The 57,671-nt window shown below is 42.0% G+C and carries 46 protein-coding genes, 1 pseudogene and 1 riboswitch (2 of these 48 running past the window's edge); of the genes and pseudogenes, 1 reads left to right on the forward strand and 46 read right to left on the reverse strand.

From position 1 onward, the window contains the following. Positions 1-1,964, reverse strand: partial view of an IPT/TIG domain-containing protein gene (locus QFZ77_RS04245; RefSeq protein ID WP_307436545.1) — the 5' portion only. Its footprint begins 1,237 nt before the window's first position; only the first 1,964 of its 3,201 coding nucleotides appear in the window; its start codon is at positions 1,962-1,964; the stop codon falls past the left edge of the window. 75 nt (positions 1,965-2,039) lie between these two features. Then, a riboswitch (cyclic di-GMP riboswitch) is annotated at positions 2,040-2,133 on the reverse strand. A 200-nt stretch (positions 2,134-2,333) separates the two neighbouring features. Between QFZ77_RS04245 and QFZ77_RS04250 the strand changes: the two genes are divergently transcribed. Beyond that, entirely contained in the window at positions 2,334-4,265 is a 1,932-nt protein-coding gene (locus tag QFZ77_RS04250; RefSeq protein WP_307436548.1) for a glycosyltransferase family 2 protein, read from the forward strand. A 30-nt stretch (positions 4,266-4,295) separates the two neighbouring features. On the opposite strand, the gene QFZ77_RS04255 is transcribed toward QFZ77_RS04250, so the two are convergent. From QFZ77_RS04255 to QFZ77_RS04475, 45 genes and pseudogenes are all read right to left on the reverse strand, one after another. Then, a complete protein-coding gene (locus QFZ77_RS04255) occupies positions 4,296-4,670 on the reverse strand; it encodes a hypothetical protein (RefSeq protein ID WP_307436551.1) in 375 nt (124 codons plus the stop codon). Next, positions 4,667-5,053 (reverse strand): flagellar export chaperone FliS, encoded by a 387-nt coding sequence (fliS, locus tag QFZ77_RS04260; protein ID WP_307436553.1) that lies wholly within the window; start codon positions 5,051-5,053, stop codon positions 4,667-4,669. The genes QFZ77_RS04255 and fliS overlap by 4 nt, the downstream gene beginning before the upstream one ends. Before the next feature lie 4 nt (positions 5,054-5,057). Continuing rightward, positions 5,058-5,450 (reverse strand): flagellar protein FlaG, encoded by a 393-nt coding sequence (locus tag QFZ77_RS04265; protein ID WP_307436556.1) that lies wholly within the window; start codon positions 5,448-5,450, stop codon positions 5,058-5,060. A gap of 15 nt (positions 5,451-5,465) precedes the next feature. After that, positions 5,466-6,941, reverse strand: coding sequence for a flagellar filament capping protein FliD (gene fliD, locus QFZ77_RS04270; protein ID WP_307436559.1), 1,476 nt, complete (start codon positions 6,939-6,941; stop codon positions 5,466-5,468). A gap of 132 nt (positions 6,942-7,073) precedes the next feature. After that, positions 7,074-8,123, reverse strand: a complete 1,050-nt coding sequence (locus tag QFZ77_RS04275) for a glycosyltransferase (RefSeq protein ID WP_307436562.1) — start codon at positions 8,121-8,123, stop codon at positions 7,074-7,076. A gap of 59 nt (positions 8,124-8,182) precedes the next feature. Next, positions 8,183-8,998, reverse strand: a complete 816-nt coding sequence (locus tag QFZ77_RS04280; protein WP_307436565.1) for a flagellin N-terminal helical domain-containing protein — start codon at positions 8,996-8,998, stop codon at positions 8,183-8,185. Positions 8,999-9,169: 171 nt separating this feature from the next. Continuing rightward, complete coding sequence (gene csrA, locus QFZ77_RS04285) at positions 9,170-9,403, reverse strand: carbon storage regulator CsrA (protein WP_307436568.1); 234 nt, start codon at positions 9,401-9,403, stop codon at positions 9,170-9,172. Next, positions 9,397-9,831: a flagellar assembly protein FliW gene (fliW, locus tag QFZ77_RS04290; protein WP_307436571.1), complete on the reverse strand. Its 435-nt coding sequence runs from the start codon at positions 9,829-9,831 to the stop codon at positions 9,397-9,399. Before fliW ends, csrA begins: the two co-directional genes overlap by 7 nt. Before the next feature lie 69 nt (positions 9,832-9,900). Next, on the reverse strand, positions 9,901-10,467 hold the full coding sequence (locus QFZ77_RS04295) for a DUF6470 family protein (RefSeq protein WP_307436575.1): 567 nt from the start codon (positions 10,465-10,467) through the stop codon (positions 9,901-9,903). Between the two features lie 14 nt (positions 10,468-10,481). Continuing rightward, entirely contained in the window at positions 10,482-11,408 is a 927-nt protein-coding gene (flgL, locus tag QFZ77_RS04300) for a flagellar hook-associated protein FlgL (protein ID WP_307436578.1), read from the reverse strand. 26 nt (positions 11,409-11,434) lie between these two features. Beyond that, positions 11,435-13,000 (reverse strand): flagellar hook-associated protein FlgK, encoded by a 1,566-nt coding sequence (flgK, locus tag QFZ77_RS04305; protein ID WP_307436581.1) that lies wholly within the window; start codon positions 12,998-13,000, stop codon positions 11,435-11,437. A 12-nt stretch (positions 13,001-13,012) separates the two neighbouring features. Then, entirely contained in the window at positions 13,013-13,513 is a 501-nt protein-coding gene (locus QFZ77_RS04310; protein ID WP_307436584.1) for a flagellar protein FlgN, read from the reverse strand. A 29-nt stretch (positions 13,514-13,542) separates the two neighbouring features. After that, positions 13,543-13,821: a flagellar biosynthesis anti-sigma factor FlgM gene (gene flgM, locus QFZ77_RS04315; protein ID WP_307436586.1), complete on the reverse strand. Its 279-nt coding sequence runs from the start codon at positions 13,819-13,821 to the stop codon at positions 13,543-13,545. A gap of 102 nt (positions 13,822-13,923) precedes the next feature. Beyond that, entirely contained in the window at positions 13,924-14,346 is a 423-nt protein-coding gene (locus QFZ77_RS04320; RefSeq protein ID WP_373462562.1) for a TIGR03826 family flagellar region protein, read from the reverse strand. Positions 14,347-14,455: 109 nt separating this feature from the next. Beyond that, positions 14,456-15,238, reverse strand: coding sequence for a ComFC family protein (locus tag QFZ77_RS04325; RefSeq protein ID WP_307436589.1), 783 nt, complete (start codon positions 15,236-15,238; stop codon positions 14,456-14,458). Then, complete coding sequence (locus QFZ77_RS04330) at positions 15,239-17,260, reverse strand: ATP-dependent helicase ComFA (RefSeq protein ID WP_307436594.1); 2,022 nt, start codon at positions 17,258-17,260, stop codon at positions 15,239-15,241. It lies immediately after the preceding gene. Positions 17,261-17,308: 48 nt separating this feature from the next. After that, entirely contained in the window at positions 17,309-17,704 is a 396-nt protein-coding gene (locus tag QFZ77_RS04335) for a hypothetical protein (protein ID WP_307436597.1), read from the reverse strand. Positions 17,705-17,773: 69 nt separating this feature from the next. Then, positions 17,774-18,499, reverse strand: a complete 726-nt coding sequence (locus QFZ77_RS04340; RefSeq protein WP_307436599.1) for a response regulator — start codon at positions 18,497-18,499, stop codon at positions 17,774-17,776. A 1-nt stretch (position 18,500) separates the two neighbouring features. Next, entirely contained in the window at positions 18,501-19,664 is a 1,164-nt protein-coding gene (locus QFZ77_RS04345; protein WP_307436601.1) for a sensor histidine kinase, read from the reverse strand. Positions 19,665-19,758: 94 nt separating this feature from the next. Continuing rightward, positions 19,759-22,362, reverse strand: a complete 2,604-nt coding sequence (locus QFZ77_RS04350) for a stalk domain-containing protein (protein WP_307436603.1) — start codon at positions 22,360-22,362, stop codon at positions 19,759-19,761. 197 nt (positions 22,363-22,559) lie between these two features. Next, the gene (locus QFZ77_RS04355; protein WP_307436606.1) at positions 22,560-22,799 is read right to left on the reverse strand and encodes a hypothetical protein; all 240 of its coding nucleotides are present in this window, start codon (positions 22,797-22,799) and stop codon (positions 22,560-22,562) included. A 208-nt stretch (positions 22,800-23,007) separates the two neighbouring features. Beyond that, the gene (metK, locus tag QFZ77_RS04360; RefSeq protein WP_307436609.1) at positions 23,008-24,213 is read right to left on the reverse strand and encodes a methionine adenosyltransferase; all 1,206 of its coding nucleotides are present in this window, start codon (positions 24,211-24,213) and stop codon (positions 23,008-23,010) included. Between the two features lie 311 nt (positions 24,214-24,524). Next, a complete protein-coding gene (locus tag QFZ77_RS04365; RefSeq protein WP_057303303.1) occupies positions 24,525-24,797 on the reverse strand; it encodes an alpha/beta-type small acid-soluble spore protein in 273 nt (90 codons plus the stop codon). Between the two features lie 202 nt (positions 24,798-24,999). After that, positions 25,000-25,542, reverse strand: a complete 543-nt coding sequence (locus QFZ77_RS04370) for a hypothetical protein (protein ID WP_307436617.1) — start codon at positions 25,540-25,542, stop codon at positions 25,000-25,002. A gap of 81 nt (positions 25,543-25,623) precedes the next feature. Further along, positions 25,624-28,764 (reverse strand): S-layer homology domain-containing protein, encoded by a 3,141-nt coding sequence (locus QFZ77_RS04375; RefSeq protein WP_307436620.1) that lies wholly within the window; start codon positions 28,762-28,764, stop codon positions 25,624-25,626. A gap of 364 nt (positions 28,765-29,128) precedes the next feature. Continuing rightward, positions 29,129-32,179 (reverse strand): S-layer homology domain-containing protein, encoded by a 3,051-nt coding sequence (locus QFZ77_RS04380; protein WP_307436623.1) that lies wholly within the window; start codon positions 32,177-32,179, stop codon positions 29,129-29,131. 302 nt (positions 32,180-32,481) lie between these two features. Beyond that, positions 32,482-35,532 carry an S-layer homology domain-containing protein gene (locus tag QFZ77_RS04385; RefSeq protein WP_307436623.1) on the reverse strand — a complete coding sequence of 1,017 codons (3,051 nt, stop codon included), beginning with the start codon at positions 35,530-35,532 and terminating at the stop codon, positions 32,482-32,484. Positions 35,533-35,776: 244 nt separating this feature from the next. Then, positions 35,777-39,604: an S-layer homology domain-containing protein gene (locus tag QFZ77_RS04390; protein ID WP_307436626.1), complete on the reverse strand. Its 3,828-nt coding sequence runs from the start codon at positions 39,602-39,604 to the stop codon at positions 35,777-35,779. 238 nt (positions 39,605-39,842) lie between these two features. After that, a complete protein-coding gene (locus tag QFZ77_RS04395; RefSeq protein WP_307436629.1) occupies positions 39,843-40,952 on the reverse strand; it encodes a glycosyltransferase family 4 protein in 1,110 nt (369 codons plus the stop codon). 132 nt (positions 40,953-41,084) lie between these two features. Further along, positions 41,085-41,873, reverse strand: a complete 789-nt coding sequence (locus QFZ77_RS04400) for a WecB/TagA/CpsF family glycosyltransferase (protein WP_307436632.1) — start codon at positions 41,871-41,873, stop codon at positions 41,085-41,087. Positions 41,874-41,935: 62 nt separating this feature from the next. Further along, positions 41,936-43,072 carry a polysaccharide pyruvyl transferase CsaB gene (gene csaB / locus QFZ77_RS04405; protein ID WP_307436634.1) on the reverse strand — a complete coding sequence of 379 codons (1,137 nt, stop codon included), beginning with the start codon at positions 43,070-43,072 and terminating at the stop codon, positions 41,936-41,938. After that, entirely contained in the window at positions 43,048-45,099 is a 2,052-nt protein-coding gene (locus QFZ77_RS04410; protein ID WP_307436638.1) for a DUF5693 family protein, read from the reverse strand. Before QFZ77_RS04410 ends, csaB begins: the two co-directional genes overlap by 25 nt. Before the next feature lie 187 nt (positions 45,100-45,286). Next, positions 45,287-46,991 (reverse strand): annotated as a pseudogene (locus QFZ77_RS04415) (phospho-sugar mutase). Positions 46,992-47,015: 24 nt separating this feature from the next. Next, positions 47,016-47,444, reverse strand: coding sequence for a 3-hydroxyacyl-ACP dehydratase FabZ (gene fabZ, locus QFZ77_RS04420; protein ID WP_029195635.1), 429 nt, complete (start codon positions 47,442-47,444; stop codon positions 47,016-47,018). 164 nt (positions 47,445-47,608) lie between these two features. Further along, positions 47,609-48,127: a CDP-alcohol phosphatidyltransferase family protein gene (locus QFZ77_RS04425; RefSeq protein ID WP_307436647.1), complete on the reverse strand. Its 519-nt coding sequence runs from the start codon at positions 48,125-48,127 to the stop codon at positions 47,609-47,611. 102 nt (positions 48,128-48,229) lie between these two features. Next, entirely contained in the window at positions 48,230-48,448 is a 219-nt protein-coding gene (locus QFZ77_RS04430; RefSeq protein ID WP_171693063.1) for a DNA-directed RNA polymerase subunit beta, read from the reverse strand. A 26-nt stretch (positions 48,449-48,474) separates the two neighbouring features. Further along, positions 48,475-49,341, reverse strand: a complete 867-nt coding sequence (locus tag QFZ77_RS04435; RefSeq protein ID WP_307436651.1) for a flagellar hook-basal body protein — start codon at positions 49,339-49,341, stop codon at positions 48,475-48,477. A gap of 24 nt (positions 49,342-49,365) precedes the next feature. Further along, on the reverse strand, positions 49,366-50,259 hold the full coding sequence (locus QFZ77_RS04440; RefSeq protein ID WP_307436654.1) for a flagellar hook-basal body protein: 894 nt from the start codon (positions 50,257-50,259) through the stop codon (positions 49,366-49,368). A 28-nt stretch (positions 50,260-50,287) separates the two neighbouring features. Continuing rightward, positions 50,288-51,286: a rod shape-determining protein gene (mreB, locus tag QFZ77_RS04445; RefSeq protein ID WP_307436658.1), complete on the reverse strand. Its 999-nt coding sequence runs from the start codon at positions 51,284-51,286 to the stop codon at positions 50,288-50,290. Between the two features lie 167 nt (positions 51,287-51,453). Then, entirely contained in the window at positions 51,454-51,744 is a 291-nt protein-coding gene (gene spoIIID, locus QFZ77_RS04450; protein ID WP_047682268.1) for a sporulation transcriptional regulator SpoIIID, read from the reverse strand. 269 nt (positions 51,745-52,013) lie between these two features. Then, complete coding sequence (locus tag QFZ77_RS04455) at positions 52,014-52,751, reverse strand: M23 family metallopeptidase (protein ID WP_307436663.1); 738 nt, start codon at positions 52,749-52,751, stop codon at positions 52,014-52,016. 82 nt (positions 52,752-52,833) lie between these two features. Further along, positions 52,834-53,886, reverse strand: coding sequence for a stage II sporulation protein D (gene spoIID / locus QFZ77_RS04460; protein WP_307436666.1), 1,053 nt, complete (start codon positions 53,884-53,886; stop codon positions 52,834-52,836). Between the two features lie 1,167 nt (positions 53,887-55,053). Next, a complete protein-coding gene (murA, locus tag QFZ77_RS04465) occupies positions 55,054-56,373 on the reverse strand; it encodes a UDP-N-acetylglucosamine 1-carboxyvinyltransferase (protein ID WP_307449245.1) in 1,320 nt (439 codons plus the stop codon). 198 nt (positions 56,374-56,571) lie between these two features. After that, positions 56,572-56,832 carry a DUF1146 family protein gene (locus QFZ77_RS04470; protein ID WP_246321231.1) on the reverse strand — a complete coding sequence of 87 codons (261 nt, stop codon included), beginning with the start codon at positions 56,830-56,832 and terminating at the stop codon, positions 56,572-56,574. 19 nt (positions 56,833-56,851) lie between these two features. Beyond that, positions 56,852-57,671 carry the final stretch of a S8 family peptidase gene (locus tag QFZ77_RS04475; RefSeq protein WP_307436671.1) on the reverse strand. The gene runs 1,709 nt beyond the window's last position, so 820 of the gene's 2,529 nt are visible here — the last part of the coding sequence; the start codon falls outside the window, past its right edge — the gene reads right to left on this strand; its stop codon occupies positions 56,852-56,854.

A 57,671-nucleotide genomic window follows, 5' to 3' on the forward strand; every position in this document is an offset into this window, starting at 1 on the left:
CCTTGAACAAAGTTTGCGCCATTGATATATAGGATATCTCCTCCGGCTATAGGCCCAGAATTAGGAGTGATATCTGTAATACTCGGTGCTTGTTGAATAGGCAATTGATTGTAAGTAAATCCACCTGCCATTGTTGCAGATGTATTATCAGGATTAACTACTTTTACATCAACAGTTCCTGCATTTGCTACTACAGGTGATGTTACTTTTATTTTCTGACCAGAATAATAAGTAATAATAGGCGCCTCATCATTACCGAAGTAAACTTTTAAGCCACTTTCAAATTTATTTCCGACAATATACACAATGTCTTTACCGGTTACTAAACCTGTATTTGGAGTAACTGATTGTATTTCTAATTTTTCTACCGGAGGTGCAATATATGTATATCCACCAGGTATGGTTAAACTTGATCCATCTGGATTTTGAAAAGAAATATCAACAACTCCTTCTTTTACACCAGCTGGAGCTGTCACCTTTAAGTAAGTTGCGTTAGTATTCATATAAATTGGTGCTATTATATCACCGAATTTCACTTGTATACCGCTCATAAAGTAATTACCTGTAAATGTTACAATATTCCCGCCAGCTAATGGACCGTTATTGGGATTAATTAAGGACACAGTTGGGTTAGCCATATATTGATAGTTAGTGGTGGCCTTCTGCTTATCTGGATTGGATACCGTTACAGTCACTACTCCTTGAGCTCCTGCAGGAACTGTTGCAGTAATCTGCTCTCCGCTTACGACCTGAACATTCGTTGCAGGAAATGAGCCAAAAGTAACAATAGCTCCGGGTCTAAACTTGCTTCCGTTAATAGTAACTGTTTCTCCTCCATTTGGACTTCCATTATCATTTACAATTGAAGTTACAATTGGAGCTGGGAAAGTTACATTTACATATGCGTCAGGTATCAACCTAGAACGAACTGCACCTGCATAATCTTTGTAAGATATATTTGAGGTGGAGGCGGAGACTGCAAGATTTCCAGTCTTATTAGAATCTTTAGGTTTAATCTTATATTTGAATACAAGATTATTATTCTTTAGCTCTTGAAAATTCCAAGTTAATGTATTTCCTGATACTGTTGGTTTTGGGATATTGTTATCGTAGGAGCCTGGTACAATATCAAAATCAGAAGAAACAGTATCTGTAACAACAACATTATACGCACTTGCTACACCAATCTCTTTTACGATATTGGAATAAATCTCGGATAATCCTGTTGTTCCAAGAACAAAGTGATGATGCTGCTCTGTTGTCGACATTTGTTTTAATAAAATATTAGGACCACTGGTATCTGGATTATCAGTAGGCGATAGCAAAGCAATTGTGTAAAAAACAATACCTGCGTCTTTTGCAAGCTGTGCTTTCTGTAATGCATACTCATATGGATTTTGAGTAGGCAGAGTAGCCTCGCCATCAGTCATGATAACAATGACTGGTTGCGCATCAGGACGATGATTGGAAAGCAAAGCTATAGCTTGATCTATAGAATATCCAGTTGCTGTAGCTCCATTGGCAGATAAGGTGTTAATGTAGCTTTTTGCAGCAGTTGCATCAGTTGTTAGAGGAAACGTGCCTGTTACACCTTCCGAACTAAAATCCACAATGCCAACCTCATGCTTTGTTAGATCCATAAGATCAATAAAGCCTTTTGCTGCATCTTTAGCAGCACTCATTTTTGTAACTCCGTTACCATAACTAGTACCCATACTTCCCGATTTATCAATAATCAGAATGACATCATTGGGCATAATTATGTTAGCTGGCGGTGTCCCCTTAATATCTAATGTAACTTCGGCTTCTTGCTCGGTAGTAATGGTAGACGGGTTGACACTTTTTGTAACTGATACATAATCATTTACTGCAGCATTGGATTTTGATGTGAACGGAACAGAAAATCCACTAAAAGCCAAAATTAAGACCAATGCAAGCAAAACATTCTTGCGAAATCTTTTCATTGTTCTTCCTCCCTTTTATAATAAAAAATAAAAAAGCAATAGCAGATTGCTATTGCTTGAATAAACATTCAAACTATTTGCAACCTGGCGATCATGAGTAGTCTATTATGACTATCCAAGACCCATAGCTTTGCGTCCCTACATTTCTATAGGTTTGCCGAATATGCAGTTATTTTGTAGAAATCGAGCATATTATAAGTAAATTTTACCATAAATGATGCATTAAAAGAACACTTATTTTATTAAGTTGTGATAAAGATTTGAGTAATTTTACCTATCACCATTCCATTCCTGGATTTACAAGATTGACAAAAGTTTTATTGAAATGAGATGATGAATCCAACCATTCAAATACATTACATAGGAGAAATGATGAATAACCTATTATCCCTTTGCATGATAGTCAAAAATGAAGAAAACGTTTTACGAAGATGTCTAGAAAGCGTTAAAAACCTTGTAGATGAAATAATAATTGTCGATACAGGGTCTACGGACAATACAAAGCAAATTGCCTCCGAATTCACAAATAACATATACGATTTCCAATGGATTAATGATTTTTCTGCTGCGCGCAATGAATCGCTTCGCAAAGCATCTGGACAATGGATTCTAGTCCTTGATGCCGATGAATATGTTCAGCAGGGAAACATACATGAATTCAAGAACTTTCTAAGTAACTTAAATAGTACAGAACCAACAGGACTACTACTTCCCATTTTGAATGTAATGGGTCACTCTGCAAATAATAGTAGGATTGTTGAATCATCAGGTGCTAGAGTATTTCCTAACCTTCTTGATATTTACTATACAAGACCTATTCATGAACAACTTACTCACAAGCGTGGAAACATTAATTTCATTAAATATCCTTTCTTTATTAATCATACGGGTTATACAGATGAGATTGTTCGACAAAAGGACAAATCTAATCGCAATTTACAGATCTTCGAAAGTTTCCAAAACAGCGGCTCCCAATTAGATCCGTATTATTGCTTTACTATAGCCAACGAATATCAGAGTATTGGTGATCATAAAAAAGCTCTTTATTATTATCAACGGGCATATAAACGCGCCAAATCGAATGATAGTTGGCTACCTCATTGCTTAGACAGTATGATAAACACTCTATTTATTCTAGACCGTCTTGCCGATGCCTTAGAATTGATACAAAAGTATCAAAAACAATGGAAACAATACACTGATTATTACTGCTTAGAGGGTATAATTTACGACCATTTAGGTCTATACGATCTTGCATCCCAAAAATTTAAAGAATGTATTAGAATCGCAGAAGAATTTGATAAGAAAAACTCACCCTTTTCTTTAGTTAGCCCTGATTATGGATACTTAATCCCGTATCAAAAGCTTTCCGAGATTTATTATAGGCAAAATAATATACCTCAGACTGTATTCTACTTAAGTAAATTACTTAATTTGAATCCAAATAATTTACCTGTTTTATATAAGTTAGTAAACTTATTTTGTCACAATGAACAGCCATCTTCGATAATAACATTCCTGGAACAATTTTATTCGATCGAAGTTTCTAATAATGCTATGCTTTTGTTCCACACTACCTTACTAATAGGTCATGAGGAGTTAGCTAAACACTACTATCAAAGATCACTTGACTTGAATATAGAGCTTATTCCATTAGATTTACTTCGTTTCGCATTATTATTTAAAGATAAAGCTTTATTTGATCAGTATTTAAAATCAGTACATCCCACACTCACTTACAATCAAGCTAGTGTTCATCTTCTCTATTTGGCCTCATTAATCTGGCATGAACAAAAGTATTTGGAAATGATTCCGATTCAGTCACACTTAACAATACATTCAAATATAAAAGCTATAATTAATCAAGATGACACTTCCCCAAATTCTGATATTACGGAAGAATTATTCTCTATAATCATAGATCTTTATAAATTAAAACACTATGAGACTTTCGATCTTATTATGAACCACTTATCAAATCCCGTACTTATTAATCTTATTGCAGATTTCTTTTACACTAATAACCAGTTTGATCTAGCGTTAGATTTTTACTCGAATTTGCTAAACAACTCTCAACTTCATGCATCAGGTTATGAGAATTTAGCTTTTCTTTATCTCAACCAGGGAATAGTAGACGAAGGATTGGAGTTTTTAGAAAGGGCGATCCACTTGCTTCCTACAAAAGCTTCTCTATATCTCTTGTTTTGCAACTACTGCACAGATGCTAGAAGGCAACTAGTTAAGAATAAATTTATCGATTTATTTCCTCATTATAAGCGCCTTCTTATACTAATTAAATAAAAGATCAGGTGTATACACCTGATCTTTTATTTAATTATGCTTATCAATGAAATAACCATCTATCTGTGTAGGTAAAATCCGATAGCCATCCCGCGCTTTATGACCATTCTCAATCTGTCTAATATTTCGAATTAGCTTCAATTTATAACTATTCATCTTCTCATTTGCTCGGACTTGTAGATCCATGCATTCTTGAACAATCGCAATTAATTCATGTGGATAATCATTGTCGTTTAAACGAAAATCGATTTGTTCAATTTTCTCTCGAAGCTCGCTTTGCTCTGTTTGTAATTTGGTTAGCTGCTCTATTGAGTCGTCATTTTCGAAATCCAGTTCCAGGATTTTCTCTATAGATAGCCTCAGTTTAATAAATTGGGAATTAAGCGAATTTTGAATGTGTATCATATCGATACCTTATTATTTGACTTTACTACCTTTAACGCTTCCGACCAAGTATCCCTCAACTCTCTAATAAAGTCTATACACATCTGCAGACTTGCGATATCCAATTCGATATTAGCATAAAATAATCTATCTCTAATAAAGTTGTATAAAGCAAACAATTGATTCGAAATCTCATATTTCATATCAAGAGTAATGATAAGCTCATTAATAATATCTTGTGCTTTCTTAAGGTTGATATTTTTTGCCTCATAATCCTTTTTATTCAATCCCTCAAGAGCTTGCTTCATAAATTTCAGACATCCATTATAGAGCATTAAAGTTAGTTCTCCAGGCTGAGCCGTGTTGACCTGAGTGTTGATGTAAAGATTCTGTGCCTTATTCAATGTTTTATCTCCTTTCGTCAAAAATAGTACCACTAATCTCCTGTAATTTATCTATTAAATCTAGAAATTTCTCCGGAGGTACTTCTCTAATAACTTCATTCGTCTCCGCATTAATTACCTTTACTACTATATCTCCTGATTTTTTATGAACGCTGTACTCAAATTTCTTTTGTACCCCATTTATTGATTTATTAGCTTTATCAATAGCTTTTACTATTGCCTCGTCAGAGATGGACAATTCATATCTTTCTTTATGCCTCAACTCAACGTAGGAGGAAATGTCTCCTATACTTGAATGATTACTCTCTTCGTTAGTTTTCGTCTTATATGCCGTTGTAACCATATCAGTTTTTGTTTGAGTAACACTCCCTTTAGAAGAAGTAGAATTTAAGTTCATTTTTGGTCCCCCTTATTATTTGAACTGTTGTGAGAGCCATGACATTTGCGCATTACCATTACCAATTGCAGAATCCATCTTACTGAACATTTGAAAGTAATAATTTTCTTTACTTGCAAGTTTAGTATCCCATGCAGAAACCTTTCCTTCCAAGATTCCAACTTGGGCTCCTAAATTTGTTGTAATGTTATTATACATACCACCAGACTTTCCTGCTCTAGTATTTAGTGTAGACACAAGATCAGTCATTATATCCGATACTTTCTGAGCTATTCCTCTATCAGTTGAGCCAGGAGCTCCAACTTTCGAGAATACTTCGATAACTCCTTTTTGATCGGAAGCTAGAGCGGCATCCAACTTGGACTGATCAATAATTAATTTACCTGCAGAGGATTGATCACTAGAGTTATAAGTACCTGTACTGATACCTATATTTGCTAAAAAACTAATGGACCCAGTAACATTTGTTACTTTACTAGATACAGCCGTTCTAAGATCAGAATAAGCTTTCTGTAAAGCATCATCACGTTGAAGTGCGCCACTTTGAGCTTTCTGATTCCAGAGAGTGATCTCGCTATCTTTCATAGCTGTTTTCTGCTCGTCAGTCAATGGAGAAAATCCTTTGAATTTCGTCTCGTTCAGTTTTGTTGATAATGTGGAAATCATTGTGTTATACTTGTCAACAAAATCCGTAATCGATTTCTTAATGCTCGCAATATCTGTACCTACATTCACTGATACGGTTTGACCTACGGCAGTCGTGCCTAGTAAATTATAAGTAACGCCATTCAAATTGAAACTATTGGTTGGACGCGTTGTATTTAACCCGTCTATAGTGATGCTAGCATCACTACCTGTCTTTGTTGCTGATGACAATCCTACCATCCCTAAAACAGTATTGTTAAAACTCGAGGTTCCAGTAAAATCTATCTTAGCTTGAGCGCCAGTTGAATTAGTCGCAACTACTACTTTGTCTGAGAATGAATCGTAAGTCATGGTCACGCCCGCACCAGAAGTATTTACCTGCGATATAAAATCATTTAGTGATTTCGCAGGGTCAACTGTTATTGATTTTCCATTAATAACAACACTATTGCTACTCAAAGTAAATCCTAAAGCGGTCGCTTGACTTTGCAAGTCTGCATTAGGGTCTAAGGTCCCCGTTTTACCTGCCGCAGAGTAAATTCCAGATGGGCTTGCATTACTTGCTACTGATGCTAATTGAGAGATGGAAATCTGATGTGATGCTACCTGTGCAGTCGCATCTGAAGCTACTGTTAATTTAGTAGAATCAGAGGTAGTTGAAGTTGTTTTCTGCCAGTTAGAGGAAAATCTCAAGTTAAAAGACATATCCTTCAAAGAAGCTGCCATAGTGTTTATGGCACGGTAGGCATCCTGCTTCCAATCCAAAGTTTGAACCTTCTGCTTGAGTTTGGTTTGCTGCGCTCTTTCGGCAGTCATCAACTTAGTAACCAAACCGTCTATATCCATACCTGAGTTTACTCCTGATACCCTAGTTACCATTGTAATCACCATCCTATGTTTCTATAAGGTTATAAATCTAACTATTGAATCTATATACTATATATATCGAAATTTGATCTCTCAAATTATAGAGATATTTTATATTTTTAATAATCTTTCTTTAGCCTGTTTATATTGGTACTTTGCAGAAATCTCATAGAACCTCTTAGCTTCATTTATGTTACCTGTCAGTTCGTAAAAAATCCCCAGATTGTAGGCTGCTTTATAAGATCCTACGCCATCTACTGATGTATATTTTTCTGTCTCTCCAATTTCTAGCGCTTTCAAAAAACTGGTTTCAATATTCTGTATTTTACCGGTATCCATTGCCAATAATCCAATCAGAAAAGGTAAGTCAGGGAAATTTGGGTACACGCTTAAGTAAGAATCTAGTAATTCTTCTGCTTCAACGCTCTGGCCTAAGTTCTTGAGCGCATAGCCTAAGGAAACAAGCATAACAGGGAAGTAATATTTCGATTCCTCAACCTGCTCCAAAGCTTTAAAAAAAGTATCACGCGCTTGTGGATATTGTTGATGGGAGAAGTACAACTTTCCCAATTGATATAGCATATATCCATCGTTAGGAAATTGTTCTAAGTGTCTGCTGTATATCTCTAAATACTTTTGATATTTATCTTTGTCATCATACTGATCTGAGCGATACCCAGTATGTATTATTTTCACGTTCAAAGCCATGAATTCGGCTATTATATCATTATCATATAATTGTTCATGTACTCTACCTTTGAAATAATATCTTTTATTGTTAGGAAAAAATCTTACCATTCTATGTTTTGTAACTTCATTATCTTGCATATTAAAGATGATTACCGTACCAGCTTGTTTTGGATGGAGTGATATAAATTCATTAATTTGATCTTTCGTCTCTTCTGTAAGCCTCTCATCAGCATCTAGTATGAGAATATAGTCCCCTGTTGCTTGGGCTATCGATGCATTCCTTGCTTCTGAAAAATCATGATTCCAAGTAAATCGGCTCACTTTTGCCCCTAATTTCATTGCGATTTCCATTGTTCGATCTTCAGACCCGGTATCCATTACTATTTTCTCGTAAGACTCAGGAATGCTATTTAAAGCATCACTAATGTTTGCTTCTTCATTTCGAACGATCATACAAACACTTACCTTCATAGTTCCCCCTATATAACGAAAAAAGCCCAAATACTTGGGCTTTTTTTCTAGTTTGAAAATTAACGAAGTAATTGAAGAACGCCTTGAGGAGCTTGGTTTGCTTGAGCCAACATAGCTGTAGAAGCTTGTTGAAGAATGTTGAATTTCGTGTAGCTCATCATTTCTTTAGCCATGTCAGTATCACGGATACGTGATTCTGCACCTTGCAAGTTTTCAGCTGTAGCACCTAAGTTGTTAAATGTATGCTCTAATTGATTTTGAAAAGCACCCAGATCGGAACGAGCTGCGTTTACCAGACCGATAGCTGTATCAACTTTAGCCAATTCAGCAGCAGCATTAGCTACAGTCGAGAGATCACCCACACCTAGTGTACCAGTTGTAACATCAGCGGATGTTAAGTCAACTGCAGCTATAGTACTCGTGGAATCACCAATTTGAATAGTAACAGGTGCTGCAGCACTACCATCTAACAATGTAATTCCGTTAAATTTGGTTGTGGTTGCAATATTATCAATTGCTGATTTCAATGCTGTATACTCTTTGTCCATCGCAGCAAGGTCAGAAGCATTGTAAGTACCGTTATTTGCTTGTACCGCCAATTCTTTCATGCGTCCAAGCATGTCGGATACTTCACTCATTGCACCCTCAGCTGTTTGTACAAGGGATACTCCGTCTTGAGCATTGCGTTGTGCTTGATCTAAAGATTTGATTTGTGCACGCATTTTTTCAGAGATCGAAAGACCTGCTGCATCGTCAGCTGCACGGTTGATACGGAAGCCGGAAGACAATTTCTCACTGGATTTACCTTGTTGGATGTTGTTAGCTACCAGGTTACGATGAGAGTTCATTGCGTTCATGTTGTGATTGATAATCATTTGTTATTCCTCCTTGAATTTGTATTCCACATCCATGTGGATTATATAGGTCTTTGACCTTACTATTTTAATATCGGCTGAACTCTGGAAAAAGTTTATAGCTATTTAGTTCTTTTTCACTATTTTTTTAATTTTTTTATCATTTTAATATAGGCAATAGGTTTATCTACCCTAAATCTCTTCTAAATTCATCATTTTTCTCATGTTTTCGATATTCGGAAGCTTTGTAATCGCTTGTTTATTGCTCTGCTGAATAGCCTCAAACACCTCCTTACGAAATATCCTTGTCTCGTTAGGTGCTTTTATGCCTATTTTCACTTGATCTCCCTCTATAGATGTGATGAAGACTTCAACATTCTCACCTATGAGAATAGACTGGCCAATTTTTCTTGTAAGAATTAACATGATTCACCTTCAATTCCTTTCTCGTTTAATTTTGGAAATAAAGGCGTTTGGGTACTATATCCTTTAGAAGGTGCATGCACAATTTGACTGCCTGCAAGATGATTAATATTAATAACAAGCGGCGCTACCAAATTCATTGTTGAATTTTCAAAAGGATCCTTTAAGGTAATAATCCCTAACACAAGAACTTCCTCATGATTATTTATTTGCAACCACGTCTTATCTTTTTCATCCAATTCAAAACTATATTCTTTGAAAAAAGTAAATGGATTGGCTACAACAAAACCAATACTCTCTTCTTCTATACTCTTTAAATATGCAAAAGGTCCATTTGCATCAATTATCTCCAATTCAAAAATATCTAATTCCTTAAACCCAAGTATTGTTCCATTAAAGCTAATTGTTTTCCCATTTAAATAATTAAACATTCTTTTATCCTCCTCTTCAATAATTTAAGGCAATAGCATTAGCTATTGCCTTAAATTATTGATTAATTACTACTTATACCAATCATACGAACTTACGTTAATTTCAATTGAGTTTTTGTGCTTTACATAAATATCTATATTTCCAGGAGTATAATTGATCTGAGGCTTCTGAGGTGTATATTGTATATCAGCTTGATGGGGTGTTATGTTTATTTCTGGCTTTCTCATTTCATAATTCAGCTTTACATTAAGATTGGAAGCCTCACCTACATATTGTACAGGGTTTTGTTCATTCATTTGGTTTGCGGCAATCTCGGAAAATGGATTACTGGTATTTGTGATCATGGCCATTCGGTTGCCATCTTCAACAATCTTACCGATTGCTTGCAACGCAACTGATTGTAGCTGGCTGTAAATTTGATTCATCCACTCCAAGTGGTTTCCCTTACCTAAGGCACTCCAAGCTGCAGAAGAATCAACGCTTAATTCTCCCATGGGACTGGTAATATCAATTGTTGCAGCTTGCTGCTTGATAACCAATTGGCCGGGCGGGGATTCTATAGAAAGCTGCGCTTTCTGCGTATCAATGCCAATCTCTGCGTACGTTTGGTGGATAGATAATCTAGGTATGTTCAAAACGAACCTCCTTATTATCTTAAGAAATCAATTAAGCTGGGTTGGATAATTTTTGCCCCTGTTGATAGAGAGGCTTGGTACACATTTTCATCTGTTTTTAATTTTGTAATGGTTTCAGCCATATCTGCATCTTCAGTTTTGCTGCTAAGATCGGTAAGGTTTACGTCTAAATCTTTGAGTCTGTTATCCATGAGATCTATACGGTTAGATCGCGCACCTACTTCGGATCTAACCTGCAAAAATTTGTCAAATCTTTTTGATAGATCGGTCATCAACTGTCTTGCGGCAGCCATATTTGCTGTGGCTGGAGGAGTTGGGGAAAAAGCATTTTGCAGACCCTTCAATATTTTAAAGAGGTTATCATTATTTGGGCTAGTAGCTGTATCGGCTGCCCCAAAGACATCAGTTCCTGTTTGATTCACAGATATGGTAATGCCGGCTGAAATCTGATAATTTATTTTTTGATCATCAGTTTGATCTGATGAAGCTGTCGCAGTGGAATAAGGCTGTTTATCTGTGAATTGTCCATTAAATGTATATTTTCCATTTAATTGATCGTTTCCAAGACCTACTGCAGTTTCATATAATTGTCCCATTTCGATACCAATCGCATCAAGCGCAGTTTGTGGATTAGTTCCATTTAAACCTTGAACCGTTAACTCTTGAGCCCTTTGAATGACGTCATTTATTTGGGATAGGACGGTATCTGTATGGTCAACAGCAGATTTAGCGGCATCGATGTTTCTTTGATACTGCTCATTGATGGAAATTTCACTGCGATACCGAAGCGCATAGGAAATCCCTACAGGATCATCGGAAGGCTTATTAAGCTTTTTACCTGTAGAAAGTTGATTCTGACTCTCACTCATTCGCTTCACATTATTGCTTATGTTCGAAAGAAGCTGTGATTGTATCATTCCTTGCGTTACTCTTAAAACCAACTGAACAACCTCCTAGTCAAACCTGATTATCTACCTACTACGCCCATGCCATTAATAACCTTATCCAACATTTCATCAAATGTGGTCATAACACGAGCCGCAGCCGAATAAGCATGCTGAAACTTAATCATATCTGACATTTCTTCATCCAATGAAACTCCGCTTACAGATTGTCTACGACTCTCTACTTGATCTACTAGCGTTTTTTGGTTGCTCTGCTGCCGAGAAGCCTCTTGAGCTTGTACACCGAGTTGACTGACTATGGATCTAAAGAAATCATCGAGTGTTCCCGAACCCAAAATGGCTCCGGCATTGGCCGAATTAAAGTCAAAATTAGTATCCTTCAACTGACCCATCAATAGAGCCATTGTATTATTTCCCTTTACGACTGCTTCCGTCGCGCCAGCACCACTGGTTCTCATAGAACTGGCTATTTTAGAAGTGTCTCCATCAATAATAGGATTAAATTGTATGCTGTCCGCTGTTATTTGGGTCGAACCTGCTTTGGCTGTAAAGAAATCAAGACCCGTTTTAGCTGGGTTCTCAAGTGTGTATCCAAGATGATGCAGGCCATTTAACCCCTTAATTGTAACCGTTATATCGCTAGCAAGCGTTCTAGAAGCTCCTGTATATGTTATACCATTAAATATGGTATTATCAGGCAAGACTGTACCTTTGGGGATTGTAACCGTAATATCGCCATTAGCAATCGTATCCGCCAGTGTATCCAGTTGATTTTGATAATCCGTTACAAATTTATCTCTAGAGACAATCATACCATGTACTTCACCGCTATTCAGATCCCCTGAAGAATAAGCGGACATTAGAGAAGCGGAAGTAGTTGGAACGGTAACATCACCAGTAACTAAATTCGTACTCCCCATATTAACGGTATACCCATCCGGTGTTTCAACTACCTGGACGTTCACTATTTTCGACAAGTTATCCGTTATTAAATCCCTCTGATCTCTTAGATCATTAGCATCATCACCCAAGCTTTCGATCTTTTTAATTTCGAGATTTAAATTTGCAATCGAAGAGGAAAGTGAGTTGATTTCATTTGATTTTAAATTAATATTATTGGTCAAATCCCCTTGTAAATCTTTCAGTTTGCTACTTGTAAAATTGAATGTATCTGCCAGGGCTACAGCTGTCTCTTTAACCACCTTACGTCCAGATACGCTTTCAGGATCTTTACTTAAGTCAGACCACGCTTTCCAAAAATTATCCAGAACAGTTCGAAGACCTGAGTCGGTAGGTTCATTCATAATCTTTTCTAGTTTTTCAAGTGTATCAGACTGGATATTCCAGCTGCCAGCTGCCTTATTCTCATTCCGATATTGATCATCCAGAAATTTTTCGCGAATTCTAGTTATTGAGGTTACCTCAACCCCTGTTCCAAGTTGACCAGGTGCATTAGAGCGGTTTATGCCAAAGGCTTCAATTGGGATACTTTCGGTCATATTGGTAACTTGCCTAGAGAAGCCCGGCGTATTGGCGTTAGCTATGTTATGTCCTGTCGTGCTAAGAGCTGCCTGTTGTGTAAATAAGCTGCGTTTAGCCGTTTCCAGCAAATGAAATGTTGATCTCATAATTGTACTCCTTTACGCTTTCGTATCGAACCAACCGCTTCTTGCTGACGCATAATACTGTTGATGAGGATTACTGTATACGGCATCTTGTTCAGGTGTATTCATCAACAAATTTATAGAATAATCAACAAATGATAACGAATGCTCAATTAGATTCTGATTTAACTCATTGACCTGTTTTAATTCCTTAATCTTATTAGATAATCTCACATGTATATCTGTAAGGCTCTTCTTCTCTTCAGCTTTAAAAATTACTTTGATTAAATCACTGACTTTAACTCGTGGGTCAGGCCTATACCCTCTCGATAACAAATATTCGCCAATCAATTGAATTCGAAGTTGATTGATTTCCTCTATCCGCTTAATCAATTTGCTCTCTTTAAGGACAATTTGGTTTAATCGATCTACCCGATTGTCCACGAGAACCGGTGTTTTTTCCTTGGAAGTCTCCAATAGGGCATCATGAAGGGAAATTAGCTCCTCCATCGTTTCCACAATGGCTGAAATAGACACTCGAAATCACCCATTCTCTGCAAGATATACTACTTGTTACTACGTAAATAAGGGTACAATTTATCTGCGATCTTGTGGGCGTCAACTCGATACGTTCCTGCGTCAACGGACCGCTTTAGCTCTTCAATATGTTTTCTATGTTCACTTCTTTCAAGTCCGTATGTGTTTTCCAGTAATTCTTTGGCTTCCGCAGAGATTTGCACTTCATCTTTTCTTTTTTTCTTTTCCGTTCCGTTTACAGATCTACTTTCATTGTTTTGTATATATTTGTTAATATTACCAATTCGTTGATTTTCATTGATTTTCATAGGTTACACCTCATTATCTCTTTAATGAACAAAAACCGATAATCGTTATTACTATTATCGGCATTCGGCATATGAAACTTTATATCTTTCGATGTACGTTTATTAATGTCTTTCCTTCAAACGATCTTTAATATTAAAAGAACCCCTGTTTTCTTGTGCGTTTAACTCTTTCCTCCGCAGCTCATCTTCTGTATTGTTCTTCACATCTTTGGCTAACTTACTTCGGCAAGATTCGCATATCGTTTTATCCCTAATCAATGTCCCGCATACTTCGCAAGGGTAGGACATGTTTGGCGCATTCATAATAGAAATTCGTCCTTCACGGATGAATTTAGTTATCTGTTTGATCGAAACTTCTGTTGCTTCGCTCAAGTCGTTAATGCTTGTCCCTCTATTTTCACGTACGTACTTCACACATCGCTCATATTGCTGATCTATTTCTTTAACACAATTCGGACATATGTCATTAAAGCCTTTAACAAATATTTTCCCACAGCGTGGACAATTAGCTACATTCATGCCCATTGTTTGGCCCCCTTCTATTATTCCCAATAATCCATTAATAATTCCAGTTTACCGCAATTCGACAGCGGTTGCATATTAATATTTTTGACAGATGGGTTGGGTATTCCTGCTACCTCGCCCACGTTAGTCCGAATATTTCAGCAGAAAAATACTCCCCGAGAACCTTGGCACACTGATTCATCGTGCTCCCCGTCGTATAAACATCATCTACGATATATATAACGAACGAACTTGCGGGGGAACCGCCAATATCATCATCAATCGCCTCATTCAATTCAAAAACATGCTCTAAATCGTCCAGCCGTTCACTCCTCTTCTTAAAGCTTTGTTTATCTGTATGCTTGGAACGGCTAAGTAGCGGTACAACGGGGATTCCCAGTCTTTTACCTAGTTCGACAGCCATCTGCTCCGCTTGATTAAAACCTCTTTCCAGCATTCTACGCTCGCTAACGGGAACGAAGGTGATAAGCTCCTGCACAGAATCAGACTTCACATGCAACATAAGCCTGTCCATCTGTAATAAGTGATAAGAATGAACAATCATTTGCCCTAGCACGACTTTCAAACGCTCATCTCCACGATACTTATATCGCGCCAATAATTCCTTCATCGTTTCATCATATCTGACAGCGCTGCGGCTTCTTATAAAATAGGAATGCAGCCTCCGTTGACAGTCTGAGCAAAACTCCCCTCGTCCACAAGTTGGACAAAGCGCTTCTCGAATCCAAGGAATTCGTGTGTAACACGAATGACAAAGTCCAAATTCATCAACATGGAGAGTGCTATTCTGCTTGCAAAGTAAACATTCTTTTTTCAGCGGACTAAGCAGCGAAGCTACCGAACCCATCACTTTTTTAATCAAAATTCTCATATCCAATTGCTGATAGCTCATTCATTTCCCCCTTAATAAATAGCCCTGTTTACGCGCGATGCGATTCATCTGCTTAATTTGTTGAATGGCCTCCTTTTGAGATTGCGTGATTTCTTTTGCTGCAAAATAGACCTTCCCTGCCGGATCTTCCTTTGATCTACCTGCACGCCCAGCCATCTGAACGAGCGCTGCTTCATCAAATAGCTGTGAGTCGGCATCCAAAATGAACACATCAGACTTTGGCACCGTGACTCCGCGCTCCAAAATCGTTGTTGTTACCAACACACGGATCTCTCTGTTTCGAAAAAGTTGGACCTTTTCAGTTCGAGCAAGATCCTTTGATGAAGTTCCCTCGACGCATACGATGGCTTCGCTTTTTTCATGGCTTAATTTAACTCTTAGAAGATTAACCATTGGCTCGACCAACTGAATGTTGGGGACAAAAACAAACACCTGCGCACCTCGTTCCACCGAGGCTGCCAACTGAGTAAACAATGGCTTCGGCATTGTTTGTGACTGAACCACTCTTCTCAGAGGCGGGGCCGAAACCAACTGAGGAACGGGCAATGGGTGCCTATGAAATCGTACCGGAACCCGGACATGCGGTAATCGTCCCCGCTTTGCAGCTTGCCTTACAGCTCTCGGCGGTGTGGCCGAAAGCAAAATATTCGTTCCACTTGGCTTACAGACTTTTGCCGCCGCATAAGCAAGCATGGGATTGTTATGGTAGGGAAATGCGTCAATCTCATCGATAATGACAAGATCAAAGGCCTCATGAAAGCGCAGCAGCTGATGCGTTGTCGCGATCGTGATCTGCCCTTGCTCCCAACGCTGCTCGCTTCCACCATACAGCGTCACCACGCTGTAATCGGCAAATGCGCGACCTATTCTTGGTTGCAGCTCCAGCACCACATCTTTGCGTGGTGTCGCAATAAGTACACGGCCCCCTCTCGCGATGGTGTGATGGATAAAAGGAAAGATCATCTCCGTCTTCCCCGCGCCTGTAACCGCCCAGATCAAGAACCTTCGCGGGAATTGGTGGTTCACTTTTGCTTTTACTTCTGCATCAGCTCCCGCTCTTTCCCTGCCTCTCCTCGCTCTACTCCCTGGCCAAACTACTCTTCCATAACCAGCGCGTTTCTCCCTCGAGCCCTCAACACCATTCCCGCTTATATAGCGCAGTCCCTCCAGCGATGCCGAAGCCTGGGCCTCACTGAGCCCCCAAGGCTCAATATAAGCGCGAAGCTGCTCTTGCTGCTCCTCTCCCTTACGTACTTCCACGCCACCTTGTCCCACCCAAGACCCCGTTGAATTCACCCTATAAGGAGCCACCTCCCCTGAGCGCCCAATAACAAGCAAAGAACAAAACCGAGCCCTCCCCATGGTCAGGCACTCCTCACAATAAGGACACGCTTGTCCGCAATGTAAACAATCCGACCAAAACATACGCTCCGCACCACTTCCACACCGCTTACAGGTGTAACTCGTCATCTTTCTAAACCCCCGGCGCCAATCTCGGCGCTCGATCACTTCCAGTCCATTCCTCACCTCAACATCACCGTTGAGATGAGCAAGCTGCAGATAGGATAGCCACGCATCTCCTGTCCCTAAATCTACCCCAATCGACACCAATAGTTGTTGAAATTCCTCTACAAGCAGTGACCGACCGCTGCACACTTCCACAATAATGGCATATACATGCGCATCCAACGTGTTACTTGGATACTTCCCTTGCTTCCACACCTCATATTTCATCTTTTGCATACGAAGGTCTTCACCAATAGGCATATTGTATTCATATATAAGTTGCCGAAGCCGCTCCAGCACTCTCTCGTCATGCGATACAAACGCCAACCGCTCATCTGCATTCAGCCTCTGAAGCATCCGTACACCCTGCCCTAACGAAATAAAAGGTTCGAACAGTACGAGGCCGGCGTCGGCTGCGTAATGCTCGAACCAATATTGGATGTCCGTCTGTGAGTGAATCGTTAATCGCCACTCCCATTCTTTCCCCAAACTTACTGCGTAAAGTTGAACCTTCATTCCTCACCGTACTCTCTTTGTAAACTAAGTACTTGAAACCGTTTGCCTTCAACCGACGTGGATCTTCACAAGATCCTCCCTGCTGCTTAGATGAACGACAGTCACGGGTTCATTATCGTGTTGACGTAAATAGTGGTCAACCGCATCATAATCCGTCTGATATCGCAGCTCAAGCAAATGGCTATGGGATAAGCGCTCAATGATTTTCCTCGTATCGTCGGACGATCCTTCATCGAATATCGTTGCCTTCACTTCGTTGCCCTTAAATCGCGAGAAGAAAAACAAGGAGCGAATATACCATTCAATTTGGTTTTGATTATTTTTAGTGACGAGCAGCACATTAGCCGGTTTCTTGCTTCCACCCCTGCGGGTTCCGAGCAATAAATGGAGCACAGCAATGCTGATTCCGTAGCAACCTAAGATCCAAAGCAATCCAATCCACATAGCGGGTCCCTCCCTTACCTGCAGTGTATGCTGCAAAGTTAAGGGGGGTTCCTTCTCGTAAAATGGAGATTACAACGTTACCCAACCATTTTTAATTGCTATAATAACCGCTTGTGTACGGTCATCAACTTCCATTTTTTGGAGAATGCTGCTGACGTGGTTTTTCACCGTTTTTTCACTGATATAGAGGAACTCTCCGATCAGCTTATTGCTTTTACCTTCCGCCATAAGACGAAGAACTTCTGCTTCTCGCTTGGTTAGCGGACTATTTGCATTATGTATGTATTTAAGACCTGAATCTTTGACACCTTGGCCGGAACCAACTATACCCACGTCATCCAAATAGGTCATACGTCTGAGCTGATTAATAAGCTTGCCAGTAACCTTCGGGTGAATGTAAGCATGCCCAGCCACTACGGAACGAATGGCATTAATGAGCGACTCCGCTTCCATATCCTTCAGCAAATAACCTGAAGCCCCTTTGCGAAGAGTTTCGAACACATAGCTCTCATCATCATGAATGGATAAAATGATTACTTTGATATCGGGAAAAATAAGCTTTAGCCGTTCTGTCGCCACAACGCCGTTCTCGAGCGGCATATTAATATCCATGAGAACAATATCTGGTGTGATTTGATTGCACAGCTCGATAACCTGGATACCGTCACCGCACTCACCGATGACTTCCATATCATCTTCCATATTAATGATTCGTTTAACACCTTCGCGAAACAGCTGATGATCGTCCGCAATGACAATATGCACATTGCGTTTATGACTCGCCGTGTTGTCCATTCTATTTTTCCTCCTTGTTCTCTCCAACGCCGCCGATAGGGATTAGCATCGTAATTTTTGTACCTGAATCTTTTTCGGACTCTAGAACCATCGTGCCTTCCAGTAGCTCAACACGCTCACGCATGCCCAGCAAGCCGAAATTATTTCCCTTGGCTATTCTTTGTTCTGTCTGCGGCACGTCAAAACCGATCCCGTTATCTACCACGTAGATTTGTACTTGATCTGGTTCCAGTGTGAGTTCAACAGATAGGAAAGTAGCTTTCGCATGCTTATTTACATTAGATAAAGCTTCCTGCACAAGTCGGAAAATAGCAATTTCAAGCCCAGACGGAATGCGAGACTCCTTGCCAACGAGATTAAACTGTGTGCGAATTCTATGCTTTTCTTCAAAATCCTGTACATATTTACGCAGTGTCGGTACGATTCCTAAGTCATCAAGAGCCATCGGACGGAGGTTGAAAATGATCTTACGAACTTCTTCAAGCCCCCCTCTGACTTGTCCCTTCAAATCTACTAATTCTTCCTTCACTGCGGGAATATCCTCTTTTACAAGCATACGCTGGGCAATTTCAGTTCGAAGCACAACATTCGCCAAGGTTTGAGCCATACCATCGTGTATTTCACGCGCAATACGCTTCCGCTCTTCCTCTTGGGCCAAAATAATCTTCAAACCGAGTAATTGCCTGTTCTTGGCGGATTCGAGTATACGAGTTACCTGATTGAGGTCGCCCGATAAATATTCCAGTACCACATTCATTTGCGATACGATTGTTTCTGCTCGCTCCACCTGCTTGTCCACATTTTTCGTGCGAACCTGCAGATCATTGCGCCGAGTCTTTAGATTATTTTCTTTTTCCCTAGCAATTGTCAGCTGTAATTGAAAAGCAATCGCGGCTTCATAAGCAATCTTGATATCTTCCTCACGGTACTTATTGAAATCACGACTGACCTCCGTAAGTCGAATACGAGATCGCTTGTAATCCTTCTCCAAATTGTCAACCAGCTCGATGGTAACACTCGTTTCGTATTTAATGTCATCGAGCTCGCGAGTGAGTGACTCTTTTTCTAAACGAGAAGCTTCAGCGATTTCAAACATTTGATACTTGCTGCTCTCCATGACGTTAATTGCGTTTTTAATGACACGATCTATAGCGTCTGGCTGCAAATGAAACGAGCTCCTTTATTAAACAATATTAGAAATTAGTCTACCCCATATTGTATCATAGTTCTACCCGTTTGCCGTGAACTTCTAGCACTATTTATTCGATCGTAATCCCATAATTTTTGGGTTCCCAGCCTACTTTAAAGCCTAATTTCTCTGAAATCAGTCGCAAAGGCACCATCGTCACATTATTCATGATTTTAGGAGACACTTCAGCGGTCACACGATCCCCGTTTACAAGCAGATCAGCATTATCAATCCACAGATCAATGAGCTTATCGCCTCGTACGACAGTTACCTTCCGCTCTTTGTCATCCCACTTCACATTACCGCCTAATGCTTCTGTTACGAAGCGAATCGGAACCAACGTATTATCATTCACAATCGTCGGGGCCTGCTCCAATGTATAGGATTTATCATTCAATGTCGCTTGTTTCTTATTCACAGTCAGTTTCACCGCATTTTTCGGCAGCGCGGCTAGCTGTCCTTTGTAAATGAAAGAGATATCATCGATATTAATTTTCCCTTTTGGGGCTCTTTCATCCTGTCCATTCGCTGGATTAGCAACATAAACACTCTTAATCTTGATCGGGAATTTGAGGTCAGACACATCAGCCGTTACCTTGCGCCAGCCTGTCCAGTTCATATTTTCAGTGAAACTTACGTAATTCAACTTACCATTCGCATCAATGATTTCTGCACGCACCCAGTTAAAGCTTCCATCACCGAGCACTTTGGCTGTTATAAATTCCGGTTCTCCTTCAATCGGAGCACCATTCATCCCATTGAATCTAGCATAAGCTGCTTTAGTACCTGTTCCTTTTGTAAAATCATACGAGATTTCCAGACTCTGATTGCCGCTAATTGGCACAATATTAACAGCTGAAACAACCTCTGCCGGGTACTTATCCCCTGTTGTCATAACCGCAAATTTATCTAGATCATACCAAACCTTTTCCTGACCAACAGGCAGTGTAACCATCGTGCTATAACCATCATATCTCGCAATAACCTGAGCAGCCTGAGAGCCCGAAGCGCTATCCACATGAAGAATACCGTCTTTCAGAGTCCCTTTAACCCCGCTTAGCTCCCAAGTCGCTGATGCCGCAGGCAATTCACGTGTTGCGCCACTTCTAGTCGTTACGGATATAGGCAGCTTGAAGTCCCCACCTTCTGTAAGGGAAAAAGCTCCTGAATTAAATTTCATGGAAGTAATCTGATCTCTCCCGACCACCTCGACGTCCATGGAAGCTGAACCTTTGCCTGACTTAGCAGTGATTTGGGTCTTACCTGGCAATGTCGGTGTAAATACATTATCTTTGAATGCGCCATTCGTCGTGGAACTACTCCACTGTGGAACAATGCCCTCTACGGAAATCGGATTATAATAGTCATCATAAGCTTTAAATTGATAAGTGCTGGATTCATTCATAAATAAAATATTTTGACCTTTTAAAATAAGTCCCTTCAAATCGCCCTTAGGTGCCGTCGAATACACACCTACACCATTTACAACGGAACGCTGATTACCATTCTCTGTTTTATTAACTAGCTTCGGATCAAAATCTCCAAGTGGTCTTGAAACCATCTGCGTCGATCCCCCGCCATCCAGGACCATCCCTCTCCAAACGCCAACACTAATCATAAACTGCTGAAGCTCCGGAAGCGTCATCCCTGCACTGCCTGCACTGCGATCCGAAGTAATGATATAAGCCGTCTTCATGTCCTTGGAGTAGCCAATAGCCGTTCGGGAACGCGGGCTGTAACCACTGAAATCTCCAATATTACGTGTGAAATAACTCGGCTTCGCCTCATCCACTAGCAGTGTGCTGCCGCCAATGAGCATTTTGAAATTCTTCCAATCATACGGCTTAGAAGCATCATGCGGAACCATATCATATTTGGTAGTGATCTTATCTCCGACTTTGAGGTGATTTACAATAAACTCCCTAGCTAGGCCTGAGCCTCTAAGGATATAGCCATCTGCAGGAGCAACCATTTTAATATTCGTATCTACGGCAATTTCCTTGACTACATCATTCTGTATGAGTGCTTCTGTTGGAACATGGGTTCCATCAACCGCACGCTGCGTTAATGCCCAGGCATTCGTATAGAGGAAAAGTCCGTCTGCGATCATCGCGACATCGTTATCGTCCCAATAATACGTTTTGTTCACACCGCCAAGCTCAAAAGAAGTCCCGTCCTTCGCCGTTACCTTACCTTGAAAATCAAAAATATCAATAATCGGTTGATTACTTTTCGTTATCGCAAAAGAATACAGTCCAGATATTTTCGCCGGGGTCGCCATTACTTGACCATTCGTGATTTGCGCACCTTCCGGAACACCTTCCGCTTGTGTATTGAAGAAATCCCCATTCACACCTGCCACAGCACCAGTATCCTTCACCATACCCAGAACACTCTGGTTTTTCGTGAACTGATTCTTCGTACCAGCCATTGCGTCTATCTTCACGTTCGGATTCGTCAAATCGACCTCTACCACATTGGCGTTCACCGAAACGTCCTTATTGCTTCTAGTTGTTGTCCAAATGTAATTCTTCATAATTGCACCAGATGTAATCGTCTCCTGCGAACTAAGTGTCAACGTCGGCCCTGCCGCGTTTACCGTAGTCCCCGCCACCAATTGCCATACCAATGCGCAAGCCAGCGCACCCATTCCTACTTGCTTCTGTACCGTCATGTTGCTTTTCCACTCTCCTCTTTCAGATTAAGTCTAGTTTTTATCTTTTCGGATATCTATTAGACTCTTAAACTATGGAAAAAGTTACGATCTGAGAGAAGTTGTATTTATACGTCAAAAATATGACCAAGAACCAGCAAAATAAAAGAGAGCACGACCCTACTCGGATCTGCTCTCTGCTTGAGATACTTGATATTTTATTTAGACCATTTAAGCTTAGCTTCTTGCTCAATCGACCTAGCGGATAATAGTTCAATAATCGTATGCTGTTGCTCTTGAATAAGCTCCATCCTTTTCACCGTTTCATTGGTTTCCAATACAGCTTGCTTAATTTGAGCTTGTTCCAATTCCAATCTGTCTAATCTCTCGATCACAGGTGATAATTCAGCCCTAAGTAACGCGGATAGTGCCTCTTTCAAATCATTATCCAACATCATCACTCCCGATCAATTTACTTAATTCTGTCTTACGAGTATACCATAATAATTGACCCTCATATATCTTCCGGCTACATATATATTATACCATATAAAAGGAAATATACAAACATTTGTTCTTATTATTATTATTATATTTTTTAAATTATTAACGCAAAATACAGAAAAGCCGCCCTAATTGGACAGCTCTGCTTTTCCATATATTTAATTAAACCAATGCTTGTGTTTTCAAAGACTCAGCTTTATCTGTACGCTCCCAAGGAACATCCAGATCGTTACGGCCGAAGTGACCATAAGCAGCTGTTTGACGGTAGATTGGACGACGAAGATCAAGCTCTTTAATGATGCCCGCAGGACGAAGGTCGAAGTTAGTGTGGATCAGCTCAACAAGCTTCTCTTCACTTACTTTACCTGTACCAAAAGTATCCACAGCAATGGACACTGGACGAGCTACACCAATAGCATAAGCTAATTGAACTTCACATTTTTCAGCAAGTCCAGCTGCTACGATGTTTTTCGCAACATAACGTGCTGCGTACGCACCGGAACGGTCAACTTTCGTTGGATCCTTACCAGAGAATGCGCCGCCGCCGTGACGAGCATAACCACCGTATGTATCAACGATGATTTTACGACCTGTCAATCCAGCATCCCCTTGAGGTCCGCCAATAACGAAACGGCCAGTTGGGTTAATGAAATAGTTTGTGTTCGCATCCAACAAGTGAGCTGGAACGATTGGGTTAATAACATGTTCTTTGATATCTTTTTGGATTTGCTCCAAAGTAACTTCTTCACCATGCTGTGTAGATACAACAATCGCATCAACACGAACTGGTTTATCATCTACATACTCAACCGTTACTTGTGTTTTACCGTCAGGACGCAGGTATGGAAGAGTTCCATTTTTACGAACTTCCGTCAAACGACGAGCCAATTGGTGAGAAATCGAGATTGGAAGAGGCATAAGTTCAGGCGTCTCGTTAACCGCGAATCCGAACATCAGACCTTGGTCACCAGCACCGATTGCTTCAATTTCTTCATCAGACATGTTACCTTCTCTTGCTTCAAGTGCTCTGTTTACACCTTGTGCAATGTCAGGGGATTGTTCATTCAAAGAAACGAGAACCGCACAAGTTTGGGAGTCAAAACCATACTTCGCACGCGTGTAACCAATTTCCTTAATTGTTTGTCTAGCGATCGCTTGAATATCAACATATTCAGAGCTTGAAGTAATCTCACCGATTACCAAAACCAAACCAGTTGCTACAGATACCTCACATGCTACACGAGCATTCGGATCATTGGCAAGAAATGCATCCAATACCGAGTCAGAAATTTGGTCACAAATTTTATCCGGATGACCTTCTGTTACGGATTCGGATGTAAATAAACGACGTCCACGTACTTGCGCCATATCATTCATCCTCCTAATATCATTTAGTATGCTTGAAAAGCTTCTACACGATGCCTCTATATGAAAAAAAGTGGGCCCGGCTTTAGCGGCAGCTTTTCACGCCAAACGGAATCCCTCTTTTGCGCTCAAGCGCTGACAAGATCCTTGAATTCCGCAATGGTAAAAAAATAAAAAAAATGAACCTTTCCCGATTGGAAAAAGGTTAAATTAAATATTGACCTTCAATTAGTTATCTTACGTTATTTGTCGCCTAGTGTCAATGCAGCAAACCGTGAAGAAATTATGAATAATTCCTCAAAATACATAGACATCTATAAAGAAAATAGTGCTTCTTCTGCTCTTTGAATCAGTCTTTTAGTAATCGTTCCTCCTACTGCTCCAGCATCTCTCGATGAGATATGTCCCCAGTAGTCTTCTTTCATAGAAGAGGAAGGAATCGAACCCAATTCCGTCGCAAACTCCGTATCCGCATGAAGCGACATTTGCTTACCGACAGGCAAACCTAACTCAGCAGCAATCTCATACTTTAAAATATCCAATGCCTTTTTCGATTCAGGAACCACTTTATTATTGTTTCTAGCCATAACAAACGCCTCCTCAGAGTTTTTGTTGTAATTACGACACTCATAAGCAATTACCGACGATGTGAGTACATCACTAGTATGGCTAGATTCCTGAAGTCGAACCGCATAAGAACTTGTCAGTTTGGGTAAAATTATGGAGAAGACTTTTATTGAATGATGACCAAATGAACAAACACTTTAGTTTTAAAATTCACAAAAAGCTTTATTGAGCAACCTTACTTCCGTCGGCATTCAATAATAAATAGCTTCCTCGTACCATGACAAAGATGTCCGCCGTGTTTTTCGGTGATGGCTTAATACCGCGGCCTTCGGCCGGGAAGATCAAAAGATGATTCAGCGCAACTTCTGTCCCCGCTGGAAGATCTTTGCCTCCCGTTACATCCGGGATGCCATTTTCATCGTTGCTCACGGCGAGTACCTTGCCTGTTCGCACGATAAACTCAGCGCCAGCACCGGCATAAAGCGTTTGTCCATTTTGCAATTGGACAACCTTCATTGTCGCTGGCGTGGAAGAGCCCGTGCCTCCGTTGCTCCCGCTAGGCTGCCCTGCGTCAGCATTGGCCGCGATCGCGGAGGCGACAATCTCCTTCACCTTTGCTTCACTTAAGGTGTTCTGGTCGAAGTAGCTCTTTGTGATCACCGGGTCGGTGGACGAGCCAGGGGTTGGTGCTTCGGCTTGGGCATCCTCTAACAAAATAATACTCCAAGCTATCACGAAGATTGTAATAAACCTAATTATTCTCATATGTTGATAACACCTTCTTAATTAGACTTTTCAAAGAAAGAAAAAAGGAGGCCACAAAGGGCCTCCTTAGTCAAATATTTCTTAGTTAATAAATGTGCTAGCGGAGAAACCATTAGCAGAAGTTGCAGTTAACTCGAAGCTAGTTACATCTGAATCTACAGCAAGGTTACCGTATCTGTCTACAGTCACTTTACCAGTGCCACTAGTACTTAATACGTTAGCTACGCTAAATGTAACACCGAAGACGTAGTTATACTTTTGAGCATCTAATCCTTCAAACGTAATACCATAGTTATCAGTAACTTTTACGTTGCTCAAGATAAATCCATTGCTACCAGCAGCTTTAGCTGCTGTAATTGTAGCAGTAGTGTTACCAACTGCAACTTTAGTGCTTTGAAGCAAATCATTCTTAGTTTTTACAGAAATAGTCTTGATTGCTTGCGCACCTTTTGAAGTCAAGTAAGCAACATTCAAAGAAGCTGTTCCAACTTTATTACCGATTACATAAGCTTTTCCACCAGTAACTTCAACTTTAGCAACTGTTGGGTCAGATGTAGTAATAGATTGAATTGTGCTTGGAAGTGCAACTTTGTTACCTGCTGCATCTGTGGCAGAGAGACTTACTTCTCTTGCAAATTTACTTAAAGATGCAACTTCTTGAACAGCAGTATCTGAGATTTGTAGAGGACCGTTATCATAAGTTGCAGTAGCTACAGATGCACTATCAATAGCATTGAAAAGGTCACTCACAGCGTTTACGGAGTATGTTAGGTCAGCTGTGCTGCTAATTGCCTCAATTGTACGTGTAATTGGGGAATTAATAGCTGTAAACGCTCCACTACCACCTACACGTTTCTCGATAACAGCATTGATTGTTGCGGATGCACCAACCGATGTTGTTGTAGGAGCCGTAAATTTGTACTCTTGGTTAAACGCGCTACCAATGTTAGCATCAAAAGTTCCAGCAGCCAAAGTACTAGTGATACCAGTACCATAAGTGCTTCCTGTAACTGATACACGGTACTCAGCGATACCAGCACCTGTTAACCCTGTGATGTTACCAGCAGCATCGATATTCTTAGCTACTTTGTACTCTCTACCATGTTGATCGTATACTACGAATTTAAATTTACTTTCTGCATTTAAACCAGCAACGATCTTCTTAGCTGGCTCAGTAGCAACAGTGATACGATCTGGAATAGGAGCAGATGCAACTGTGTAAGTTTTGTTAGCAGTACTTACTGCATTAATAGAAGTAATGAAAACATTAAGAGATACTACAGATCTTGGTGTGCCTGGAATGTTTACAATTTTGATTTTACCTTTATTTTCACCTGATCTTTGTAGAGTAGCATTACCTGTACCTGTAGACGAGGAAATGTTAATTCTTGCAAAGTTTTGATCGTTTACTAAATCATCAACACTCAGTTTGTTACCAGTAGCATCATATGCAACTAATGGAACGTATGCGTCAGCATCTCCAGCAGCAATAACTGATGTTAATTCGCCGATTTCAACTTTAGTAGCTACTTTACCTGATTTGATAGCAACCTTGGAAGTTGCCGTGCCAGCTTGGTTGTAAACAGTGAAAGAATAATCAGCTGCTTTATCAACATTGTTTAGAAGAGAGATTTTAACGTCTGTTACTCCATCGTTATCTGAATCCCCAACAACAAAAGTCAAGTTTGGCTCATAAGCATTAAAGATTACACGAGTGTTAGCAACATCACCTGTAGTTACATTAGAATCAAAAGCTAGAACATTACCATATTGATCATAGTTAACTACGTCAAATGTTGCTGTCTCACCTGTACCTGTAAGCGCGTCAGATCCGTTAGAATACTTCACAGCGCCAAGTTCCATTTTAGAGATAAACGGAACAGTACCAACTTTAAAGTTTTTAGAAACAGTTACATGATTATCATTTTGGAAGATATTTACTGGCAAAATACTGATACCAGATTGGTATAAATCAACAGGTGTAGTAGCGCCATTAGTAACAGCAGTGTTAAGAGTAAGAATTAACTCGCCATTGCTGTTTTTAGATAGAACTGGAGATACATCATTGTTATTACCTGCGTATACTGTATAGCTACCAGCAGAGAAAGATGCATTCTCACCGTATTGGTTAGTTGCTTTCAGCTTAATTTTAGCCGTGACAGTTTTAGCAATTGTGTCGCCAGCATTCAGGAACTCAATTTTACTAACTGCTTCATCTTGAGCTGTAAACTCTGCAGAAGCTTTTGCAACCGTCGCAGCATCTACGCCACCAAGAGTAGCTGTGTAAGTACCTTCGGAAATTTTAACACTCGTAAGGGTCAATGTTGCTGTTTTCTTGTCGTCAGACCATTTAGCAGTTGTTGCAACATCAACAGTTCCTTTTTTCAGGGAAACAGTTGCTTTAGTTGTATCTACAACCTTGTTGAAGGATACTGTTACTGTTTGAACGCCAGTAGCTTTTGCTTCGCTAAGGGATACTTTACCTACTGATTGGATAGCTGCATCAGCTTGGAATGCGCCAACTACTAAATCAGCACGAGTAGCGAATTTGGATCCATCAGTGCCTTCTGGAAGCAATTTCTTTTCAACTGCTTGTTTAACAGCATCAGCGTACCAAGGAGTACCTGTAGTATCTGGTTTAATACCAAGACCTTTAACAAGTGCAGTTGCGAACTCACCAAGAGTTACGTTAGCGCCCGGGTCAAAAGTTTTATCGGTTTTACCATCAACTAGACCAGCTGTTTTAGCAGCTTCGATGAAAGGAATTGCCCAGCCGTTTGCTTTATCATCAGCTTTCACATCATCAAAGCTGGAAGTTTTAACAGTATCATCAACTTTGATACCAGCAACCAAAACAAGAACTTTCGCGAATTGTGCACGAGTCATGTTTTCTTTGATACCGAAGGAATCATCAGCTGTACCTTCGAAGTATTTTTTAGCAAGCATAGCGTCGATTTTAGCAGTTACAGTTGCGTCCAAGCCAGCAAGATCTTTAAAATCCTTGGAAGTCTTAACTGTTGTTGCTGTTGTAGTAGCTGTAGGAGTAGTAGTAGTGCCAGTTGTTTCAGCAGCCATTGCCACCGATGCAAACATGGAGAATGCCATTGTTGCAGTTGCGATTACTTTTAAACTTTTTTTCATAACCTTTTTTTCTCCTCCTTGAATATCTTTGGTTTTATTTTTTAGGTTGAATTTAACAATATTTGAGCTCGATTTACTCATTGTTTAGTTCACCCCCTTCCCAGAGTTAGAGCATAATATAACTAAGTTCGCGTGCAGCTCTAGTGGCTACATTGGAAACTAGTAAACTTAAAGTAGGAAAATAGACACTCACACCAATTTACATTATACATTGGTCGAATAACGTCGTAAAGAGTTTTTTTCTAAATATAATTTGAAGATGAATCGTATTTTTCCCTAGCGAATCCTTCATAACCTTTTCAAAGTATTAAACGCATTACTTACGAAAAAGTTGCGGAGTTTAGAAAAAACTTTTCGGACCTTGTTTTTTCAAAAAAATATGTGGTATTCAATTTAGAATTATGAAAAAAAAGAGAGACCCTTAGGTCTCTCTTTTTTTTCATAATTAGTTTACAAAAGTGCTAGCGGAGAAACCATTTGCAGACGTTGCTGTCAATTCAAAGCTTGTTACATCAGCATCTACAGTTAAGTTACCATAACGGTCTACAACCACTTTACCGCCACTGCTCACAACGTTTGCTACACTGAATGTTGCTCCAAACAGGTAGTTGTATTTCATTGCATCAGTGTTCTCATATTTCACACCATAGTCATCTGTTACTTTTACATTCATCAATGTAAATGCATTGCTACCTAACGCTTTTGCATCAGCGATTGTCGCTGTAGTATTACCAACTTCTACTTTCGTGCTTTGTAGAAGATCACCTTTTACATTTACAGTTACTGTTTTCATCTCTTGTTTACCCTGGGAGGTTACATAAGCAACATTTAACGTAGCAGTTCCTACTTTGTTACCAATTACGTAGGCTTGACCACCACTTACTTCAACTTGTGCCACTGTAGGGTTAGAAGTTGTTATCGATTGAATAGTGCTTGGAAGTTCCACTACATTCCCAGCTGCATCTTTAGCTGTAAGTGTAACTTCACGTGCAAATTTACTTGTTAATGGGTTCTCTTGATCCGTATCTGCAAGTGTTAGGCCTGTATTGTACAAGGAAGAGATAACCGATGCGCTATCTTTTGCATTGAACAAATCAGCTACAGGAGCTACTGAGTAAGTTAGCTCAGTCGTGTTACTTACGGACTCAATTGTGCGTGTTACAGGTGCATTAACAGCATTCCAAACGGTTCCACCATCTACACTTTTCTCAATAACTGCTTTAATCGTTGCACTTGCACCAGCAGATGCTGTAGGAGCTACGAATTTATGCTCTTTATTGAAGACAGTTCCAATGTCGCTTCCTGTAATAGGTGTATTCCCTATAGCAAACGCACTGCCAGCTACATTATTGTAAGCAGTAATGCCTGTGCCAGTAGCTTCTGCTGTTACTTTTACACGATACTGAGTAATTCCTGCACTTGTTAGTGCCGTAACATTACCTGCAGCATCAATGTTTTTAGCCACTTTGTATTCTCTGCCATGTTGATCGTATACCACAAACTTAAATGCACTTTCTGCATTTGTCCCAGCGACGATCTTCTTAGCTGGCTCAGTAGCAACGGTAATTCGCTCAGGAATCGGAGCAGCTGCAACTGTATATGTTTTGTTTGCTGTGCTTGTTGCATTCACTGAAGTAATAAACACATTCAGAGAAACAACAGATCTTGGCGTGTTTGGAATATTTGTGATTTGGATTTTACCTTTGTTTTCTCCAGCTGTTACTAGAACAGCATTACCTGCTCCTGTTGATGAGGAAATGTTGAGTCTAGCTACGTTTTGCGCATTAACCAAATCATCTACACTTAATTTGTTCCCATTAGCATCATAAGCAACTACAGGGATATAAGCATCTGTATCTCCTGCTGCAATAACAGAAGTTAACTCACCAAGTTCTACTTTCGTTGCCACTTTGCCAGATTGAACACTAACTTTCGATGTTGCTGTACCTGCTTGGTTATACACTGTAAAGGAGTAGTCTCCAGCTTTATCGACATTGTTTAGAAGTGATATTTTAACTTCAGTTACACCGTTATTATCAGAATCACCAACTGCAGATGTTAAGTTAGGCTCATAAGCATTGAACACTACACGTGTATTTGCGATGTCGCCCGTCGTAGGGTTTGCATCAAACGCAAGAACATTCCCATATTGATCGTAGTTTACTACTTCAAATGTAGCTGTCTCCCCTGTACCTGTAAGAGCTGTCTTGCCATCAGAGTATTTCACAGCGCCAAGTTCCATTTTAGAGATAAACGCAGCAGTACCTACTTTAAAGTTTTTGGATACTGTTACATGATTATCATTTTGGAAAATGTTAATTGGTAACACACTAATGTTGGATTGATATACATCGGTAGCCGGCGTTCCAGCTTGTACAGCTGTGTTTAACGTTAGAACCAGTTCACCGTTGTCGTTTTTCGACAATACAGGAGTTACGTCATTGTTATTACCAGCGTATACTGTGTAGCTTCCAGCTGAGAAAGAGGCATTTTCGCCATATTGGTTCGTTGCTTTCAGCTTAACTTTAGCTGCAGTACTTTTAGCGATCGTATCACCAGCATTCATGAACTCAATTTTGCTAACTGCTTCATCTTGAGCGGTAAATTCTGCAGAAGCTTTTTCAATTGTCGCGGCGTCTACACCAGCAAGAGTTGCTGTGTACGTACCTTCGGAAAGCTTCACACTTGTTAACGCCAATGTTGCTGTCTTTTTGTCATCCGACCATTTAACTGTTGTTGCTACATCAACCGTTCCTTTTTTCAAGGAAACTGTTGCCTTAGCTGTATCTACTGGCTTGTTAAAACTTACTGTTACTTGTTGAACGCCAGTTGCTTTCGCTTCTGTTACAGATACTTTACCAGCCGGTACGTATTGTTGTTTAGCTTCGTATGCGCCGCTCACTAGAAGATCGCGAGTTGCGTTAGTCATACCACCGAATTTACCGTCAGTGCCGTTAGAAAGAAGTTTAAGTTCAAGTGCCAAAGCTACATAACCTTGTGCCCAGCCTGAAACCGTTGTGTCAGTACCTGTTTTGCCTTTTGCTGCTGCGTCTTGACCAAGAACACGAACCAAGAAAGTAGCCAGTTGTTCTTTGGTTACTTTACCAGCCGGGTTGTACATGTTATCTGCATAACCGTCTGTTACACCAGCTGTTTTCAAAGCTTCGATGTAAGGAAGTGCATAACCATTTGCTGCATCGGTTACACTAACGTCAGTGAATGTCGATGTTTTCAAGTCTTTGTTTACTTCAAGACCCATGATCAATGCCGCTACTTTCGCGAATTGTGCACGGTTCATTTCGTCCTTAAGACCGAAAGTTGTGTCAGTCACGCCGTCAAAAATACCAGCAGTGATCATCGCATCAAATTTCACTTTTGTTGCTGCATCCAGGTCTTTCAAGTCTGTAAAGTCAGCAGATGTTTTACCAAATGCGACGGACGAGAACATGGAAAGAGCCATAGCGGATGTAAGAACTACGGATAGTGTTTTCTTCATAAAGGTTTGTTTCCTCCTAATATTATGAAAGTTTTTTTGTTATAAAAACTTATAACCAACGGGGCGACTAATGAATCATGACATGACTCTATGTAGCTTCGCGTCTATCACCTTGGCTACATAAATTAGTATACGTGACTGTATGCATAATTTCATTGATAAGTATTTTCCATATATAAAAAACCAAATTGCAATAATTATAAGCAGACTCCTAAAAAATCAAATAAAAATGAAAAATGATTGCGCGGTATAATCTCCGCACAACCATTTTTTCTTTAATCTTATAAGAGAATCTCTATCTCTTAGTTTACAAAAGTGCTAGCAGAGAAACCATTTGCAGACGTTGCTGTCAATTCAAAGCTTGTTACATCAGCATCTACAGTTAAGTTACCATAACGGTCTACAACCACTTTACCGCCACTGCTCACAACGTTTGCTACACTGAATGTTGCTCCAAACAGGTAGTTGTATTTCATTGCATCAGTGTTCTCATATTTCACACCATAGTCATCTGTTACTTTTACATTCATCAATGTAAATGCATTGCTACCTAACGCTTTTGCATCAGCGATTGTCGCTGTAGTATTACCAACTTCTACTTTCGTGCTTTGTAGAAGATCACCTTTTACATTTACAGTTACTGTTTTCATCTCTTGTTTACCCTGGGAGGTTACATAAGCAACATTTAACGTAGCAGTTCCTACTTTGTTACCAATTACGTAGGCTTGACCACCACTTACTTCAACTTGTGCCACTGTAGGGTTAGAAGTTGTTATCGATTGAATAGTGCTTGGAAGTTCCACTACATTCCCAGCTGCATCTTTAGCTGTAAGTGTAACTTCACGTGCAAATTTACTTGTTAATGGGTTCTCTTGATCCGTATCTGCAAGTGTTAGGCCTGTATTGTACAAGGAAGAGATAACCGATGCGCTATCTTTTGCATTGAACAAATCAGCTACAGGAGCTACTGAGTAAGTTAGCTCAGTCGTGTTACTTACGGACTCAATTGTGCGTGTTACAGGTGCATTAACAGCATTCCAAACGGTTCCACCATCTACACTTTTCTCAATAACTGCTTTAATCGTTGCACTTGCACCAGCAGATGCTGTAGGAGCTACGAATTTATGCTCTTTATTGAAGACAGTTCCAATGTCGCTTCCTGTAATAGGTGTATTCCCTATAGCAAACGCACTGCCAGCTACATTATTGTAAGCAGTAATGCCTGTGCCAGTAGCTTCTGCTGTTACTTTTACACGATACTGAGTAATTCCTGCACTTGTTAGTGCCGTAACATTACCTGCAGCATCAATGTTTTTAGCCACTTTGTATTCTCTGCCATGTTGATCGTATACCACAAACTTAAATGCACTTTCTGCATTTGTCCCAGCGACGATCTTCTTAGCTGGCTCAGTAGCAACGGTAATTCGCTCAGGAATCGGAGCAGCTGCAACTGTATATGTTTTGTTTGCTGTGCTTGTTGCATTCACTGAAGTAATAAACACATTCAGAGAAACAACAGATCTTGGCGTGTTTGGAATATTTGTGATTTGGATTTTACCTTTGTTTTCTCCAGCTGTTACTAGAACAGCATTACCTGCTCCTGTTGATGAGGAAATGTTGAGTCTAGCTACGTTTTGCGCATTAACCAAATCATCTACACTTAATTTGTTCCCATTAGCATCATAAGCAACTACAGGGATATAAGCATCTGTATCTCCTGCTGCAATAACAGAAGTTAACTCACCAAGTTCTACTTTCGTTGCCACTTTGCCAGATTGAACACTAACTTTCGATGTTGCTGTACCTGCTTGGTTATACACTGTAAAGGAGTAGTCTCCAGCTTTATCGACATTGTTTAGAAGTGATATTTTAACTTCAGTTACACCGTTATTATCAGAATCACCAACTGCAGATGTTAAGTTAGGCTCATAAGCATTGAACACTACACGTGTATTTGCGATGTCGCCCGTCGTAGGGTTTGCATCAAACGCAAGAACATTCCCATATTGATCGTAGTTTACTACTTCAAATGTAGCTGTCTCCCCTGTACCTGTAAGAGCTGTCTTGCCATCAGAGTATTTCACAGCGCCAAGTTCCATTTTAGAGATAAACGCAGCAGTACCTACTTTAAAGTTTTTGGATACTGTTACATGATTATCATTTTGGAAAATGTTAATTGGTAACACACTAATGTTGGATTGATATACATCGGTAGCCGGCGTTCCAGCTTGTACAGCTGTGTTTAACGTTAGAACCAGTTCACCGTTGTCGTTTTTCGACAATACAGGAGTTACGTCATTGTTATTACCAGCGTATACTGTGTAGCTTCCAGCTGAGAAAGAGGCATTTTCGCCATATTGGTTCGTTGCTTTCAGCTTAACTTTAGCTGCAGTACTTTTAGCGATCGTATCACCAGCATTCATGAACTCAATTTTGCTAACTGCTTCATCTTGAGCGGTAAATTCTGCAGAAGCTTTTTCAATTGTCGCGGCGTCTACACCAGCAAGAGTTGCTGTGTACGTACCTTCGGAAAGCTTCACACTTGTTAACGCCAATGTTGCTGTCTTTTTGTCATCCGACCATTTAACTGTTGTTGCTACATCAACCGTTCCTTTTTTCAAGGAAACTGTTGCCTTAGCTGTATCTACTGGCTTGTTAAAACTTACTGTTACTTGTTGAACGCCAGTTGCTTTCGCTTCTGTTACAGATACTTTACCAGCCGGTACGTATTGTTGTTTAGCTTCGTATGCGCCGCTCACTAGAAGATCGCGAGTTGCGTTAGTCATACCACCGAATTTACCGTCAGTGCCGTTAGAAAGAAGTTTAAGTTCAAGTGCCAAAGCTACATAACCTTGTGCCCAGCCTGAAACCGTTGTGTCAGTACCTGTTTTGCCTTTTGCTGCTGCGTCTTGACCAAGAACACGAACCAAGAAAGTAGCCAGTTGTTCTTTGGTTACTTTACCAGCCGGGTTGTACATGTTATCTGCATAACCGTCTGTTACACCAGCTGTTTTCAAAGCTTCGATGTAAGGAAGTGCATAACCATTTGCTGCATCGGTTACACTAACGTCAGTGAATGTCGATGTTTTCAAGTCTTTGTTTACTTCAAGACCCATGATCAATGCCGCTACTTTCGCGAATTGTGCACGGTTCATTTCGTCCTTAAGACCGAAAGTTGTGTCAGTCACGCCGTCAAAAATACCAGCAGTGATCATCGCATCAAATTTCACTTTTGTTGCTGCATCCAGGTCTTTCAAGTCTGTAAAGTCAGCAGATGTTTTACCAAATGCGACGGACGAGAACATGGAAAGAGCCATAGCGGATGTAAGAACTACGGATAGTGTTTTCTTCATAAAGGTTTGTTTCCTCCTAATATTATGAAAGTTTTTTTGTTATAAAAACTTATAACCAACGGGGCGACTAATGAATCATGACATGACTCTATGTAGCTTCGCGTCTATCACCTTGGCTACATAAATTAGTATACGTGACTGTATGCATAATTTCATTGATAAGTATTTTCCAATTAGATGACCCCTACGGAAGTAAAAAGACTGCATCCAAAATTGGATGCAGCCTCTGAGTAATTTATATTTATTATTTAGGAAGTTTCTTTTGTTGCTTCATAACACGGATGGCTATTACTGCAGCTTCAGCACGAGTTAGGTTTTCAGTAGGGTCAAATCGTAAAGTTGTTTTCTTTTGCCCTTGAATCAGCACGTTTTCTTTACCTTCTATTAGATTAGCCTTGCTTACTGCCTCTATTGAAGTTCTTGCATAGAAGTCAATATTACCTGCATCAGTAAAAAGTTTCTGTAGTACGCTTAAAGATTTTGCTTCGTCAATCGTTAGTTTTAGCTCAGCCGCTCTAGCAATCATGACAGCAGCATCTTGTCTAGTTATCGCAGTATTAGGAAGGAATGTTCCATTCGCATTCCCACGAACAATGCCAGCCCTAGCTGCAGCTTGGATCGTTAGGTAATTAAACAATGTCCCATTAACACTGCCTGGCAGGATGAAACCTTTTTGAACATCGAAGAAAGTTGGCTGTGAATTAGTCACGGACTGTGATGTATCGTCATTTGTCAACGGAACATCAAAGATCTTAACTAGCATACTAACAAACTCACCCCGGGTGATCGCATCGTTGGGAAAGAATTGAGCTACCGTTTTGGGTGCCATTATTCCTTTGGTGTATAAGGTGTCTAGATCATTTCTTGCCCATGGATGGTTGGTTACATCAACAAAGCTATCATCCATATACATGACTTGAAAGTATCCAAATGAGTCTACTGGAACCGTAATTGTATTATTACTTGTGTTTACTACACCACCAAGATTCTTCCAACCTGGAATGGATGGTCCTTGACCAGATGGATTATCAAAATAGCCATACTGATTAATAGTCAGATACTTAGCGGAATCATCTCTAATATTTTTATCATATTTCAGAGTAAGTGTTCCCGGTTTAGTCGGCACAACTAAATCTGTAAATGTCCGCGTATAGAAAGGCAATTGACTAGGATCAGTTGAGTTTGGCAGGATTCCACTACCAAGGTAAGCATCTTGCAAACCAGGAACTGTAGAATTTGCGTTTGCTGAAACAACTCCTGCGTCAATCCAAAAACGTTTGCTGGCAGGTAAAAAATGACCTGTAGGTTCTGTTAAAATATTAAGTCCTGCCATTGACTCATTTATTTTATCTATTCGTCCATCATCATTATTTGCAATTCCGAATAGAATTTTGCGATCCGTTGTAATAATCTGTGTCGCTGTTGTCCTATCATTACGCATCAGCTTAGTATCTTTCGGGAAAATCATTTGAATATCTCCGTCAAATACTTTCATGTTTGATGATAACGGCGTTTTAAATTGGGCCCCTTCGATTCCGGTATTCGTATTAAATAGTACAATGCTACCATTTGTTTTGGCAGCCCCTCGATTTACTGTAAATTTGATTTCGTTTGCTCCGACTTTCAGTTCCTTAGCTTCGTAAACGAAAACATTATTAACCTTGTCGTAAATCGCTTGATCTTTACCGAATTGAACGGAATCGGCTTTATCAGCAAATAGCTTGAGCAAGTAATAATTCTGATTAATATTTACTTGAGATAAGTTTTTGCTATTGATAATAATTTGATTTGGCTTTGGACTAACGAATTGATAGGGAACAGGTTCACGTGTAATAGTTACGAGCTTAGTAGCAGTAGAACCAGATGAATTATTTGTAGAAACTAATTCAAAAACATAGTCCCCGTACTCAGGCATTGCGAATGCCGTTGGCATGCTAAAATTTTGAGAACCAGCAGGATCTGTTCCTAATGAAGGTGTAGTACCCAAAGGCACTGTAATTGTCCCCACAACAGGTGTAGCAGCCGATTTACGTACGTAAAGAATTGTTGGTGGTGTTGGTGGCGTTCCAACAGGTGTAACAACTGAATTAACAATTTGGCCTTGCAATTGAACGGAAGCTGACCTAGTTACATAAGTGTCTGGTAAAGATCCAGGAATGAATTGCGGACTTAATGGATCTATTTCCATTGGCTTCATAGAATTAATAAGAGGAACATTATCCGTTAACACGAAAATATCCGTCACTAAAGTCGTTATAAGCTGTCCACCAACTTTAAGGCCTATTTTTAACGTGTATTTACCGTCTTTATTCATTAATGGCGTAAGAATAGCTGGCGTAATTGTGAAGACTCCTGTTGTTGCATCTGCCGCTGGAACTGTTAAATCAGTTCCATTCAAATTGTATACAACATTAGGGTATTCTGAAGATGGCAGATTAATGATTCTACCTGTAACACATGGTCCTGGGACACCAGCTGTGCATGTAATCTTGGTAGCTGCATTGACAACCATTCCGGTATATATGTTATTAACAATAACGTATGGAGCTCCAGAAATGACAAGATTGTAGCTTTTAATGCCTGCCTGGTTCTTAACGCCCCCTACATACGGAATAACCTGCATGATCGTAGAACCGTCTTTAATCCCTTGAAGATTAAAATTAGCAGTTTTATAAGCTCCGCTTGTAGTGGTTGCAAATTTACCACCTGATGAACCTGTTGTATAAGGAACGTTATTAAGAAGGATTTCTACTTCATCTGCCTTGTCTGTGTAAACCTTAAGAGCTGCAGGAAACTCTGTTATTTGCGTTGTTCCAGTTTGAGAAAGTGTAGATGCTGTAGTAGAAGCGCCTGATGCACGAACTAAATCAACATGATCTATGTATGGGTTGTTGGAATTGACATACGAAAACGTATATTTAGATGTTGTCGATTGGAAGTTTAGATCTGTAAATGTAATAGTAATTTCTTGCAAGGCTGTTTGTGTGTTAACTGGTAATTGACCTGTAAAACTGTAAATATTCGCATCATTTGTTGATAAGGATAAATCTCTAGAAATTGAAGTTGTCGGAACTGCTCCGCCATTCAAAGTGCCATAAACATTAGTTGTTACAGCGCCAGCAGCAAAATCAAAATGCAATTTGGTAGCGTTCATTCCGGACATAGACACATCTGCACTTACATATTTATCAGCGCCACCAGCTGCAAGTGGATTTTTGAAATTGGCACTGATGGCAATATTACTTATCGAATTTGTACTTAAGTTAGGGCTTGTCACTAATTTTTGAGAAGGTGTGGTTCCCAACAAATCAACTAAAGCATTATATGCAAATGCTTTGCCATTGTCGTAGACAAAAGAACGAGTTGCTGTATATAAATTCGTAAGATTTTTGGAGGCGAAAGTAACGATATTATCCCCTGGATTAAAGGTAAGATCTGTCGTTCTTCCTGTATTGGTAACGAACGTGAAATCTCCATTTGTAAAGGCCGTTGGCTGAAAGGAGTTGGCTTGATAAAGTGCTTCCAGTTCTGTTGCATTGGCCGATCTTCCTGTGATGGAAGCCCCCGTATAAGGCCCTTGCTTTGGATACATGCCGCCGTCAACGAAATCAACACCATTAAACTGCAAATTAGAAATATTGGATACTGGCGTGTAATAAGCATAGGCGGGTGATGAAGCAATTCCCCCATTTGTCCCGTATTTGACAATAATTTTATTTAGTCCTGGTGAAAGTTGTACATTTTGAAAAGAAGCCTCGTTGCTGCTTGTCGCGCTCTTAATTGGCTTGTTAGTTGTATTAGAAACACTTTGACCTGTTGTTTGATTCAAAATTTCATAATACATACTAGATACCTGGTCATCAGGGATGCCATTAATAAGTACATTAATTGAGATTGGATTAATCGTAAATTTATCCACACTTGAATCTGCAAAGGTGTCGGTCGGCCCCGGGGAATACAAATTCGTTACCGTGATAGTACCAGCTGCAAAAGCAGTGAGTGGAGATATAAGGCTAATTAACATGGCAAGAACTAACGTAAGACTAGTCCACTTATTCTGTAAAAGTTTCAAAAGAATTTCCTCCTTATATAAATAAATACTTGCTTTTAATTACATTTACATTCTAATGACTAGATTTCGACAATCCCTCCCATATTCTTCTATTATTCCACATGATTAGACGCGGCAAATAGCCAAAAGTTCTTGTACTCTACTTATCGGTCGAAACAAAGGAAATGTTTAGAGGAAGAAAAAAAATCATAAAATGCAAAAAAAATCCAACCCGAAGGTTGGATTCTAATTTTATCTCTTATTTGCCTATACGGTCGCTCTGAACTTGCTTACCTACAAGCCTTTGCAGAAAGTTCAGCACCGGTTTACGGCTCTTACTGATGATACCAATAGCTTCAGCTCCAACTAGCATAACTAGGAAGAGAGCCACGATGATCATGATAAGACCCCAAGTGGAATCTTGGGAGATAAAGACTGAGCAAATCACCGCGCTGCCACTGAAGATGGAGGCAATTCCGTAGATGATCAGTACGCTTGTACGATGACTGAATCCGAGCTGCAGCAAACAGTGGTGCAGGTGGCTTTTATCCGGTGCAGAGATCGGCAATTTATTGACGTAGCGACGCATGATCGCAAAGAAGGTATCGGATAAGGGCACGCCTAGAATCATAATAGGAATTAGAAGTGAAACAACGGCCGCTTGCTTAAAGCCGAGAATGGATAGCGTTGCTAGGGCAAAGCCTAGGAACAAGGCGCCGGAGTCGCCCATGAAGATTTTGGCTGGATGGAAGTTATAGAACATGAAGCCTATGATACTACCTAGTAAAATGACGCAAAGTAAGATAACGGTAACATTGCCCATCATCAGAGCAAGAACTAGAATCGTAGTGGTAGCAATACCCGATACGCCTGCTGACAAGCCATCAAGACCGTCAATCAAGTTAATGGCATTCGATACGCCGACAATCCATAATATTGTAATCGGAATACTTAACCAGCCAATGGGCAGGTTGGTCGTTCCGAAAGGAATGTTAACAAGTTCGATTTTAAGACCAAAGGAGACAACGATGCAAGCGGCAATAAGTTGCCCGAGCAGCTTCCATTTGGGAGATAGTTGAAAACGATCATCCAAGGCACCCGTGACGACAATCACAAAGCCTCCGATTAGCAACCCAAATGCGGCATTTGAGTTAACGGCATCAAGTGCTGGAGAGACAACAAAATAAGCTCCGACGAATGCAAGGAATATCGCTAATCCTCCGAGACGCGGCATTATTCGGGTATGTACCTTACGATGGTTAGGGGCATCAACGGCTCCAACCCAGAAGGCAAATTTTTTGACTAGGGGTGTCAGCAGCAGCGCCATTAAGCACGCAGCGATAAACCCAATCGCATATAATCCATACATGTCTTCTTCACAGCTCCTCTTATCTTGGGTGGCAGGTAATCCGCCGAAATGAATTATACTCCCATTTGCCCACAAATACCACTGCTAAATTCATCAGAAATGACCGTTTTCAGCCAGTTTTCGTAAATATTCTCATGGTTTGGTGACTTTTTCTTTGTCACGCATCACTTTCAATGCGAATTTCGGGAGTAGAAGCATTCGTTTGTAACGCCAAGGCTCCTGCATCAGGCGGTAAAACCACTCAAGACGTAGTTTTTGAAATAAAATGGGTGCTCGTTTTAGCTTGCCCGAAAGAACATCAAAACTTCCCCCAACACCCATCATAACGGGGACACCGATTTGTTGTTTGTATTTCCCAATCCAAGGCTCTTGATTAGCAGCAGATCTTCCTACGAAAAGAAGGTCCGGAGCCGCATCCACGATATCTTGAATTACTTCAGCATCCTGCTCGTCTTTAAAATACCCATCACGTACGCCAACCAGCTTGATCCCCGGATAGGCAGTACGAAGCTTCTCAGCTGCAGCTTGGATAACCTCATTGGAAGCTCCAAGTAAGTATACTTTCCAGCCTTTCGATTCTCCGACTTTCATCAGTTCATGAATCAAATCATAGCCGGGAACCCGTTCTACAACCGGCTCGCCTACATATTTAGCTGCCCAGACGACACCCGTTCCATCAGGAACGATGAGTTCAGCGCGCTGCATCATGTTCAGATAAGCAGGATCATCTTGCGCGGCCATGACCATAATGGGATTGGCGGTAATGACTTGATGGGGTTGTCTTTGTTCAATAGCGTTCGTAAGGTAAGCTACGGTTTGGTCCATACTCATTTTGGATATGGGCACTCCGTAGATGCGAACTTTTGGTATAGCATTCGTAGATGCGACTTTAGATTGGGTCGTTGTTGATGTTGAACTCATAGATATCTCTTCCTTTAAATGACGTTGGAAATCGGATTTTGGTTGCCTTTTCTCATTATTTCCTATTTATTATTTCTTTGTTTATAAAAAGAAATGATGCGCTGCGCAGGAAGCTGAGCCTGCGCTTTGAGCTCCTCGATGGCGGCGCGGCTGGACGCCGCCCAAGCCTCTCGGCCGCCGAGCAGGCGCTGCGCCTCGGCCGCGAAGGCATCCGCATCGAAGCGAGCTGTCGATGCGGCGGCTTTCATGCCAAGCCTATGGAGGAACTGGTCGATCTTCGGATCGTACGAGATGCCTACCATAGGCACGAACTGCGAGGCTGCATAAATCAAAGAATGCAGCCTCATCCCGATCAGCAGGTCGCATTCCGCGACCTGCGCGAGCATATCCTGCGGATGGGTGATGCCTCGCACCATCTCCACCCGGGACCCGTGATCGCCGAGGCGGTCGATCACGAACTGCGACGCCACCTCGTCCGAGGGGAGGTGGAAGGGCAAGAACCGCAGCCGGGCGTTCGCATCGGCTGCGAGCAGTACTTGCAGGGACCGCGAGAGAGCTTCCAGCTCCGAGCGGTCCTCATTCCAGAAGCGGACGGACACGCCTACCGTCCGCACTAAACCATCCGGCGCGATGTCCGACGCGCCGCCACCAGAACCGGTCCCGCGCAGCGGCAAGCCCATGACCGGGTCAGGCACTACCGTAATGCGTTCCCGAGGGAGCCGCATCTTCCCTAGCAACTCCGCGGATTCCGTATCGCGGACAGACACATACGCGCAGCGCTGGAACACGCTGCGGATCCAGCCATAAAACATAGGGCGGCTAACCGGCCCAATGCCTTGCGAGTAAATAAACGTAGGCTTGCCCAGCCAATGCGCAATTTTCAAGACAGCCAAATAATACGGGATCGTCTTCGAGCTTGTAGCATCCTGCAATAAACTGCCGCCGCCGCTAATCAAACCATCGGCTTCACGCAATGCTCGAAACAGCGAACCAGGCTTCATTCGATGATAGGCTTTCACCCCGTACATCGCTGACGTTTTCTCGGGATTAGCAGAAAGGACAATAGGCTCTATCTGTACGCCTTGCTCTCGACCTTGCTCCTGTAAAGCAAACAAAATCGACTGCAGAACAGCTTCATCTCCGCTATTATCGAAGCCATAGTAGCCCGATAACGCTATTTTGACAACAGAGGCACCCATCGTTTCCAACTCCTAGTGATTATTTCCCAAGCTGCAATCAGAACGAGGCCAATTAAAGCGCCAAACACAAGGCCGTAGGTAATACGGATCAGGGATATATGAAGCGGCGTATGCAAATGAGCAAATGTATCTACAATTGAAAGCTGCCCAATTACACCGATGAAGATCAAATAGACAGCATGTCTATAACGCATTGACAGATATGCGCCCAGCAGGAACAAAGGATGTGCGAACAAAAATTCTTTGGTACGAGGACGCACGCCCAACGTATTTTCCAAGAAGGAACGGAATAATTTCTCCAAGGTAGAAGCCTGTCCTTCATTTCCAGTACGTGACAAGTAATAATAAACGGCGGCTAGAGCTACGCCAGCGACTACAATCCATAGCACACTAATAAAGGAAGAAAGGATACTGCGAATATTCGCAATCTTATCTCTGTACGTGTTATTTTCGCTAAAGAATAGTAAATACACACCTGCGATCACAATAGGAAGCAAATGCAGTACGCCAACACCGCGGAACTGCTGCAGCACGAGTAAATACGTAACGTGATTGAGAAGCGCCACTTCGTAAACGACACCAATCAGCGAAATCGCAGATGTTTTGATTAGTGTCCATAAGGCGTAAGCAAGACCTGACTTCCATTTCGCTGCGGCTCCTGAACGAACGGAACGAATGGCTAACATGATCGCAATACTCGGTGCACTAATGGCTGTACTTAAGGCAAGACCTTGCGCGTATAGATTAGCCGAAAGCGTATGTAAAGCAACAAGACCAAGCATGCCTAAGACGAAGAGGAGCAGCACGGCTTCCGGTATGAAGAAGGACACCATCAGCACGATTAGACTAACACCGCCAAGCAGCATGAAGATGCGGGCGATTTTCTGCCATCCGGTCGTTTGTACCTCGAATGATTGGGCTTGCCCAAACGTAAACCCGACTTCTTGGATGCGAGGAATCGCGCCGTCTTTTCCTTGCAAACTTTCATAGTAAGCTGCTAACGGATCGACTAATTTTCCTTTATCCAAGCTTTTCACTGGCCTTGCATTCAAGAAAACCATGCGGATATTGCGGTCTTTCACTGCAAGGACTAAACGATCCGCAACGCCTTGAATACGATCCTGCAGTTCCGATTTTTTGAGCGGCTCTGTCAACTTTTCTCCGTCTTTCTCTGTGAACGAATGCAGTCGAACGACGTTATAATTGGTTTGCTTTGCTAACGTACTGAACCCTTTTTGCGGCTCTTTTAATAACTCAATAGCTGCTAGGCCAATACCGTTCTTATTAAGGAGATCCGCCATTTTATTCAGGTTAATTTCCGTATTTTCTTCCGTGTAACCCGGAACTTCATTGCCATCGACAATGATGTGCTTCACGCCGATATCATGGAGCTGTTTCAGCAAGCGATCCATTTCATTGGTTACAAAAGGTCTGCGATTCGATAGACGAACCACGATTTGGAACCCTTGATCTTTCAGCATTTGTAATGTCATCGGGTCTGGGTCCATACCCTTGATCGATGCATCGTCCATGCTCATTTGGATCATAAGTCCGTTTCTATTTTTGAAACTCCACGGCTTCGTGACAATCTTCAGATCCGCAAATGTTTTCTGAATCAACGGCTCCAGCTTCTGCTGTGTGGCACTGTCTGCGAATAACACGTAGGTAAAATTTTCGTTTGGATCACCCAAGGTCTGGGTCAGTGCGGCAGCGTCTCGAGAGTTATATATCTCGATGCGTCGGCTCTCTTTAAGCTCCGCTAGTGTACTCTCATACACGGCCATTGAGCTAATGCCCGCTGCTTTCATATTCTTCAGCTGCTCAGCTACAAAAGTCTGCGGATTCGTCTGAATATCCGAAATATCCAGCAAATCACGATAATCGAAAACAAACTCGACTTGATTGGCCGAAGTTTCCGTTTGGTGACGCGTGTAGGCTAACGGCAGGGAGACTACCATTCCAATTATGACGAGCCACCATAGGATATTCTTGAGAGGTTTATTCCATGTTTGATACCATTGTGCCAAGTTGTCCACTCCTTAGAGCTTTCCGATAGAAAGCTTTCTTCGTAAAGCATGCACTTACATTGGAAAACCCCTTCAGGTCGTCCTACCTCGGGTAATAGGCCAAATGAATGCGGATTTAATTTCCATCTATTCATTAGACGACCTATCCCTGACTTAGGTTCTGAAGAGGTTCAGTTTTCCTATTTCATTATCCGTCTACACGGTTAAGCACATATTGAATGATGCTATCCAGCTGCTGTGCAGCTGCTGGACCTGTTGATCCTTGTACCGCAAAATAAAACTTAATTTTCGGTTCCGTTCCAGAAGGACGCAAGCAGAACCATGAACCATCATCCAGCTTAAATTTCAGCACATTTTCACGAGGAAGGCCATCTATGCCCTCTGCGTAATCTTCCACTTGGCTTACACGAGTGCCACTGATCTCCGTTGGCGGATTCGTTCTCCAAGCTTCCATGATGCGCCCGATTTGTTCCACGCCGTCTTTCCCTTTCAGCGTCCTTGATTCAAGCTTTTCCAAAAAGTAGCCAAAGGATTCGTATAGTTCTTGAAGGACTTCATATAAAGTCTTGCCTTGCTTCTTATAATAAGCTGCAGCTTCAGCAATCAGCATCGCTGCGATAACTGCATCCTTATCTCGGGCATAGTCCCCGGCCAAGTAGCCATAGCTTTCTTCATATCCGAATAAGAACGTATACTCACCATTTTGTTCGAACTGGGACATTTTCTCCCCGATATATTTAAAGCCGGTTAACGTATTTAATGTAGGAATCCCATAATGATTCGCGATGACTGCGCCCATTTCACTTGTGACGATCGTTTTGACGACAACGCCGTTCGCAGGCAGTGTTCCGCGCTCTTTCAAGCTTGATAATAAATAATTTACAATGATGGCACCAGACTGATTACCTGACAATACGACATACTCGCCGTTCGGATCCTTTACAACGGCACCCATGCGATCGGCATCAGGATCGGTTCCGATGATGATATCGGCATTCCAATCTTTCGCTTGTGCAATTGCGAGTGTAAAGGCTTCCCGCTCCTCCGGATTCGGAGACTTAACGGTCGAGAACTGTGCATCCGGCAGCTCTTGCTCGGCCACAACACGTACTTGTCCGAAGCCAACTGCTTTCAACACTTCGCGTACCGGCACATTACCCGCTCCATGTAAAGGAGTGAAGATGATGCGGAAATCGCCTTCGATCTGCTTAATCACATCCGGATTCTGGCTAATTGCAGTTACTGCCTGGATGTACGCTTGATCGACTTCTTCACCTAACCAAGAAAGCAGCCCTTGCGCTTCCGCTTCTTGCTGGGTTATTTTCTTGACCTTGTCGAAGGAATCGATGCTCTGTACTTGTGCAATGACTTGCTCCGCAAACTCAGGAACGAGCTGTCCCCCGTCTGCTCCATATACTTTATACCCATTATATTCAGGTGGGTTGTGACTAGCTGTAACGACAACCCCTGCGGACGCACCTAAGTATCTCACAGCAAAGGATAGCTGTGGAGTCGCGTGCAGCGTTTTAAAGAGATAAGCCTTAATTCCATTCCCTGCGAACACGAGAGCAGATTCTAAAGCGAACTCGGGCGACATATGACGTGAATCATAAGCCAGAACAATGGAAGGACTTGTAGCGCCTGTCCCATTCACATATTGTGCCAAGCCTTGGCTTGCGCGTCCAACGGTATACACGTTGATTCGATTCGTTCCAGCGCCAATCACGCCGCGAAGTCCTCCTGTGCCAAATTCAAGATCTTTATAAAAGCGATCCTCAATTTCTCTCTCATCTTCCCGAATAGCACGCAGTTTCTTTCTTCGTTTCGGCATCCACTGCTGGATCCTCTAACCATAATTGATACTCTGTTTGTACACGCGTCATAGTAGTCAGGTTCATCTCCTTTTTATCTATGGGTTATTTATTAGCAAGGGCGAACATAAGCTCGCCTTCGACTACCACTTTGTCGCCTACCTTAGCCACAGCTTGGCCTTTGACAATAGTTCCTTTTACACGTGTAATCGTCATTTCTAAAGTTAGTGTATCGCCAGGCACTACTTGTTGGCGCCAACGAATGCCGTCTGCACCAGCAAATAAACCAATTTTACCTTTGTATTCAGGCATCGACAGAACAGCCACAGCACCTACTTGTGCCAAAGCTTCCACAATCAGCACACCCGGCATAACCGGATAGCCAGGAAAGTGTCCTGCGAAGAACGGTTCATTGATCGTAACATTCTTTATACCTACAGCTCTAACACCTTCTTCGACCTCCAAAATACGGTCAACAAGCAGGAAGGGAGGGCGATGAGGAATGATCTCTTGAATCTGGTTAATATCTAGCATAGCGGTTTAAAAACTCCTTTCAAAATACTTGTATAAAATACAAGGTAATCACTTACAATAGGGATGTCCCTTCATTAACTGCAGAAGTGAAGGTTCATATAGGGGAGCTTATGTACAGGGCTGTGTTACAGACTTATACATAGGCTCTTTTTACGTAGTATACATTATTTCAATTTGGCTCCTCGATTTAATACAAGGAACTGAATAATATAAATGAAGGAAGTTAAGAATGAGACCCCGATTACAAACCATAAATAGGTCATGGCAAAGGTTAAATGAAAAACGATGAAGAGGATAGCAAAATAGTACAGAACCGTCGTTAACTTTCCCATCACATTGGCGGGAACCGTTAATTTGCCCCTGAAGTGAAAGAAAGCAGAGCCCATAATCATACCTAAATCACGAATGAACATCGCAGCAGCTGCCTGCCAAGGAATCAATTCCGAGATGAGCAGAGATAGGATCACCGCAATCATCATGCTCTTATCAGCAAGTGGGTCCAGCATGACACCGACGGGTGTGATAAGCCCGCGAGTTCTTGCGATATAGCCATCTAGGATATCCGTAAGTCCGGCTGCCAGTAAAATAAAAAAGGCAACTTGGATATGGCCATTAAAAAAAATCACGAGGTACACAGGGATTAGAACAAACCTGCTGATGGTGAGCATGTTCGGTATATTCAAAGTACCCCTCCTGCGCGTTAGTATCCGATAACTGGTACATTTAACCTTCATTCATTATACCGCTGCTTACACAAAAATAAAACTCCCATGCGGGAGTTAGAGTTAATTCGCAAATACCAGATCGTATAAATGCCGCCAAGTACTCATATGAAAGATTTCCCCCGCTGGCTGATGACCAAGCTTGGTGTAACCTACCCATAGGCCGATAAAAACAGCCAGCACGCATAGCACAGGAATACGAATGATTTTGAAAATAAGCCATATAATATTCAGCCATTTCGGCCTTGGTTTCTTCTTTGGTGGAGCAGGCTTGTCTGACATCGAGCCCTATCCCTCCCTTTCTAAGATCAGGCGCGCAAATTATTAGCGATATTCATCATCTGATCCGAAGATGTAATTGCTCGGGAATTGAGTTGAAGCGCTCTTTGCACGATAACCAGATCTGTCATTTCATCCGAAAGCGTTACGTTAGATTGCTCCAGAAAACCCTGCATAAGGCTAACACGGTTAGCCGGGTTATCAACTAATGAGTTCACATCTTGTAAGATATTCGCCTTCTCAGCAGCCGTTATGCCATTAGGAATAGCATAAAGGTTATCTCCAACGTCTTGGAGCAACTGTGGACGTACAACGCGAACTAGCTTGATCTGTCCCAAATTAAGGGGTGCTGCACTTGGATCCTGCTCATTGTATCCTTTGATCGTACCGTTCGGTTCAACGACAGGTCGAAAACCAGTCGGCACACGAATCGGGTTGCCATCAACACCAGTGACGAAGTGGCCTTCTTTGGTTGTTAGCACGGTGCCGCCAGTCGCATCGGGACTTAAACTGAAAGCACCATTACGGGTCCAAGCAGGCTGGAACACGGGGTTGCCGTTCTCATCTGCCTTACTCACAGATACTTCAAACAATCCGTCACCTTGAATGGCAAAGTCCGTCACTTCCCCCGTGGACTGAATAGGTCCTTGGGATAAATTTGTTTGGATTTGCACCAGCTTCGAGCCCCATCCTTGGTTAAAACCAAGGGGTGAAAACCGGCCTTGCTGACGGAATCCTTCTGGCTGCGATTTGACGTTAGTCAGAACGTCCTCGAAGGAGGCTTCCTTCTTCTTGAAACCATTCGTATTCACATTCGCGATATTATTGGAGAGAATATCCAGCTTTTGCTGTAAGCTATGCATGGATACCGATGAGTTAATCATGGAATTGTTCATGGTCCTGCCCCTTCGCAAGCTAAATTAGACGCGCCCAACTTCATTCGCGGCTTTTTCCATACTTTTATCATAAGATTGGATGACTTTTTGGTTTGCTTCATACGCGCGAAGCGCTGACATCATATCGACCATCGATTGCGCAGAATCCACATTAGAGCGTTCTATGAAGCCTTGACGAACCTCTACTTGGTCACCTGCAGCAACCTGCGTTACAGTCGCTTCATCGCCTGGATTAATGCGCAGCAGCCCGTTACCTTCACGCAGCAACAGATTCGGATCCTCCGCACGCGAGAGCATCAGTCCTACAGGTTGTCCTGCCGGATCTAGAAGCGGAAGACCGTTGCCATCAAGGAACTCACCCTTGTCAGTAACCTTGAAGGAGTGAATCGGCTGGCCTGCTCCATCAACAAGCACCAGGGGTTGTCCATCTCGACCTAGTACACGGTTGCCATTCGCGTTAACTAGCTGGCCTGCTGTATCGACCGTGAACTTTCCGTTCAACGAATACCTTTGTTCACCATCAGCGTTCAACACCGTAAACAGTGCCTGCGGCTGAAACGTGCGTTCTCCGTCCGCATTCACGAACTTACCTGAAGTATCAAAGTTGATACCCGGCACTTGAATGTTCGAGACAAGAGCAAAATCGAAGGGATTCTGCGTTTCCTGCAAATCACCCTGCGCATGAATGGAGATGTTCTCTTCCGAGAACACGCCCAAACTCATCTTCCCAAGAGGTGCTGTCGAAGCACCTTGTCCACCGCGAATCGTCGATATAAGCATCTCCGGGAACGATCGAGACAAAGCATTGCCTTGTTTAAATCCTGGGGAATTAATGTTGGCAATATTATTCGTAATGGTGTCGTGTCTGCGCTGTTCGGAGATCATGCCTGCCGCCGCGGTATACAATCCTCTTAACATCTCTTCACCTCTTGGGTAGTATGTCTAATTAAAATTTACGTTTGGTAACCTTATCCAAGTTATCTAGCATAATGCCTGTTCCTTTAACAACACAGGACATCGGATCTTCCGCAATTATTACAGGCACTTTCAGTTCGTCCGCCAGCAGTTGATCGAGCCCATGCAGCAAAGCTCCGCCACCTGTCAAAATAACACCACGGTCAATAATGTCTGCCGATAGCTCTGGAGGTGTTCGCTCCAATACACTCTTCGCCGCAGTCACGATGGAGGAAACTGGATCCCACAGCGCTTCCTGAACTTCACTGGAGTGAATCGTGATCGTAAGTGGTAAACCGGATACCATATCTCTACCGCGAATATCCATCTCTTGATCTCTACCGTGTGGATATACCGTTCCGATTTTCAGCTTAATATCTTCGCTCGTCCGTTCACCAATCAGCAGCTTGTACTTATTTTTGATATATTTCGTGATCGCGATATCGAACTTGTCGCCTGCAATCTTAATGGAGGAGGAGGTGACGATGTCGCCCATGGATAACACGGCCACATCTGTCGTCCCTCCGCCGATATCTACAACCATATTGCCGCTAGGCTGGAAGATGTCCATGCCGGCACCAATTGCTGCTGCCTTCGGTTCTTCTTCCATGAATACCTCTCGGGCACCGCTGCGCTCAGCCGCTTCGCGGATCGCCTTCTGCTCAACCGAGGTGATGTTGGTAGGGGCGCAGATCAGTATTCTCGGATGAGAATACCAATTCTTGCCCCCTACTTTTGCGATGAAATGCTTCAACATCATTTCCGTAATATCAAAGTCCGCAATAACGCCATCTTTCAATGGACGAATCGCAATAATGTTGCCTGGAGTTCTACCCACCATGCGGAAAGCTTCTTCTCCTACAGCCAGTACGCGTTTCGTATCGCTTTCAATCGCAACTACGGAAGGCTCATCGAGCACGACACCGCGTCCTTTTACATGAATAAGCACATTCGCCGTGCCGAGATCTATTCCAATATCCTTGCTTAACATTTCTAGTTAATCCTCCCTAAACCTACCGTCCATCCCGTGAAGAATCGGCGCTCTTGTATATAGTTCTAATTATAAGCTAAATTCGCTGTAAATGCATTAATTCCTCTTTTTGTGTGAAATTTCGACAAGGGAAGTATAAAGGAAACCTATCGGGATGAAGGGTACTTTTAGGACTTGACCGTGACCAGGTTTTCGGAAAGCTTCGGATTTCGGGTTTTTCGATACTTAATTTTCGTCGCTTCTCCTCCTCTTAGGTGCCTGATTGACTTGTGATACTCCAAAATGTGCTTCACCTGATTGGCCAGGTCCGGGTTGATTTCCGGTAGTCTTTCCGTCAAATCCTTGTGCACCGTGCTTTTGGAAACGCCGAATTCCTTAGCAATGGTGCGAACCGTATTCTTGGTCTCGACGATACAGGTACCAATCTTAATGGTTCGCTCTTTGATGTAATCGTGCACTCCCCTCGCCTCCCTACTCGAGATAGTTTGGTAAAGTATATGAGGGGCATGACTAGATATTCTACGTAGCCAAGCCTGACAAGCCCATTTCCCATATTTATTTTCAAAATAATCAAGGATAATCGATTCTGCCGTCCTTCGGACAAGCATTTTTGGTAAAAGTGATGCAAAGCAAAGTAAACCTAATCCTTATATCCATGCAAAAAAGCAGCAGGATGTACCCGCTGCCTTTATTTTATGTAGGCTGGTCGCCTATAGGTCGAAACTGATTACTGCTTAGCGTTTAAAAGCGTTTCTGGATTAACCGCTGCATTATCACTAACTTGGCGGACTTCAAAGTGCAGATGCACGCCGTCCTCTTTCTCGAACTCGTTGCGTCCTGCTTTCGCGATGATGTCGCCTTTTTTCACTTCAGCGCCTTTGGCTACTTTCACCTCGGACAAGCTTTGGTAAACACTGATCAAGCCGTTGCTGTGTGTAATTTCAACGAGATTACCAACAACCGGATTCTGCTCAACCGCAGTCACCTTGCCACTCAGAGCAGCTAATACTTCAAATGCTGCGCCATCTTTGGCTTTCAAGTCAATAGCAGTATGCGGCGTCAATTGATCGTTATATTGAATCATTGCCGTCTGCTTCACTTCATTCGTTGCATTCGTGTCATAGAAAGGGATGGAGACTTCGACCAGTGTTCTGTCTTTAACAGGCCACTGTATCGTTTCGGTTTGTGCGTTGACCGCAACCGCCCCGTCCGGTGCTTTGGTAGTGTCTGTCGCTTTGTCGCTGCTGCTAACCTTAATGCCCAGATCTGCTTCGCTGACTGTCTTCTTCCCGGCGTCCTGGTACACCCACATTAAGGTTAAGATAATTGCTGCTGCTGCCATATACGTTGCTGGGAATACCCACTTCTTAGCAAGCAACCTCTTCCATGTGGATGTCGTACTTTGTGCTCCTTGTGCAGTTTTAGGAGCTTCTTCTTTTTGAAAACCTTTGTTTTGATCATTCATGGTTATCACCTCATCAACCATTCTTGACACATTTAAAGGTTTTATACTTGAAGAAAGATATTTTTATAGAAACGTTAAAGGATTACGATTTTCGGATAAAAGGGGTCGCTTTTTCGATAGAGATGCCTGTGTAATAGTAGGTTACGATTTGCTCCGCGGTTTTGCCTTCCTTCGCCATACCATTGGCGCCCCATTGACTTAGGCCAACACCATGGCCATATCCGTAGGTGGTAAACGTGATTTTGGAGCCTGACCATGTCCACGTAAATTGAGAGGATGCTAGTCCTAGCTTCTCTCTTACTTCACGTCCTGAAAATATTTTACCGCCAATGGTTATGGTTTTAATCCGGTGGCCGGTCGACCACGCTAATACTTTCATATTTTTGGCGCTTGTACCTGTTGTTGCTATACTCGTAACGCCTAGCTTCTGAAGCATACTCTTGTAACTGAGATCAACGGTTTCTTGATAGCGAGAAGATAGCTTTATATCCCAGGGGCTTGGCACACTTCGCAGGTAGGGACTCTTGAACGGCCAATAATCTTCCGAGTTTTCGGTGTATCCATTACTTGTCGAGAAAAAGGTGGCGTTGATAGGTTTATGCTCATAAGTGAGGATTAGATCTTTGGTTTCATTCACGGCTCTATCGATTTTGGCCATATTCGTCTCGTAACGCTTGTCCCATCTGTCTCTAAGCTCTTGTTCCGTGATATAAGCTTGATGTGCAGTTGTGTCTGTCACAAGCGCATCGCTAACCGGCATATTGCTGTAGTCCTTCTCTAGCACTCTACGCACAACATAAGTCCTAGCCGCCATAGCCTGCGCTTTGAGCGCCTCCAGCTCGAATTCGATCGGCATTTCGGCGGCGAGCACACCTTTCACATACTGTTCCAGCGGTACCGTCTCAATCGTCGCTTTCTTGGTCAGATACACGGGAATCATTAGGCCTTGTTCGGTGATTGTTTCCTGGAGAAGTCCGTCTTTCGCAATTTGGATGGGAGATTGCGCGCCGCCATCCGGAATCTTCTTAACTAGCAATCCTGGAACGATAATAGTCACACATAGCATGGAAGATAAGCAAACAGCCATCCAAAGGATGACCCCTTTGCCCAGCACGCGTTTCTTCTTGAATATCATCTAAGCAGCCTCCATAAGCGCGTTTACTAGCATGTAATTGATATGACTTAGCTTATGATAGGGGTTGCTAGAATAGAACAATGGACTATCTTGTAAAATGCGTGAGATTGTGGATGCTAGAGCTTACGGCGTTCAGCAGCTTCGTAAGGTAGACGGGCTATAGTGGTTACCAATGTTGCAGTTTCTACAACAATTCACACGTCCAAAGGCTATTTTTCACGTTGAAGTTGCAGTTTGTACAACATCTCAAACCCATTTGTTGCGAAATGGCCCTGTAAAGGGCCAAATTGTTGTACATTAGAGTCAATTTCATAATAAAAGTCTAATTTTTCCACAAGGGATCAATTCGGGAGAAATGCAGTTGGATAAGAGCCTTTAGAGACTGCTATTTCTTCATTTCCAGCGTATTTTGTAAAAATAAGAGTCTCTAGAGACTCTTATCCGTCAAGTAAAGTGTGAATTCGGGAGAAAAGCAATCGGATAAGAGCCTTTAGAGACTGCTATTTCTTCATTTCCAGCGTATTTTGTAAAAATAAGAGTCCCTAGAGACTCTTAACGTTCAAGTGAAGTGTGGATTCGGTAGAAATATCGTCGGATAAGACCTTAAGGAGCTAATTTCACAATAAAAGACCGATTTTCCCATAAGGCGCCTTAAACATCGTACAACTATTGACGTTCAAACCAATTACAGAATTCAGAAAGGGATTTATCCACTTAAATGCCCTGATTTGTAGTACTTAAACGGAGAATAACATGATATCTTGGCACCCAATGGATAACTTGGGTAGGTGACTGTTTTTGAATGCGCTATAAGTCCCTTTGTAGCAAGGGTTTTGAATTATGAAATTGACTCCATTATGCAACATTGAAGGGAGAAAGGCGGGATCTGGGCAGCAATTGTTGCATAATGTACAACATCATTCAACTGAGAGTAAGGATTCATTCATCCGGTAACCTCAAGTGAGCACATGTGACGATGGATTCCCATTTAAGACTCATCCATGTAGAACAAGCTCAGGTCAAACGAATCAACGGTCCCCAAAATACAACAGCATTGCGTGTTGTTGGGCATCCACTAGATATGCAACAATCGCGCATACTCTCCACCTGCTCTAAAGCAAAAAGAACCATCGGAGCAACCCCCCCGATGGTTCTTCAAACACTATCCTAAGCAAGCGTCGGCTGGATGTTGAAAAAACCCAACTCCGCAGCTTCCTGCTCCACTTCTTGCGGCACCGATCTTTGAATATCCGCACCTAGCTCACGCAGTACGTCAGTAATATCAACATACCCGCGATCAATATGGTGAACGCCTGTAATCTCGGTTTCACCTTCTGCAGCTAGCGCCGCTAGAATAAGGGCGGCCCCTGCCCGCAGGTCTGTTGCGCATACCTTTGCACCCTGAAGCTTGGCATTGCCACTCACGATAGCTGTACGGCCATCGACCTTGATATGAGCGTTCATGTTCGAGAACTCCTCGACATGCATGAACCGATTCTCGAACACGGTCTCGGTCACGAGGCTCGTGCCGTCCGCCACCATCAGCAGCGCCATCATTTGCGACTGCATATCGGTTGGGAAGCCCGGATACGGCAGCGTCTTCACATCAACCGCGCGAAGCGGCCCTGAAGCGCAGACACGAATACCGTTCTCATCTTCTTCGATGATAACACCCATTTCTTGCATTTTAGAAATAACAGGTCGGAGATGGTCACCAATAGCACCCTCCATGTACAGTTCACTACCAGTAATAGCTGCGGCAATCATATATGTACCCGCTTCTACGCGATCCGGAATAACCGTATGTACAATCCCACGAAGTTTCTCTACGCCTTCTATGCGAATAACACCTGTTCCTGCCCCGCGAATTGTTGCGCCCATGGCATTCAAGTAATTCGCCAAATCGACAATTTCCGGCTCTTTAGCAGCATTCTCAATGGTGGTTGTGCCCTCAGCGAGCGTTGCAGCCATCATGATGTTCTCGGTTGCGCCTACACTGGCTACATCGAGATAAATTTTGGCACCCTTCAGGCGCCCTTTCACTTTGGCTTCGATATACCCTTGACCCAGTTCGATATCGGCACCCATCGCTTCAAAACCTTTGAGATGCTGATCAATTGGCCTTGTGCCAATCGCACAGCCGCCTGGGAGCGAAATTCTCGCTTGACCAAGCCTTGCTAACAAAGGACCCATCACGAGGAAAGAGGCTCTCATTTTACGGACTAGATCATAAGATGCTTCACATGTGTTAATGTTATGAGCACGAACACGAATAACCTGACGGTCATATTCCACTTCAATACCTAAGCTTTGCAATACTTTATTAATGACTAGTACATCGTCAAGGGGAGGCGCATCATGGATGACGCTTTCACCTTCCGAACCCAGAATGGAAGCTGCAATAATCGGTAGAACCGCATTCTTTGCTCCGTTGATTTTCACATTGCCAGCTAACTTTCGGCCACCGCGGACGATAATTTTGCTCATCATGGTCCCTCCGCGCACTTATTTTAAATTACAAGGTTTTGCACATTTCCTAAGTTTATCATTTCAACCCATACAGTTACAACTGTGTTCTTTTGGTATTCCAACTGACCTACATAGAGTTCGGAGAAGGTTTCATTTTTCGATCCGTTCTATTATCCATTGTTGACAACAAACTTGTTCATTATTCGAAAAATGTGATTAAAACATCTTACCGAAGCCCATGGAGAGCCCTAAATACTGGATAAAAAAACTCGCAACCAAGTGTCCGAGGGCAATAGAAAGCAAAATTTGCAGCATAATCGCTTGAGCCGCCTTAGGTCTTTTGAGCAGGACATCGAAGCGGAACGCTTGCAGCGCCCACCACGATAAGCCAATACACATGATGTAGACAGCAATATCCACCATATTCATCATCGAAGCATATTTCGCCGCTTCATTCCATTTGTCTGTATCTGCCATAAGTCACTCCTCTTCGGTTTTACCGATTCATTACTTTAGCGAGCAGTGTTACGAATTCAGCTCGTGTTGCTTGCTCATCAGGCCGGAAGGTGCCGTCCGAATAGCCGCTTATCCAACCATCCGCCGACATTTGTTTCAGGATCCCCACACCCCAATACGTATCATTTACATCACTAAAAGGTGAGTTGCCCCGTTTTTTCCCTGTCATATTCATGCTGCGGGCAAGCATCTGTGTCATCTCCATACGTGTAAGCGTACGATCAGGCCCAAATGTTCCATCCGGGTAGCCGTCCACAATATTCGCTTGAACCGCTTTGGCTACGTAATCGTAAGCCCAATGCGAAGCATCTATATCGCTGAAACGCAGCTCCTGACGTTTAGACAGCTTCAAAGCTCGCGTCAATACCGTTGCTGCCTCTGCACGCGTAATGGGCTGATTTGGAGCAAAACGGTAGTTTCCGTAACCGCTAATTACTCCTTGCTCCGTAAGCTGGCTAATGGCATCCTTTGCCCAGTGTCCATCAATGTCGGCAAATCCGCTCACCAGCGTGTAACTGCCTACTTTTAACCGATACATTTGACTCATAAACCATTGGTTGGCTTGAAGCTTGATATAATAGGTTCCTGCAGGTAGGGTTTTCTCAATAAAAAATTGATCCGTACCATAATCATTTCTATAAAAGCCTTGTTCCCTCAAAGAACTGTCATATAGCGTTGCATATAAAATGCGCGATGTTGGTATATTCGTTAAACGCACTTGGGCGAGACCGTCCTTGCTCATGCGGAATTCGAACCAATCAACGTCATCACTTTTGTTAAATACACCCTCATACACGGAA

It is taken from the genome of Paenibacillus sp. V4I3 (genome assembly GCF_030817215.1).
Taxonomy (GTDB): domain Bacteria; phylum Bacillota; class Bacilli; order Paenibacillales; family NBRC-103111; genus Paenibacillus_E.

Excerpts from the sequence above, each read along its gene's own strand:
- QFZ77_RS04365 (WP_057303303.1), bottom strand. The coding sequence starts at position 24,797 with ATGGCTAGAAACAATAATAAAGTGGTTCCTGAATCGAAAAAGGCATTG.
- csrA (WP_307436568.1), bottom strand. The coding sequence starts at position 9,403 with ATGTTAATTCTTACAAGAAAAATTGGCCAGTCTATTCTCATAGGTGAG.
- QFZ77_RS04335 (WP_307436597.1), bottom strand. The coding sequence starts at position 17,704 with ATGTGGATTGGATTGCTTTGGATCTTAGGTTGCTACGGAATCAGCATT.
- murA (WP_307449245.1), bottom strand. The coding sequence starts at position 56,373 with ATGAGCAAAATTATCGTCCGCGGTGGCCGAAAGTTAGCTGGCAATGTG.
- mreB (WP_307436658.1), bottom strand. The coding sequence starts at position 51,286 with ATGTTAAGCAAGGATATTGGAATAGATCTCGGCACGGCGAATGTGCTT.
- QFZ77_RS04320 (WP_373462562.1), bottom strand. The coding sequence starts at position 14,346 with ATGGGCATGAATGTAGCTAATTGTCCACGCTGTGGGAAAATATTTGTT.
- QFZ77_RS04350 (WP_307436603.1), bottom strand. The coding sequence starts at position 22,362 with ATGACGGTACAGAAGCAAGTAGGAATGGGTGCGCTGGCTTGCGCATTG.
- QFZ77_RS04380 (WP_307436623.1), bottom strand. The coding sequence starts at position 32,179 with ATGAAGAAAACACTATCCGTAGTTCTTACATCCGCTATGGCTCTTTCC.
- QFZ77_RS04470 (WP_246321231.1), bottom strand. The coding sequence starts at position 56,832 with ATGGCAGATACAGACAAATGGAATGAAGCGGCGAAATATGCTTCGATG.
- QFZ77_RS04385 (WP_307436623.1), bottom strand. The coding sequence starts at position 35,532 with ATGAAGAAAACACTATCCGTAGTTCTTACATCCGCTATGGCTCTTTCC.
- QFZ77_RS04430 (WP_171693063.1), bottom strand. The coding sequence starts at position 48,448 with ATGTCAGACAAGCCTGCTCCACCAAAGAAGAAACCAAGGCCGAAATGG.
- QFZ77_RS04440 (WP_307436654.1), bottom strand. The coding sequence starts at position 50,259 with ATGTTAAGAGGATTGTATACCGCGGCGGCAGGCATGATCTCCGAACAG.
- QFZ77_RS04250 (WP_307436548.1), top strand. The coding sequence starts at position 2,334 with ATGATGAATAACCTATTATCCCTTTGCATGATAGTCAAAAATGAAGAA.
- spoIID (WP_307436666.1), bottom strand. The coding sequence starts at position 53,886 with ATGATATTCAAGAAGAAACGCGTGCTGGGCAAAGGGGTCATCCTTTGG.
- csaB (WP_307436634.1), bottom strand. The coding sequence starts at position 43,072 with ATGGGTGCCTCTGTTGTCAAAATAGCGTTATCGGGCTACTATGGCTTC.
- QFZ77_RS04325 (WP_307436589.1), bottom strand. The coding sequence starts at position 15,238 with ATGAGCTATCAGCAATTGGATATGAGAATTTTGATTAAAAAAGTGATG.
- metK (WP_307436609.1), bottom strand. The coding sequence starts at position 24,213 with ATGGCGCAAGTACGTGGACGTCGTTTATTTACATCCGAATCCGTAACA.
- QFZ77_RS04265 (WP_307436556.1), bottom strand. The coding sequence starts at position 5,450 with ATGAACTTAAATTCTACTTCTTCTAAAGGGAGTGTTACTCAAACAAAA.
- fliW (WP_307436571.1), bottom strand. The coding sequence starts at position 9,831 with ATGTTTAATTATTTAAATGGGAAAACAATTAGCTTTAATGGAACAATA.
- QFZ77_RS04395 (WP_307436629.1), bottom strand. The coding sequence starts at position 40,952 with ATGTATGGATTATATGCGATTGGGTTTATCGCTGCGTGCTTAATGGCG.
- fabZ (WP_029195635.1), bottom strand. The coding sequence starts at position 47,444 with ATGCTAGATATTAACCAGATTCAAGAGATCATTCCTCATCGCCCTCCC.
- flgK (WP_307436581.1), bottom strand. The coding sequence starts at position 13,000 with ATGAGATCAACATTTCATTTGCTGGAAACGGCTAAACGCAGCTTATTT.
- QFZ77_RS04455 (WP_307436663.1), bottom strand. The coding sequence starts at position 52,751 with ATGAATGATCAAAACAAAGGTTTTCAAAAAGAAGAAGCTCCTAAAACT.
- QFZ77_RS04400 (WP_307436632.1), bottom strand. The coding sequence starts at position 41,873 with ATGAGTTCAACATCAACAACGACCCAATCTAAAGTCGCATCTACGAAT.
- QFZ77_RS04280 (WP_307436565.1), bottom strand. The coding sequence starts at position 8,998 with ATGATTATCAATCACAACATGAACGCAATGAACTCTCATCGTAACCTG.
- QFZ77_RS04330 (WP_307436594.1), bottom strand. The coding sequence starts at position 17,260 with ATGAAGGTTCAACTTTACGCAGTAAGTTTGGGGAAAGAATGGGAGTGG.
- QFZ77_RS04435 (WP_307436651.1), bottom strand. The coding sequence starts at position 49,341 with ATGAACAATTCCATGATTAACTCATCGGTATCCATGCATAGCTTACAG.
- QFZ77_RS04255 (WP_307436551.1), bottom strand. The coding sequence starts at position 4,670 with ATGATACACATTCAAAATTCGCTTAATTCCCAATTTATTAAACTGAGG.
- fliD (WP_307436559.1), bottom strand. The coding sequence starts at position 6,941 with ATGGATATAGACGGTTTGGTTACTAAGTTGATGACTGCCGAAAGAGCG.
- QFZ77_RS04340 (WP_307436599.1), bottom strand. The coding sequence starts at position 18,499 with ATGGACAACACGGCGAGTCATAAACGCAATGTGCATATTGTCATTGCG.
- QFZ77_RS04370 (WP_307436617.1), bottom strand. The coding sequence starts at position 25,542 with ATGAGAATAATTAGGTTTATTACAATCTTCGTGATAGCTTGGAGTATT.
- flgM (WP_307436586.1), bottom strand. The coding sequence starts at position 13,821 with ATGAAAATCAATGAAAATCAACGAATTGGTAATATTAACAAATATATA.
- QFZ77_RS04355 (WP_307436606.1), bottom strand. The coding sequence starts at position 22,799 with ATGATGTTGGATAATGATTTGAAAGAGGCACTATCCGCGTTACTTAGG.
- QFZ77_RS04375 (WP_307436620.1), bottom strand. The coding sequence starts at position 28,764 with ATGAGTAAATCGAGCTCAAATATTGTTAAATTCAACCTAAAAAATAAA.
- QFZ77_RS04275 (WP_307436562.1), bottom strand. The coding sequence starts at position 8,123 with ATGAAGGTAAGTGTTTGTATGATCGTTCGAAATGAAGAAGCAAACATT.